This is a genomic window from Burkholderia sp. 572, assembly GCF_040545135.1.
GTDB lineage: Bacteria > Pseudomonadota > Gammaproteobacteria > Burkholderiales > Burkholderiaceae > Burkholderia > Burkholderia cepacia.
The window spans coordinates 1-51,354 of the sequence record NZ_JBEPLH010000040.1; the positions used below are offsets into that span (position 1 = coordinate 1).

Below are 51,354 nucleotides of genomic sequence, written 5' to 3' on the forward strand. Positions count from 1 at the left end.
CGACCACCGCTGGTTCGAGGATCGGGCGCCAGCCTGCACGCTGCTGGTATACGTGGACGATGCGACGAGCCGGTTGATGATGCTGCATTTCACGGTGACCGAGTCGACCTTCAGCTACTTCGAGGCGACGCGCGCGTATCTGGAGCGTCACGGCAAGCCGATGGCGTTGTACAGCGACAAGTACAGCGTGTTTCGCAACGTCAACCCGGGCACGACTGGCAATCGGGTGACGCATTTCGGCCGCGCGATGTACGAGCTGAACATCGACACGTTTTGCGCAAACAGCAGCCCGGCCAAGGGGCGGGTCGAGCGTGCGCACCTGACGCTGCAGGACCGGCTGGTCAAGGAACTGCGGCTGCGCGGGATCAGCACGGTGGCCGAGGCGAACGCCTATCCGTCGACGCCGATGCGACCGAGTTCGACTATTCGCCAAGGACGCGTCGGGCGAGCGGCGTGGTCATCTACGTCGTCGATCATGTGAAATCCCAATTCCTGGTCGAGCCGGACCTGAGGCTAGTGGGCTCCGGATAGCGCCATCCTCCGCACGCTGCCCGGCGCCGCGCAACGGGTACGGAAGCGTACCGACTTCGCTTCGGGTTGGGGGCAACGTGTTCTTGCGGCCAGGGAGACATCGGACAGGCAACCTGCATCCGGCAGCTTCTCTGATCGCCCTTTCGGCCTGTCGTATCGACAGAGGAGCGGCCGGTCACGAAAGGAATGCAGATGAAACACCGAATGCTGTTGCGACTGCTGGTCGCAGCCTGGGCGCATGCCTGCTCGCTCCGGTCGGACGAGACGACCATCATCACGGTGGCGGCTACCACGAGGATCACGACCGCTATTAGGCGCTGCTCACGTTGTCACGCTTCGATGCCGATGCGTAATCGGTACGGCTTCGTACCGCATTGCGCACGGCGGGCGCGTAGTGTCGAGGCGTTATCGAAGCCCAGGAGGGCATCATGCAAAGACGCACATTCATATGGAGCACATCCGGGGCCGTGTTGGCACTGGGCATCGGGGTGACCGGATGCACGACCACCACGATGGCCGACAGCGAGAACGGCCAGGCCGGCAAGCGTCGCTCGATCGACGCCGGCGTCGATTCAACATTGACACGCCTGTATGGCACCGCCAATGGTTCGCGCGAACTCGTTCGCAGAGCGCGCGGCGTGCTTACGTTCCCGTCCGTCGTCGACGCCGGATTCATCATCGGTGGTCAGTATGGCGAAGGATCGCTTCGTGTCGGCGGCCAGACCACCGGCTACTACAGTACGATCACCGGCTCCATCGGCTTCCAGGCCGGCATGCAATCGCGGGCCATCGTGTTCCTGTTCATGACGGAAGAGTCGCTCGCCCGCTTTCGCAACATGGACGGCTGGTCGGCAGGCGGCGATGCGTCGGTCGCGGTGCTGAAGGTCGGCGCGAACGGCGATATCGACACCAGCAGCGCGAGCAACCAGGTCAACGCATTCGTGCTGACCAACAGCGGATTGATGGCTGGTGTGTCGCTTCAGGGAACCAAGGTCACGCGACTCAAATCGCTCTGATCCCCGCGATGTGCAGAGCGGCGCCTGCATGAACTTCCGCACGGCGCGTGCCGGAACGCCCCCCTTCCGTTTCTCGTAAAAGGCCAGTTCAAAAAGAGCCCGGAAGGGCTGTTTACTTTCTGACGAAACGGTTAACCTTGGATGCCTGAACAACGGATCAAGGAATGCCGGCACCTATCATCGATGACGAGCTGTGGGCACTGATCGAACCACTACTTCCACCGCCCAAACCGCGACGCAAGCGATACCCTGGGCGTCTGCCGGTCTCGGACCGTGCAGCACTCAATGGCATCCTGCTCGTGCTGAAGACAGGGATGCGATGGAACCATCTGCCGACCGGGTTGGGTTTCGGCTCTGGAGCGACTTGCTGGCGTCGGCTGCACGACTGGCAGCAGGCCGGGGTGTGGGACAAGCTGAACGGACTGCTGCTCGACAAGCTGCGCGAATCTGGCCAGCTCGATTTCTCATATGCGGCTGTCGATTCATCGTCAGTGCGAGCCGTTGGGGCAGGCCAAAAACTGGACCAAACCCCACCGATCGCGCACGACCAGGGTCCAAACACCACGTCCTCGTAAACGCGAACGGCGTTCCTGTCAGCGCGATCCTGAGCGGCGCGAACCGCAACGATGTCACGCAACTGCTGCCGTTGGTCGACGCGATCCCGCCGATTCGCGGCACTCGCGGCCGACCGCTTCGCAAGCCCAAGGTCATCTACGCCGACCGTGGCTACGATTCCGACTCGCATCGCCGCCGACTTCGCGAGCGCGGCATCAGACCGGTCATCGCCAAGCGCCGCACCGAACACGGCAGCGGCCTCGGCAAATTCCGTTGGGTCGTCGAACGGACTCATTCGTGGCTCCATGGTTTCCGTCGTCTTCGCATTCGCTTCGAACGCCGATCTGACATTCACGAAGCATTCCTCAAACTAGCCTGCTCGCTCGTCTGCTGGAACATCTTCGGCCGATCTGAGCGGCCTTTTTGAACTGGCCTCTAAGGAATACCGGTGACATCTCCGGAAAATTCGTCGACCTCGAATCCTTTACGAACTGACGTGCTGATCGTTGGCGCAGGTCCCGTGGGTCTGTTCGCCGCGTTCGAGGCAGGCGTGATCGGACTCTCATGCCGGATCGTTGACGGGATCGAGCGCCCCGGCGGCCAGTGCATCGAACTGTATCCGGACAAGCCGATCTACGATATCCCTGCCATACCGTCGTGCACCGCGCGTGATCTCGTCGATCGCTTGATCGAACAATGCCGGCCCTTCAATCCTCCGATGCATCTCGGTCACCGTATCGTGGCGGTCGATCCGCTAGAGGAAGGCCGATGGCTTGCGCGCACCGACAAGGGGCATGCGTTTGACGCCGCGGCGATTCTGATTGCCGCCGGCAATGGTGCATTCGTGCCGCAGCGACTGGCCCTCGACGAGGCGACACGCCTTGAAGGCAGATGTGTCCATTACAGCGTCTCTGACATGAACGGTCTTGCCGGAAAGAACGTCGTGGTCACTGGGGGCGGCGACTCCGCGCTCGACTGGGCGCTGGCACTGCGCTCGGTCGCACAGCACGTCACGCTCGTCCATCGACGCAGCGGCTTCAGCGCAACGGACTCGAGCGTCGCCCGATTGCATCAAGCGGTCGCGGCAGGTGAAATGGATTTCGTGGTCGGCACGATTGCTGGATTGAACGCGCGCGCGGGGGCGCTCGAATCGATCGAGGTTCGCCAGATCGGTGGCTCGGTGTGCCTCGAAACAGATCAATTGCTCGTGCTGTACGGACTCGTCGCGGATCTCGGTTCGATCGCAAACTGGGGGATCGCCGTACAGGCCGGACGGATTGTCGTCGACACATCGTATTACGAAAGCTCACGGCCTGGCATCTTCGCGGCAGGTGACATCGCGGGCTACCCGAACAAGCAAAAACTGATCCTGTCCGGGTTTCATGAGGCTTCGCTCGCACTGCGCAAGGCATACGCTTATGCGTTTCCCGACAAGAAGCGTGTGCATGTGCACTCGAGCTACGACGCAAAGCTTGCCGAACGCGTGGCCGCCGTTCACCCCTAGCGAAGGCACGCGGGATTGGGTCCCCATTGATTCCGATGCACGTTACCGACGTAGACCGATCTGGGTGCGCCACGATCAGTCTCTAAAACAATAAACAATCAAATCCAATGCTTCAAGGCCGACAGCGACGAAACAGCTCTAATGGAGCAGTCGCCAGTTTTCCGGGTCACTTCCGATATCCCTTCTGCTGCTTCCTGCAATCCCAGTCTCCGTCGCGTGCTACGATCATCACAGCGTGATCGAGGGGGGAGCAATGGACCTGGACGGATTCAAGCCATATCGCGGCTACTTCTATCGAGTCTCTGCAAATTGCAGCCAGGATGGCCAGTGGCGCAGCACGATTGACGTTCTTCGGCGTCATTGGAACGGCACTACAGAAACCTTGATTTCGGAGATGAATGTGCCTGGCACATTCATCTCCGAGGACTTGGCGCGAGACGCCTCCGACGCCTACTGTCACATGCTTATCGACGAGGGAAAATTCGGGGATAAGTAGTCTCAAGACGCCCTCTTGAATTCGACGATCCGGGGTCACGCTACAGTCATGGCCACGCGCAACATTCAGGCTGCCCCGGAGACTTCGGAATCCGACGCGCGGCGCGCCGATGACGGCCTCCGTGCCCGGTGGCAGCATGCCCTTGGCGACCGCGCTGCTCCGCTGAAGTCCCGCGGCCGCTCGAGGCGTATGCCCGTGATCTCGAGAGTGATGCGCGTGCCCTACCTTGCATAGCGCGCGGCTGGTTAGACCTCCGACAGATGCACTCTTCGATATGCTTGAGGCTCGCGACGGTATACGGATTAGGCGGAGCGAAAGCGAGACACTTCTCTCATCGACACTGCTGGCGAATGTTAGCGCGCGTCGCGGCGCGCACGGCCTTCCCGGGCCACCCGTGATTTCAGTGTAATTCCCCGCTTATCAGCCAGACAGCAACCATTTGATCTTAAAAGAATATTTATCGTGGGCATGCCGCGACCCCGCATGCAGTCTGGATCGGTCTAACTGGGGAATTACGCTGAAATCAACGCCGGCCCGACAGCGATTTCGCGGCGGGTTCGCCACGCCCCCACCGTGCTGCGCGGATCGGACGGTGGCGTGCTCGCACGCCATCGACACGAATGCATCGCGAGTGGTGTGCAGTCCGCTCGCGGTCCGATCGATGTCGTGCACGATGCGCTTCGGCAAGCACAGCTCGATCCGCACGGAACTCGAAGTCATTCGGGTCAGGTCGATGTCGAAGAACCGCCAGATCCCGTCGCCGGTATCGACCTCCGACGCTTGCAATGCCAACATGTCCGTGGTCGGCGGCGGAATGAGACGCAAGGACCGGTCATACCGGGCCATGACCCGTTGCGCGGCGGCCGCCTGCAACTCGCCATACGAGTCACCCTCCACATCGACTTCGGGAAAGTCCGGAAGCGCGCCGCGATAGCGGGGATTCCGGTGCCGCGTGATATAGATCGGATATTTCATGAGCCACTCCCGACAGAGGAATGTGACGAACGTCATCGTGCATCGGGGTGGTTCGACGAGTCGGTACGCTGATGTACAGTCTTCCGGACACGTTTCGCGGTGTCCTCCCGCCGTTCATTCACCGGATCGCCCGATGCCGCGCTATCCGGCCAGACAAGTGCAACGCGTTCGATCCAGGTCCGGCACCGTACCGATCTGAAACTCGATCGGGCGCACGCTAGATAGCCATCTTTGCCCATCCCCCGAAAAGAGAAAATCTTCACCGAACCCTATCCAGGCTCGATCTCAAAGGCGCATTAGCGCAGGAAACGCGCTGGACTGAGGGATTCTCGCCGCAGTAATTCAGTGCTCGTCAGAATCAGACGCGGCTTCCCGAGATCGCGCGGAAGTTACGGGAGTCCGAAGCGACTCGAAACACGCTGCTGATAGCCGTCACCGGCGATGGACAACCGGGCGATCGGCTACGATCAGCCGAGGCGGGGTTTGACCATCACCTGACCCAGCCGGTGAACCTCGAGACTTTGCTGCAGTTGCATGTTCTGCGAGCGGGACGAACGGTCGACCAGTGAAACAGCGAACTTGCTCCGGAGGCCTATTTCCCCGCGACAACGAGCCCCCCAGTATTCACATGCCTGACGCCCTTCACGCTTCGGGCAATGTTCCTGACGTGATCGATCGCGTGCTGACTCGCCAACGAGCCTTTCAGCGTCACCACGCCGTGCGTCGTCATCACGCTCACATCGAAACCCTTGCTGACGCTGTCCGAAAGAATCTTGGATTTCACCTTGGTGGTGATCCAGCTATCGGACACCGCGCGCTCCGTCTTCGCGACGGCTCCAGGTTTGGCCGGCTTGCCGGCATCCATCGGCACCGCGAGGTTGTCACTGACACGCTGAACCCCGTCGACCGACCGGGCCGCCGATTCGGCCACCGACTTCGCGTGCAAGCTGCTTACCGTTCCGTCGAGTGTGACCACGCCGTCGACGGTGGTGACGCTGATATCGGATTTTCCGAGACCCTCTTCACCCATCAGCCTGGCTTTGACCTTCGTCGTGATGGCGGTGTCGTCGATCGCGGTACCAACGCTGCTGGCAGTTTTGGACATCGAACTTTCGCCGGCGGCGAGGCACGCCGCGCCGATGCCCAACCCGGCAACCAGCCCGACTGCAATCAGTGCAGTGCGGATCGATGTATGACTCGACAAGATCCCTTTCATGAGCTTTCTCCAATGCGTCGTATGAACGACTTGATCTGAACAACGTGCACGATCCCGGTATCGAAACGTACGGGTCAATCGGCATCCGATGTGCAGCGATGCCGCAGCCCGTTTGGGGGCGGCGAAAACCTCGCGGATCTCGTGACGACAGAATCGCATCGCTGCGCGCCAATCTCGGTCCGGCCGCGTAGTTATGCGCGGGATGTACGGGCTCAGTCTGTCCGATGCCGGACGGTTTGCTTGCGCGCGTGGCGCGCGGAACCGGAGCGGCCTCCGTACTTGCTCGAACCGGCCAGTCTCAGGGCCTTGCACAGACAACGGCAGTGAGGATGAACGGAATGACCTGATGCGCGACGGCCTTGCTGCCCGCTAACCGAGAATGTGCTTCGACCGAATCGATCGGCGCCTTGACGACGACGCCGTAAATCGAACCCGGCAGAGGTCGACCGGTTCCCTGCCTGAACAGCGCGTCATACTGCGCATAGGCGAACACGGCATAGACGCTGAAGCCGAACACCGTGAGCGCGGCGTCGCGGGTAGGCCGGAACGCGTTGACCGAATTCTGTTCGACCCGCATCGGATCGCGATCGATATAGCCGTGATTGAACAGGCGCACGATGAACGCGTGCGCGTCGGTGGTGCAGTCGAACTGCGCGTCCAGCGCATAGGCTTGGCTCGGCGCGGGGGTGAGCCCGACTCCGCCTGCAAAGCATGCGGCCAGCGCGTTGAGGAGTGTTTTTCTCATGACAGTCTGCGCGGACCGGATAAGTCCTCCATGCTCGTTAGCCGTACCACCTGCCCGGCCGCCTTGCGTCGGAATCGATTGCGGGCGATCTGCGCAAGGCGGCGCTTGCCGCGTCATACCCGGCAACCGCAAGCGCGCCGTCCCGGTCTCACGGATGCGCGGCGGCCACCCGTTTCGAGATGCAACGGTACGGCAACGATGATCCACGAAGGGGCCTTTCCCGACAGGATTCTCGAGCCTCCTATATCCGCCCCAGGAGGAGGAGCACAACTACGACGAGCAGCACCACGCCCAGCAAGCCGCTGGGCATATAGCCCCACGAACGGCTGTGCGGCCAGGTCGGTATCGCACCGATCAATACGAGCACCAGCACGACGATCAATATTGTTCCCAACATGGGCCTTCTCCTTTCGAATCAGTGTTTCGACGAACCCGTCGCCGCCCGCGCTTGGGACCCGGAACCTTCCGGGCCTTGCGAGAGGTATCGCCGCACAGTTCAATTTGATGCCGTTGGACATCTGCAATGTGAGTGAGAAACCTGCCCGGCAAAGTGAAATTGACATCGATCAGCCACGCAGTCGGTACGGTGGAGGACATCGAGATATCCGTTTTGCCGCCCCGGGATCGGGAACGCCGCAGCGAACTCGACTCTTCGCGTCGTCAGCGTGCCCTGGCATGACTGTGTCCCGGGTACGGCACCGTACCGACTTCAATCCAGACTGCGAGCAACGTAGGCCGTACACTCGAAGTGTCTGTTTTATCGCGTTCGATACGTATCGTCCCGTTTTACTTTCATCGTTCCCGCCACGCCGCGCCGCGTGACATGCACGAGAGTGATCGCTGACGCAACGCGTCGATCGCCCGTCGCAGTGTCTGAATCGACGGGCCGATCGCCAATGGGGTTGGGTTGGCAAGTCGAGTTTTTTCGGCCTGCATGGGACGCATCCGCGCCGAAAGCACCCATCAGAATGGGCGATATCGCGGGCGTTAGCCGTCATGTTCGATTTCAAGGAATTGCGCCCCGCGAGGCCAGCAGCGCGCATCGAGCCTCCTGAAACACCCAGCGTGCAGGGTTTGATTACGCTTGCCGTTGGCGTCACGGTCATCGCCGCGCTCTATTTTGCGCGCGAGATCCTGATCCCGTTCACGCTGGCGATTCTGCTCAGCTTCCTGGTCGCTCCCCTCGCCAATCTTCTTGGCCGCATCAAGCTTGGCCACGTGGCCTCGGTTCTCCTTGCGGTGACGATGTCGGTCTCGGTGATCGTCGTGCTTGGGGGGATAATCGCCACCCAGATCACGGACCTCGCTGTCGGCATCCCCCGTTATCAGGCGACGATCGACAAGAAGATCTCTGTCGTGCATGGGCTCACGGTTGGAAAATTGAACCAGCTGGCGGGTACCGCCGGTCAGGCGCTTCAACGGGCAACCGTCGATCAGCCGAAAACGATACGCGAATCTTCCTCATCCTCGTCCGGCACCCAACCGCCTGCGGCGCTTCCCGTCGAGGTGCGCGAGCCGGCCCAGACACCATTCCAGCTTGCACGGCGCATACTGTCTCCCGTCGTCAGTCCACTCGAGACAGCCTTCATCGTATTTGTCGTCACCATCGTCATTCTGTTGCAGCGCGATGATCTTCGGGACCGGGCTATCCGCTTGTTCGGTTCGAGAGATCTCCATCGGACCACCACCGCAATGGACGAAGCCGCGCGGCGCCTCAGTCGATATTTCGTTTCGCAACTCGGCTTGAATGCGGGCGTGGGCGTCGTGATCGGGACCGGGCTGTTCATCATTGGCGTACCCAGTCCGGTGCTGTGGGGGATTCTGGCCGCGCTGTTGCGTCTTGTCCCCTACGTCGGAATCTGGATCTCCGCCATTCTGGCTACCGCACTAGCCGCAGCCGTCAGTCCGGAGTGGTCGATGGCGATCTGGTCGCTGGTGCTTTTCGTGACCGTCGAGCTGCTGGCCGGTCAGGCCGTCGAGCCACTGCTGTACGGCCATAGCACCGGCCTTTCCCCGTTTTCGGTCGTCGTCGCTGCGATTTTCTGGAGCTGGATATGGGGGCCAATCGGGCTCATCCTGTCCACTCCGCTGACACTTTGCCTGCTGGTCCTCGGTCGCCATGTTACGCGGCTCGAATTTCTCGACGTGCTGCTTGGCGACCAGCCCGCGCTGTCTCCAGTCGAAAATTTCTACCAGCGAGCGCTCGCCGGCGACCCCGATGACGCAGTAGAGCAAGCCAGGATACTGCTTCGCGACCGGCCGCTGTCCTCCTATTACGATGAAATCGTTCTCAAGGGCTTGCAGCTTGCGGCGGACGATGTCTTGCGCGGCGGCGTAACGCCGGCACAACTGGCGCGAATCGAGACCACGGTCAACGACCTCATCGAGGGCCTGGACGGTTTCGCGGACACCGATCCGGCTACCGATGCAGCAGCGGCCGACCGGGGCGCACCGGCTGCGCCTGCTGCCGGACAAAAGGTATCGTGCCAACCGGTTCGGAACGCTTCTTCGCCCGGCATCGAAGCTCGCCCGGTTCGGCATGCCGACAATCAGGTCCTTTGCATAGCAGGCCGGGGGGCGCTCGACGAGTTGGCATCGGCCATTCTCGTTCAGCTTCTCGGCAAGCACGATCTCGATTGTCGGGTGGTCAACCATGACGCGGCCTCGCGCGTCCGGATCGACGGTCTGGACGTCACCGCAGTGACGATAGTGTGCATTTTTTATCTAGCCATCAATGGAATCCCGTCGCACCTGCGTTACCTTTTGCGACGCGTGCGGCAGCGCTTGCCGGACGCGCTGATCGTCGTCGGCCTCTGGCCGGCAGGCGATACCGGTCAATGGCCCGAGGATCTCCGGAGTGCGATCGGCGCCGATCACTATGCCACTTCGGTCCGGGATATGGTCAACGCATGCATTGTCTCGACCGGCACGGCAAGCGCGTTCGGCTCCGAGCCGAAGCCTAACGGCGTTGCAGCCGTAACGGGCATACGGTGACAAGGGCATGTGGCTGTTGCATTTGCAGCGCAAGCGCCAGTCTTCGCGTCGGGTCGCGCGCTACGCCGGCGATTCGGTAGTGCAACGCCAGCGCGCAAGCGTCCGGCACCGGACAGACGTCGGTCGGGCGTCGGCGCACAGATGATCCATTCGATCGAACTCGCTCGCAATGACGGCAATCCCTTCGTGAGTCCATCGAATTCCTTTGGAGATCGATCATGAGACTCATTGCCCCTCCATCCCGACCGCGAACTGCACCGGCGCTCGCGATAGCGGTTTTTCTCGCGATAACGGCATTCGCCAATCCTGCGAGCGCTGCCTCCCCCGTGCAGACTCAAGCACCTGCAAGCGCGAAGACCGTTGCGACCCACGACCAGATCGATACGCGCATCAATAACCTTCACGACAGGCTTCAGATCACCGCGGCGCAGGAAGAACTTTGGCACAAGGTCGCGCAGGTCATGCGCGACAATGCGGGCACGATGGACTCGCTCAGACAGGCTCGAACCAGTCATGCCAACAGCATGAGCGCCGTCGACGATCTCAAGTCCTATGGCCAGGTCGCCGACGCCCATGCGGACGGCATCAAAAAACTCACTCCCGCGTTTCAGGCGCTGTACGACAGCATGTCCGACGCCCAGAAGAAGAATGCCGATCTGATCTTCCGGACTGACCATCACCGCTCCGCAAAGAAGGGGTGATTTCGAGACACCCGCAGCGGGAAACGGACCGGTGCCGCATTCAGGTCCCGGATCTCAGACAGGAGAACATCATGAAAACCCCAGAAGTACGCACCGCGTTCATCGGCTCGATGATGACCAGAATCATGACGACGGTCAGCTTGACCTTGGCCATTGGCGGCATGTCCATGGGGCCGGCTTTCGGCGCAGACTACGGCAACTACTACGATAACCAACAGCAGCATGGCGCGAATGACGGCTATCAGCATTACCAAAGCCAACCAAAGCATCGCACGGGTAACGGTTATTGGCAGCACCACGGGCATCAGTGGGATCACGGCAATCGGCAGGTTTATCGAAATCCGGGCAATGACTACCGTCGCGGCGACTACTACGACAACCGGGACTATGTGTATGCGCCACCACCCGTGGTCTATGCCCCGCAGTCGGCGCCAGGCGTCAGCCTGTTCATACCGCTCCGATTCCGGTAGGGTGCGGAATCGCACGGGGCTTTGTCTGCTGGGTCGGATGGCAACGAAGCCGGGAGAGACCGCTGTTCGGCCTGTCTCGGTTTCTTTGCTTCGCGATTACTGCGCAACCAGCCTTTTGCCGTGACCTTATTGCGATTCCATTCTGTTCGGATTGCGCGACCGCGCGGAGAGCAACATGCATAAACCTGCGGAGCTTGCCGAAAAATTCTTTGGCGTACCCTATGAATCATTGGACGAGCGCTCGAAGAATGTTGCACGTCTCGTTTCGGAACGAAAGCGCATAGCGAGAGACTCCACGAAAGAACTGGAGGAAGCGGCAACGCGCGGCCAGCGCGCGGCAGATGCCGTTGCCGCCTTCGGCGGGTCGTGGATATTCATCACGTGCTTTGTCGTCGTCATGGTCGTCTGGGTCAGTCTGAATTCGCTGATTCTGGCAACGTACAGCAAGACCTTCGATCCTTACCCGTATATCCTGCTCAACCTGTTTCTCTCGATGCTGGCAGCTATCCAGGCACCCATTATCCTGATGGCGCAGAACCGGCAGTCATACAAGGACCGGGTCTCTGCCGAACACGATTACGAAATCAATCTGAAGGCCGAACTCGAGATCATGTTGCTCCATGAAAAATTGGACGGGTTGCGCGAGGAGCAATGGACTGAATTGCTGAACATGCAGAAGGAACAAATGGCGGCGCTGAAGAACCTGCTCGAGTCTGGCAGGACGTGAGCAATGGGGTACCCGGGTCGCCAGCTTCGCGAAACTACGCGATCGAATGGCGAACGACGCGGCCCGGCCATCTATGGCGACTGCCGGTCGTTTCCTCCGATCGATCTGTTTGGGAGAATCGCCGTACAACGGGATATGACAGGCGAACTTCGACACGGTGACGTGTGCGTTACGAAGCCGCGGCATCGGTCATGATGAAGCGCACCGGAAGGACGCTGTTTTCATGTGATGGCCGCAGCCCCGACCTACCATCCTTCCCGTTGCCCTGCCCCATGCGGCCCCTGGTCATCGGAACGCCCGGAATGATTCATGTGGTCGCGCGAAGTGTCGCCTCGATTCCATCCGCTTTCGTGACCGCCGCCATACGCACCGCCATACCCCCCGTTTCGATCGCCGCGATAGCCCTCACCGGGTACCCAAAGGCATCCGGCAAGCACGGTTGCAATAGCCGCAAGACAGACATAGACAGACGCACGCATGTTGCTCTCCTTGCCAGTCGCATCCAGGCACGTTGCTTCGTTTGATCGACCGGAGACGAATGACGGAATCATTCACCGCTGACGTGAACCACGTCGATGTGCGTGTACAGGTCACGCACGAACGAACGGATGGTTGCAGAGGACATCGTCCCGACAACGAGATGGCGTGTCTGTACGGTGAAGGACGCTTGCGGAGACGGACCGGTTGCGTGGCATCGACCGACATTCACCCGCACACGCTGCACGTGCCGCGAAGCCGAACGCGACGCGGGACAACGCGGATGTTGCGCCTTTGTACGCTGTCGTACCGCATCCGTGGCCGTCCTGACGTAGCCTCGAAAGCTCGGGCAACAATCAGGAGACGATGATGCTACGACGAACATTTCTATGGGGTACGCCGGGATCGATCCTGGCTGTTTCCCTCGCGGTTTCGGGTTGCACGATGACCGGAACGTCCGACGCCAGCGGCCACCAGACCGATAAACGCCACACCATCGATGCGGGTGTCGACTCGACCCTCGCACGTCTTTACTCCAGCGCCAACGGCTCGCATGAACTCGTCGGCAAGGCGCGTGGCGTGCTGGTGTTCCCGTCGGTCATCGCGGCCGGCTTCTGGATCGGCGGTCAGTACGGTGAAGGCTCGCTGCGCGTGGCCGGCAGCACCGTCGGGTACTACAGCACCACGACCGGCTCGATCGGGCCGCAGATCGGCGCACAATCGAAAGCCATCATTTTCCTGTTCATGACCGAGGACGCGCTTAATCGGTTCCGTAGCAGCGAAGGCTGGTCGGCAGGCGGCGACGCATCAGTTGCAGTCCTGAAAGTTGGTGCGAACGGCAATGTCGACACCAGCACCGCGACCGCGCCGATCGAAGCATTCGTGCTGACGAACAGCGGGTTGATGGCGGGTGTGACGCTTGAAGGAACGAAGATCTCGAAGCTGAAGACACTGTAGTGCCCAGCGTGAGCCGGCAGACGCGGCGCCCTGAGGACGCGGCGGCGGATCTGAATTCGACTCGCCTGAACGGCGCGTAACCGTGCTCGTGTGGCGCCTGTCCGGCAACGGAGCGGACGCGCGCGCATCATCGCGGCTCATCCTTCCGCGGTCGACACCGCTCAGGCCTGCCGACCGCGATCGATTTCCCGTCAACTGCTCCGTGAAATATCGGTTCCGCATCGCGCACGCGCGACTCCGTGCACCTTGATGAGACACGTGTCGGCACTATAATTTTTGAAGGTAGATCCGCATTCGAACGGTCATCCCTAATTCGTCGAGAAAAGGGACACATTGCCGCCACTGTCCCGCCTGGTCGTCGGATCGGTAAGATATGATGGTTGGCCCCGTCCGCCGATTCCCGCAGCGCCCACATCGGTCGGATTCTCGTTCGTCAGCCGGGCGCAAGCGTAGGAGCCACGCATGCAGGACAACCCGCCCCTTACCGAAAATCACCTGTTAGCTGCGCTGCCGGAGAACGAGCGTGCCCACCTTGCCACACACCTGACGCTTGTCGAGATGCCGTTGGGAAAGGTGCTGTACGAGTCGGGCGGCCAGCTTCATCACGTCTATTTTCCGACCACGTCGATCGTGTCGCTGCTGTATGTGATGGAGGATGGCTCGTCCGCGGAAATCGCGATCGTCGGCCATGAAGGCATGATCGGCGTGTCGCTGTTCATGGGCGGCGAAACGACGCCGAGTCGCGCCGTCGTGCAAAGCGCGGGGCAGGCCTACCGGCTCGACGCGAGCATCCTGAAGGAGGAATTCCGGCGCGGCAACGCGATGCAGCGCCTGTTGTTGCGCTATACTCAGGCGCTCATCACGCAGATGGCGCAGACTGCGGTATGCAACCGGCATCACTCGATCGATCAACAGCTGTGTCGCTGGCTGCTGCTCAGCCTCGACCGCCTGCCGTCGAACCAGTTGCGCATGACGCAGGAACTGATCGCCAACATGCTGGGCGTGCGCAGGTCGGGCGTGACGGAAGCAGCATTGAAGCTGCAGGACGCGGGCCTCATCCGCTACAACTACGGCCATATCGAGGTGCTGGACCGACCCGGGCTCGAAAAGCGCGTGTGCGAATGCTACAGCGTGGTCAAGCGCGAATTCGACCGCCTGCTTCCCGATCTGAAGCGACTCTAGCCGCCACTACGCCTTATCCGACGACCCAGTAAGGCGCCCGGTTGTAGTACTGGTGAAGCGACAATCCCCACTGCAATTGCGTCATCACCGGCCAGTGCTCGTCGTCGAAGCCTGGGGTGCTTTTGACATGCGCGGCGGCCACATCCAGATGGAAACATTTGTCGCCGACATCGTATTTCATCGCGCTCCACGGAATGGCGCAAAGCATCTCGCCCGTGCCGCCGCTGGACGCCACCGCGTAGGCAATTCTGCCGTGGTGCAAATCGAGCACAATGCCGAAAACATTGCCGATGTCCTCACCGTCCGACGCGATGATCTTGCTGCCCTTCAGGACATCCGCGGTTGTCACCATATGAGCGGGTTCATCGCCGGCATCGCGTTCGACGAGCTTGCCCCCGTTGCTGTCATCCCCGGATCGATCGGGGGTGTGGAGCATCCTCATGATGTCCTCCTTGGACAAGTTCCGGGAATATCCGTCTCGTGCACGGCCTCGACATCGAAAGCGGCACTCGACGCACGAGAAAACGCTGCGCGCACCGGCATCGGAAGTCGGTACGGTTCCGTACCCGGGTACACCGGGAATATCGGCTCGCCGGTGCGCCGACCGATTCCGCCGCGCTTATCGATATCGCCGGATACCGGCGACGACTCGATGCTTCGTGGTCGCGCAGGGCGCTGCCCCTGCGCTAGCGGTGCTTGATGTGTGACGACTTCCGATGATGCTTTCGATGGGCCGGGCGGGAGATCATCCTCGTGACACCGCCGATCGACGGCGGATCGCTGGCGGGGAATGTCCCCTCCACCGCCTCGTCGACATTGCGTTCGCTCTTGCCGCCGTTCGTATGCTGCTCTCGATATCTGCTGCGCATAACCGCCTCCATGGAGGTAATGGTCGGATCGGGCCGCGCCTGATTCAGCTGGGCCGCCAGCGTGAAACGCCTCCGGTCACGACGCCAGCATAGACCCGATCCGAACATTCCGTCCGGCGCGAACGTGATCCGCCGCACAACGCCGGGCATGGCGAAACAGCCACGCACACCGGCAAACCGTCCGGCATCGGACAGACTGAGCCCGCACACCCCGCGTATAGCTGGGCTGCCGGCCGGATGAGTCGCGAGACGTCGACTCCTTCCCGATTTTTCATCAGGATCCACCATGAAACTCGCTCTTCTCGCCCTCCCCCGACAGATTGCCGGCGCGTTCGCCGTGGCGGTGACAGTCGCCCTCGGCTCAGCCGTCTTCGCCCCACTCTCGAATGCTGCCGGCCCCGCACCGGATCACGCACCACCCCACGTCATGACCGTGGCGGCTCAAAAGTCGGTCGACGGGCGCATCAACAGCCTGCACCAGCGCCTTGGCATCACGCCTGCCCAGGAATCCCCGTGGCAGCGGGTCTCGCAGGTCATGCGCGATAACGCGAACGCGATGGAATCGCTCAGGAAGGCACGTAGCGATCACGCGAACGACATGAGCGCGATGGACGATCTTCATTCCTACGGCCAAGTCGCCAACGTGCACGCCGAAGGCATCAAAAAACTGACCACGGCATTTCAGCCGCTGTACGACAGCATGTCCGATACGCAAAAGCAGAACGCGGACGCGATTTTCCGTGGCAACGGTCACCACCTGATCAAGAAACAATAGTTCCGGATCGTACCCAGGAGAACATGATGGACGTTTCTGTCGGACACGCACGTCGAAACACGATGGCGCCGAGATCAGGCATGCGGCTCGTCGGCATGATCGTTGCGTTCGGCTGCCTTGTCGTTGCACCGCAGTTGCATGCGGAGAGAATGAATCACGGCTGGGACAAGGGCAATCACGCGCGCATGACGCATCAGGGCGGTCGCCACTACGACCATCACCGGCATGGAGGCGACGGCTATTACGATGGCGAGGATGACGCTTATGCCGCGCCTCCGATGGTTTACGAGCCGGCACCGGCGCCCGGCGTCTCGCTGTTCATCCCCCTGCGGCTGCGTTAACGTACGAATCCTGTCCGGCGGACGGGTACACCCGGCGGCACGTGGCTGTGGCGACCCTCACTGCTTCGTGATCCTGATGACGATGCTCGAGAGGATGTGTCGCGACATGCCGGGACGGACGGTTCCCCCTCGTGCGCGCTTTGTACGGTTTCGTACCGCATCGGCTAGCCGCCGCGTGTAGCGTCTCAAACATGCCGGCTATCCGAGTGGACGCGCTCGGCAGGAATCGCTCCGCATCGGCGGACGAACGGCTGGATGCCACCGCACGGCAGGCAGGTCGGCCGGATCACCGAAGTGCCGAGCATCGCTCTGGCGAGGACATCATGTTGCGAAGCATCCGAAGGTTGCACGGAGACACGGTTCGAGCGAAGGACGGCGATATCGGGCACATCCACCAGGCCTACTTCGACGATGACAACTGGTGCATCCGCTACCTCGTCGTCGAGACGGGCGACTGGCTGCACGACAGGCAGGTGCTGGTTTCGCCGTATTCCGTCACGCATGCCGATCCCGAAACCCGCACGTTATACGTCAGCCTCACGCAACAGCAGGTGAGAGACAGCCCGAATCTGGACACGCACAAGCCGGTATCGCGCCAGCACGAGATCGAGTACCTGCGTTACTACAACTACCCGACTTACTGGGGCGGCCCGAACCTTTGGGGGATGGGTGCTTACCCGGCTTTCGATCCGGCCGGACCGTCGCAGGATCTCGATGCCGGCGGCCCGCTGTTCTCGCACGGCGCGCCGGCCAGTGCGCCGGCGGATACGCATTTGCGCAGCACCGGCGAGGTCGACGGATATCGGCTCGAAGCCACGGACGGACATATCGGTCACGTGTCCGACTTCATTTACGACGATGAAGCCTGGGTGATCCGCTATCTGGCGATCGACACGTCGAGCTGGTGGTCGACCGGCAAGGAAGTCCTGATCGCGACGCACTGGCTTGACCAGGTGGAATGGCATACGGAAACGGTTTCGGCCACGCTCACGCGCGACGCGATCCGCCGCAGCCCTCCCTACGACGACTCGCAGCTCGTGCATCGAAGCTACGAAATCGAGTTGCACGAATTCTACGGCAAGCACGGCTACTGGCCCCGAGACCGATAACGCGGACGACGGGCCGTCAACGCAACCACCATCCCGTTTGGGATGTTGCGTGACCGAACGCCAAGGAGCAGTTGCATGACCTCAACCGATTTCCCGTCAATCCAAGGGGCGGCACTCGATGCGCTCTGCATCAATACGCTGCGCTTCCTGTCGATCGATGCCGTGCAGAAAGCGGCGAGCGGCCATCCAGGCTTGCCGCTCGGCGCCGCACCGATGGCCTATGTGTTATGGATGCGCCATCTCAAGCATCACCCCGCCAATCCGGCGTGGCTCGATCGCGATCGCTTCATCCTGTCGGCCGGACATGGCTCGATGCTGTTGTACAGCCTGCTTCATCTAACCGGCTACGACCTGCCGCTCGATCAGATCGGGCGCTTCCGGCAATCGGGCAGCCTCACGCCCGGCCATCCGGAGCGCGGCCTCACGCCGGGCGTCGAGACGTCGACCGGCCCGCTCGGCCAGGGCTTCGCCAACGCCGTCGGCATGGCGATGGCGGAAGCGCAGCTCGCCGCGTGCTACAACCGTCCCGGCTTCGAGATCGTGGATCACCACACCTACGCACTTGTCAGCGACGGCGACCTGATGGAAGGCGTCGCAGCGGAAGCCGCATCGCTTGCCGGCCATCTCCGGCTCGGCAAGCTGATCTGCCTGTACGACGACAATCGGGTCACACTGTCCGCCGGCACCGCTATCACCTTCACCGAAGATCGCGCGCAACGGTTCGACGCCTACGGCTGGCATACCGAAACGGTCGACGACGGCAACGATCTGGCCGCAATCGACGCGGCGCTGGCCAACGCACGTGCCGAGCTGCTGCGTCCGTCGTTGATCCTCGTGCGCACGCATCTCGGTTATGGCTCGCCCAACCGGCAAGACACCTACCAGGCGCACGGATCGCCGCTCGGCGACGCCGAGGTGCGCCTGACCAAGCACAACCTCGGGTGGCCGCCCGACCCCGCGTTTCATATCCCCGCACCGGCGCTCGCGCATTTTCGTCGCGCGCTGACGGAGGGGCGCGCACGAGAAGATCACTGGAACGCGCGGTTCGCAGCGTATGCGCGCGCGTTTCCCGAGCTGGCCGACGCGCTGCTGAACACGGTGCGCGGCACGTTGCCCGACCGGTGGGACCGCGATATCCCGGTTTTTCCGGCCGATCCGAAAGGCATGGCAACGCGGGTTGCTTCCGGCAAGGTGCTGAATGCCCTCGCCTCCCGCGTCCCTTCGCTGGTCGGCGGCTCCGCCGATCTGAATCCCTCGACCTTCACCGCGCTGACCGGGCTCGGCGATTTCGAGGCTGCCGGCATGAGCGCGCTCGACCGGCAAGGTTCCGACGGCGGCGGCTGGAGCCGCGGCGGCCGCAATCTGCATTTCGGTGTGCGCGAGCATGCGATGGGCGCGATCCTGAACGGCCTGGCGGCTCACGGCGGCATCCTGCCGTTCGGCGCGACCTTCCTGATCTTTTCCGACTACATGCGTCCGCCGATCCGGCTCGCCGCGTTGATGCGCCTGCAGGTGATCTATGTGTTCACGCACGACAGCCTCGCCGTCGGCGAGGACGGTGCGACGCATCAGCCGGTGGAGCAGCTTGCCGGCCTGCGTGCGATCCCGGGCCTGCTGGTGATTCGACCGGCCGATGCCAACGAGACGGCCGTCGCGTGGCGGGTGGCGCTCGAAGCCCGGGAGCGGCCGACCGCGCTGGTTCTGACCCGCCAGGACGTGCCGACCATCGATCGCTTGCGGTTCGCGCCGGCCGAGGGGTTGCGGCGCGGCGGCTACGTCTTGGCCGATGCGCCCGAGGGCCGCCCCACGCTGATCCTGATCGCGACGGGCTCGGAAGTCGCGCTCGCGCTGGCGGCGCACGCAGAGCTGCTCGCGCGCGGCGTGGCGGTTCGGGTGGTGTCGCTGCCCTGTTGGAGATTATTCGACGCTCAGCCCCAGCCATATCAGGACGCCGTGCTGCCGAAGTCGGTCGGCGCGCGGCTGGCGATCGAAGCGGGTGTGTCACAAGGCTGGCACCGCTATGTCGGCGATCGTGGCGACGTACTCGGCATCGCGGGTTTCGGCGCGTCGGCGCCGGGCGCCGAGCTGATGCGAGATTTCGGCTTCACAGTCGAGAACGTCTGCGACCGCGCACTGAAACTGCTCGCCTGAGCCGCAGCCGGCCCGTGCGCGTATCAGGCGTGCGGGCCGCCGCCGGCATGGTGCGTACCGGCTTCGAGCACCGCGTCGACCATCGACTGGGCATCGGCCACGATGCTCGCCACGTGCTCCTCGCCGTTGAAGCTTTCCGCATAGATCCGGTAGAGATCCTCGGTACCGGATGGCCGGGCCACGAACCAGCCGTGTTCCGTCATCACCTTGATGCCGCCGATCGCGGCCCGATTGCCCGGCGCCCGATCGAGTATCCGGACGATCGCTTCTCCCGCCAGTTCGGTGTGCGTGAACTGATGCGGCGTCAGCCGCGCCAGCAGTGCGCGCTGCTCGCGTGTGGCCGCGGCCTGTACCCGCCGTTCGGCGGGCGCGCCGAATCGGTGCGCCAGACCGCGGTAAAGCTCCGCCGGATCGCGGCCGGTTCGCGTCATGATTTCGGCAGACAGCAACGCGGGAACGATGCCGTCCTTGTCGGTCGTCCAGGGTTGCCCGTCGAGCTGCAGGCACGTGGCCCCCGCACTCTCCTCGCCGGCGAACCCCAGCGTGCCGTCGAGCAAGCCGCCGACGAACCATTTGAAGCCGACGGGTACTTCGTAGACTTCGCGAGCGCGTGCGCGGGCGACACGATCGATCATCCCGCTGCAGACGACCGACTTGCCGACCGCCGCGCGCGCGGGCCACCCCGGCCGATGCGCGTACAGATAATCGACGAGCACCGCGAGATAGTGATTGGGCGGCAAGAGACCGTCGCTCCGCGTGACGATCCCGTGCCGGTCGTGGTCGGTGTCGCACGCGAACGCGACGTCGAAGCGGTCTTTCCGCGCGATCAGGGTCTGCATCGCATACGGCGACGACGGATCCATGCGGATCCGTCCGTCCCAGTCGACGCTCATGAAGCGAAAAGTCGGGTCGACTTCCTCGCTGACGATCACGAGATTCAAACGGTAACGCTCGGCAATCGCGCGCCAGTAGTGCACCCCGGCGCCGCCGAGCGGATCGACGCCGAGCAGGATCGGCGCGCCGCGCAGAAGGTCCATGTCGATGACGCTCGCCAGGTCGTCGACATACGCCGCGAGGAAGTCGTAGCGGTGCGTCGTGGCGGCATTCGATGCCTTCGACAACGAGACGCGGCTCACCCCCGCGAGCCCCGCTTCGAGCAGATCGTTCGCCACCGTTTCGATCCAGCGGGTGACGGCCTCCTCGGCCGGGCCGCCGGTCGCCGGGTTGTACTTGATGCCGCCGTTGTCCGGGGGATTGTGCGACGGCGTCACCACGATGCCGTCGGCGAGCCCGGCACTGCGTCCGTGGTTGTACTTCAGGATCGCGCGCGAAACGGCCGGCGTGGGTGTGTATTCGCCCGGCGGCGCCAGCATGACCTCGACGCCATTGGCAGCCAGTACTTCAAGCACGCTCGCCTGCGCCGGTTCGGACAGTGCGTGCGTATCGATGCCGAGAAACAACGGACCGTCGATGCCGTGCGAACGTCGATACCGGCAGATCGCCTGCGCGATCGCGAGGACGTGCCACTCGTTGAAGCTGCGGGTCGACGCGGAGCCCCGGTGTCCCGACGTGCCGAACGTCACGCGTTGCGCCGGGACGGCCGGGTCCGGCATATCGGTGTAGTACGCGGTCACGAGGCGGGGACGTCGATCCACAGCGCGTATGGCGCGAGCCGGCCCGCCAGCGGACTGACGGGCATCGCGGCCGGCGCGACCGGCGGGTCGGATGTCGTGGGTTTCAACCTGCCTCCTGTATGGGGCACAGCCCCATTCTCGTTCGCGCATGGGCCATGACTGCCGGCACGCCGGCCAGGCTCAATGCGTGGCCGGCGTGCCCGCTCGACGCTCGAGCATGACGATAAGGGCGATGATGCTGACGAACTGCGTGCGTTCCGACGGCGTCGGACAGCCGTCTTCCAGAATCGATTCCAGCCGGATTCGCCACAGTGCCCATGGCACAGGCTCACCGAGCGCGACGCGTGCAATGAGTCGTTCAAGTGAACGCAGGTCTCCCTCGATTGCTGTGTGGGCCATGGCCATGCTCCGATTGTCGTGAGGAACGGCGAACAGTCTATGACGAAGCACCGCGCCGCTCTGCCCGCTACCGTACATCGCATGCGTGCCGCTTCGGGTAGGCCTTCCCAACCGCGTCAGCCGCAGGCGCGCGTCGCTGCGATCGCAATGGTCGTGCCCGGTCCTTTGTCCGCCATCGGACAGACGCCGGACCGGCTCGCTGCGAACGTGGTACGACCGGCGCATCGCCATCCCGTGACGCTCCCGCGCCGACAGGCGGCCCGAGCGTCACGTTATCCATGCTGGGTATGCAAAGTGACTGAAACGATCGGATGCCTCATCTTCGGAGCCCTGCTGATTGCCATGGGACTCATCGGATCGTCGCTCGAGCGCCTGCCGCTGAGCGCGGCCATGGTGTATCTCGGGATCGGCTTTCTGATCGGACCGGCCGCCACCGGCTTGCTGTCGATGACCTTGCCGGATGACGTCACGCGCTTGCGTTTCGCCGCAGAAATCGGCTTGCTGATCTCGCTGTTCGCGATCGGCCTGAGGCTGCGTGTCCCGCCCGCCGATCCCCGCTGGATGCTGCCGCTGCGGCTTGGCGTCGTCGCGATGATCTTCACTGTCGCGTCGATCGCCGCGCTCGGCGTGCTGGTGTTGCATTTGAGCATCGGCGTCGCGGTACTGCTGGGCGCGATGATCGCGCCGACGGACCCGGTGCTCGCGCATGACGTCGGGGTGCGCGACGCGGGTGACGTCGAACTGGTGCGCTTTTCGTTGTCCGGCGAAGGCGGGATCAACGACGGCACGGCCTACCCGTGCGCGGTGCTCGGCTTGCTTTTGTGCGGTTCCGGCACGACGTTGGCGCTCCACTGGAGCATGGTCGGTGGCATTGCATGGGGCATCGCGTCCGGTGTGGGCGCCGGCTGGCTGCTCGGCTTCGTCACCGCCCGGCTCGTCGCATTCCTGCGCAGTCATCACGGACAGGCGCTCGGCCTCGAAGGGTTTTTCGCGCTGGGCCTGATCATACTGTCGTACGGCGTGGCGCTGGCCATTCATGGCTACGGGTTCCTGGCCGTGTTCGCCGCGGGGGTCGCGATGCGGCGTGTCGAGCATCGAACGAGCGGCCGGAAGACGTCGAAGGAGACGGTCGGCGTCGTGGACAGCGAGGATGTCGAGGCCACCGCCACCGATCCCGACAAAGCCCATGCCTTCGTCGCGGAATCGGTCATGGGATTTACGATCGAGCTTGAACACATCGCCGAAGCCGTGCTGATCCTGCTGATCGGCGCGCTCGTGTCCCGCTATTGGGCCGACATGCTGACCTGGACGGGCGCGGCCGTGGTCGCGACACTGCTGTTCGTCATCCGGCCGGCCGCCACCCGGCTCGCGCTGATCGGCTCCCGGGCGTCGCGCCACCAGCGCCGGTTGATCAGCTGGTTCGGCATTCGCGGCGTGGGTTCCCTGTATTACTTGATGCTGGCGATCGAGCAAGGGCCGCGCGCGCAACTGTTGCCGCTGGTTCCGTGGGTACTGACCATCATCGCCGTGTCGATCGTGCTGCACGGCATGTCGGCCACGCCGCTTATGCGCCGTTTTGCATGAGATCCGTGGCGGGCGCAGTGGCACGGTGCATGTGTTGGTAGAACGGTTCGGTTCGGTGCGATGCCACACCCGACACTCACGGTGCCGGGCGGCGGTCTTTCGATGAACCTGCAGCGTCGATGATGTCCCGCGTCACAGCCTGCCCAGCAGCATCATGATGAGCAATACGATCAATACCAAGCCAAGCAATCCGCTTGGACCATAACCCCAGCCGTTGCTGTAGCGCCAGGTCGGGATCACCCCGACCATCAACAGCACGACAACGATCAGTAGAAGAAGTCCCAGTGACATGTCGTCTCTCCTCAATCAATCCGGCCGTCCATGTCGCGATGCGTCCGCACCGATGGCTGCCGAATGCAATCGAACCGATGTTTCCGTCGATCTGCGCCCGTGCGCTTCCCCGTCGAAATGGGCGGTGCCGCCTCTCGAATGCCGGATTAGCCGGGACGTCGGTCGCCCTGCTCCTTCATGCGGGACGCGTGCTCGATGCACCCGGTTCGGGGCGTGCATCGACGCTTTCAATATCAAAGTAGACGGATGCGGGCGGGGAGTCTGTCCGGCAACGTACCGGACGCACGCGGGTCATCGCGGACATCGCCGCCAATCGCCTGCTTGCCGATCTGAAGCGACGCCAACCGCCACTGCACGGCATCGTACCGACTTCCGCTGTTCGCTCGCCCATTCTGGGTCGGCACGCAAGCATGCTTGCCGATGCCGATGCCGATGCCGATGCGCGCACGGCGCCACAACGCGCCGACACATCGCCGATGTAATCGACCGCGATCCGGTTCGAGCGATCGGATCCATGCGAAGCGGGATTCACAGGAGCGCGCTCATGAACGCCCCCAGGCAACAAGCCCGCGACACGCCGCAACAGCATCGGAAATATGCGCAGGACATCGCGACCGATGACGGAATGCCCGTCCCGCCCGAAAAACCGAGGCTGACGAACCCGCTCGCTCACGAGCGGCCGCGCACCGCGAAGCAGAAGCGTTCCGACGCGAGCACGCGCTCGGGAACGGACTATCGATCGATTCGATAGCGCATGCGTCACACTTCAGCCACCACGCACCCGGGTCGCGCGCTGCGCCGAGCCACGCCCGTCCGCGGGCGGCAGGCTGCCCTCATTGCGCTCCGAAACGAGAAGATGGCGCGGTCGGCCCACGCCTATGTCCGGGGCAATACCGTCAGATTTTACGAATGGATCGAGAGCCTGGAGCGCCACACGTTACCGGAAGGCCCGCCGATCTGGATTTGCGGCGACTGTCACGTCGGCAACCTGGGACCCATCGCGAACGCTCGGGGGCACGTCGAGATACAGATCCGCGACCTCGACCAGACGGTTGTCGGCAACCCGGTCCACGACCTCATCCGCCTCGGATTGTCGCTGGCTACCGCTGCGCGCGGCTCCGATCTGTCCGGCGTGATCGTCGCGGCCATGATTGAACAGATGATGGACGGCTATGAGCGGGCCTTCGACAGCCATGCGTGCGTGGATGCCGCGGCGTCCATTGACAATCCGGAGTCCATCCGGCTGGTCATGCGGGAGGCATGGAAGCGGTCGTGGAAAAAGCTGGCCAGGGAACGTATCGAAAACACCCGGCCAACGATCCCTTTTGGCAAGACTTTCTGGCCGCTGTCGAAGGAAGAACGGCGTGCGGTCACGCAGCTTTTCGCAGACGAGGCCGTTGCGGGCCTGGCCACTTCATTGCGGTCGCGCGACGAAGGCGCGTCGGTGGAGGTGCTCGATGCCGCTTATTGGGTAAAAGGCTGCAGCTCGCTTGGCCGCCTGCGCGTTGCGGTACTGCTCGACATTGGGCATGAATCGTCCCGCGGGAATGATCTATGTCTGATGGACGTCAAAGAGGCCATTCAGGCTGCGGCGCCGCGATACCCGTCGGTCAAGATGCCGCGCGACAACGCCGCACGCGTTGTCGAGGGGGCGCACCACCTGGCGCCATTCCTGGGCGACCGTATGCGCGCGTCGCGCTTTCTCGACCGGTCGGTGTTTCTGCGCGAACTGCTGCCGCAAGACCTGAAAATGGAAATCAACCAACTCACGCGCGACGAAGCCGCGAAAGTCGCGCGATTTCTGGCGCGGGTCGTCGGCAACGCCCACGCCAGTCAAATGGACGCGTCCACGCGCGAAAGCTGGCGGGGGGAACTGCGGCGCAATCGCTCAAAAGTGCTCGACGCGCCGTCGTGGCTGTGGGCCAGCATCGTCGAGCTCGTGAGCAGGCACGAACGAGGGTACCTGGAGCATTGCCGCAGATATGCGATGGACTCCGCGACCCGATAGATAGAACAGCACCGCGCCGCCGATCGACCTGTCAACGGCAACGGGTCGACGATCGCGAGTGCCGCGTGCGCGGTTCGTCATCTGCTGTTTCGCCGGGGGGAGGCACGGGTTCAGTGGAGATGTCCTCCGAACAGCCCGAGCAACCCGATGACGATCAGGTAGATCGCCACGATGTAATTCAACAGACGGGGCACCACAAGAATCAGGATGCCGGCGATCAGCGAAACCAGTGGGCCCGCGCTCGTGAGAATGTGCATACACCCTCCGCAAGATTGAAAACAACACAGGGATACAAAGCCGCCCTGCCTTCGCCGCCGGTTACAGCGACTCGAGCCTGATGACCTTCGATGTTCGTCGCAGCATGATGCGTCTCAGGTTGTTCGTGGATATCCCTGACGCTACACACAGGCGAATGCGAATGCGGTACGAAAGCGTACCAAGCGCGCAAAGCATGATCACATGCCCCCCATCTTCGCGGCGATCGACCCAATCGCCGCCCGCATGCATCAGGCGGCACGCCGGCGCCGATTCGCGTACGGCAACGTACCGACCTTCGTCGCGATTGCGCGCAACATGTGTTCGGGCGGCTTGGTTGTCCCGCGCCGAAGCGCCCGATACGACGCCTCGATGGTTCGGGGTGTCGTACCGGTGAAACAGGCGACCCATGTCAAGGAGCAGTGTGATGAACAGGGATCAGGTGAGAGGCCGCATCGCGGAAGCAAAAGGCAAGCTGAAGGAAATGGTCGGCAGGATCATGGGAAATCGAACGACCCGAATGCAGGGCAAGGTCGAGCAGGTCGTCGGCAAGACACAAGCGTCATTCGGCGACGCGAAAGCGCAATTCAAGCGGCGGCCGTAGGGTGTTCGCGCGAACCGTCCGAAGCGCCGCGCGATCGGGCAACGTGCGGCGGACTCGCCGGTGGTGATGGCACACGTCCGCATCCGGCGAGATCCGTTTCCCAGCCGACCGTCACGATGCCGCAACGCGTCGGGTGTCGTCGCCATGCGCGGCGGCAAGCGGTTTGTGCTGCTCGTCTCCCACGCCCGGAAAGAACGCGTCCCACGCGTCCCGGACACCTTTCGCTGCGGTCGCATCCGCGGCAATCGTCTCCTGGTCGCTCGACTTGGCCGGATCGGAGCACAAGCCTCGCCAGCGCGTAAAGATGAGCATCGGCTTTTCGGTCCATTCGCCGTCGCCGAACTTCGCAAATGCCGTGTCGCCGCTCACCAGTCGCACTTCATACCATCCGTTGCGAACAGGCGCATATTGGTCCAGCTTAAACCATCGTGTAGATGAGATTTTCATCATTGCCTCATGGATTCATGGATCGTTGTACAGGACAAAACTCCGGTCCCGTCTGATCAACCCGTGCGCGCTAATACGCGCACCGATTCAGCCACAGCCGGCCTGCTGACGTCATATGGATGGAGCCGCCGGTGCGCGACTCGTATGCAAGCCCGTGAGTCAATAGTTCATTGGCTATGGAGCGCGGAATATTGGCTTGGGAATCCGGAATTCGATCAAGCGACTTGAGGGTCTCGACGACCTCGGGTGAAAGTGGGATGCACATGGCAGCCTCCTCGATGTTTATTTCATCGTGAACCGAACGACACGCGTTGGTCTGTACGGTATCGACTATTTGCAGTCGGGTTTTTCCGACACCGCAGGTGACTGCCGCATTGCAGCGCAATGATTTATCCGCATCGAAAATATGATTCGGCATCCGATGTTTTTCTTGCGAAACCATTGTCAAGCGCGCACACTGAACATACCTGCCGGTTTTTTGTCAAGGCATCGGCGCCCTTGAATCCTTCGGCGCCAACGGTTGCTCTGTCAGGAGCAAATCATGACCATCCCCACTCTCGAATATCGCGGACGTGAACTCCGCGTCTATTCACAAATGCTTTTCCCGCCGTTCGGCGATCCCCACGCCCCCGGCCCGAAGCGTTTTGCTTCAATCGTGCGCATCGACACGATTCCGGCGACCTCGGCAACGGCACCGCGTTACTCGACCATTTTCGAGCACGGCGCTCCGCAAACGGCGGCGCTCGCACTCGAACTGGCGATGCAATTCGGCAAGGACATCGTGGATGGCAAGATCGCCCCTCAGGCGATCTGATCCGTCCGCCGCATCCGACTCGACGCGGCGTCTCGCGACGCGAGCACACCTCATTCAGGAGGATCTATGAAATCCCACTCAGGCACGTCGGTTGACCGACGCGATGACGCGACCCGGAAAAAGCAGCGGGACGATCTGGCCCGTGCCGACGTCGAACGCGCCGAAAAGCGCATCCGTCAGGATGCCGGCATCAATTCCAATGCGAGCAAGTGGCGTTACTCGCGTCCCGACAATCGCGCGAGATGAGCGGCGCATGCGCCGCGCGCTGTGGCACGCCGGTCCCGCATGGCGGGTCGCCGGCGTGCCGCGATCACGCATACCGGCGCAGGCGCATCGAGAAATCGGCGATCGCCTTGATGCCGCTCTGCTCCGCACTACGGCACCAGTCCTGCAACTGAACCAGCAATTGCTCGTGCGACGCGTGCGACCACGTCCATAGCTCGAGCAACGTCTCGTACATATCCACGTACACGCGTATTCGCCGGTTCGCATTGGGGCTCTTCAGCGCCCGCAGATCGGGCTTGTCCCGATGGCCCCAGGCCTGGCGCAGCCAGCGTTTCATGCCGAGCGCGAACGCGCGCTTGTCGTCGCGGCTCATGTCCTCGATGCGGCGCAGCTCCCGCCGGCAGGCCGACTCGAGCATGCGCGCATAGGCGGCCATCACCGCATGCCGGTTGCGGATGATCGCTTGCAGCGTCGCGTCGTCCGCCACCACCTTGTTCGGGAGCAGGCGCGGCTTCGTCGCGATTCGCCGAATGGTCGCGAGTCTCAACACCGCCAGCAGGCGGATGTACAGCCAGCCGATGTCGAATTCGAACCAGCGGTTCGACAGCCTGGCGGACGTAACGTATGCGTGGTGATTGTTGTGCAGTTCTTCCCCGCCGATCAGGATGCCCAACGGAAAAAGGTTGGTGCTCGCATCGGACGTCGCGAAATTCCGGTAACCGCTGAAGTGGCCGCAACCATTGATTACGCCGCCGGCCCAGAACGGAATCCACATCATCTGGATCGCCCACGCCGCCGCGCCGGGCAGCCCGAACAGCCCGACGTCGATCACGACCAGCAGCCCGACGCCGAGATTCGGATAGCGGGCATAGACGTGGCGTTCGAGCCAGTCGTCCGGCGTACCCGATCCATATCGGCGCAGCGTTTCCTCGTTCCGCACTTCCTCCCGGTACAGTTCCGCGCCGCACAGCAGCACGGTCGCGAGGCCGCGGGTGCGCGGGCTATGCGGATCTTCCGGGGTCTCGCTCCTCGCGTGATGCTTGCGATGCACGGCGACCCACTGCTTGGTCAGCATGCCCGTCGTCAACCACAGCCAGAACCGAAGGAAGTGACTGACGCCCGGGTGCAGATCCAGCGCCCGGTGCGCCTGACAACGGTGCAGGTACACCGTCACGCTGATGATGGTGACATGCGTGAGCACGAGCACGACCCACGCAAGCTGCCACCAGGACAGCCTCAGCTCGCCGTTCAGGAGAAATGCCGCCATACCGGTCGCACTCCGGGTCACGCTCGTCACGCGCGCGCTTCGCCGTGACGGCGGGTGCGCGTGCCGATGCCCTACCCTTCGGCCGGCCTATTTCCCGACCTGATTGCCGACCACCCCGCCGACGGCCGCGCCGCCAACCGTGCCCAATGCACTGCCGCCCGTCAGGACTGCACCGGCAACACCGCCGACACCCGCCCCGATCACGGTATCCGTTCCGCGGCGAGACATACCGCCGCAACCCGCCAGCACGGCAATCGTCATGGTGACTATCGCCATCTCGACTGCCACGGAATGTAGCTTTCTCATGATCATCTCCTTGGGTTGCCGCGGCGCCGTCCGATCCGGCACGACGCACGGAAGCCCATGCGCTGACGTCTCGATGAAATTCGGGACATCGGTTCATGATGGCCGGTCGATCGCGCGCAGTCGGTCCGCTAACGTACCGGCGCGGATGCCGATCTGCCGCGTCACTGAAACACCGCTTGCGCCGCCCCCAGCGTCACGACCACGCTGTGGCGGCGACCGTCGTCCACGAGCCGCACCGCCGCTTCGCCGGCGGCGAGCCGCACGCCATCGACCACGAGGCGGGACACGCCGCCGCTGGCGCCGCCCGGATTCTCGACGACGATGTCGTAGTGCGACGCGCCGTGACGCAGCGTGGCCCTAAAGCCCGGCCAGGACAGCGGGATGCACGGTTGAATGGACAGCATGTCGCCATGCCTGCGCAGACCGAGCACGCCTTCGACGCCCGCGCGATAGAGCCAGCCGGCCGAGCCGGTGTACCACGTCCAGCCGCCGCGGCCGACATGCGGCGCGACGGAATATACGTCGGCCGCGACCACGTACGGCTCGACCCGATAGCGATTCGCCCCGCTGCGCGTGCGGCTGCGATTGACCGGATTGAGCAGCGCGAACAGATTCGCGGCGCGATCGCCGTCGCCCATTTGCGCGAACGCGAGCACCGACCACGTGGCCGCATGCGTGTACTGGCCGCCGTTCTCCCGGATGCCCGGCGGATAGCCCTTGATATAACCGGGATCGACCGACGAACGATCGAACGGCGGTGCGAACAGCAGGGCCAGGCCATCGTCGCGGCGGATCAACTGCGCTTCCAGCGCGTCCATTGCCTGAGCGGCGCGCATCGGGTCCGCCGCGCGCGACAGCACGCTCCACGACTGCGCGATCGCGTCGATCGAGCATTCGGCGTTGCCGGCCGAGCCGAGCGGCGTACCGTCGTCGAAGTAGCCGCGCCGATACCATGCGCCGTCCCATCCCGCATCGGCAAGCGCATCGCGCAACGCGGCGGCACGCGTCGACCAGCGCGCCGCCAGGTCGGCCGAGCCGCGCGCCGCGGCGAGCGGGGCGAACGCCGTGAGCGTCGCATGCAGAAACCACCCGAGCCAGACACTTTCACCCCGCCCGGCTTCGCCGACCCGGTTCATGCCGTCGTTCCAGTCGCCCGTGCCGATCAGCGGCAGGCCATGCTCGCCGACCTGCGCGAGACTGGCCTCCAGTCCGCGCACGCAATGCTCGAACAGCGACGCGCTCGTTTCCGAGATGCGCGGGATGAAGAACGCGTCCTGCTCGTCGGCGGCCAGCGGTCGTCCGTCGATGAACGGGATCGATACATCGAGAATCGCGCGGTCGCCGCTGACGTCGACGTAGTGCGCAACCGCATGCGCGAGCCAGACGCGGTCGTCGGAGATCCGTGTGCGTACGCCGCTGCCGCTTTCCGGCAGCCACCAGTGCTGCATGTCGCCTTCCGGAAACTGGCGCGCCGCCGCCCGCAGCAGATGCTCGCGCGCCAGGGCCGGGCGGGCGATGGCGAGCGCCATGCCGTCCTGCAACTGGTCGCGAAAGCCGTACGCGCCGCTCGCCTGATAGAAGCCCGCACGCGCCCAGATCCGGCAAGACAGCGTCTGGTACAGCAGCCAGCGGTTCAGCATCAGATCCATCGCGCGGTCCGGTGTCTCGACCTGGATCGCGCCGAGCGTCTCGTCCCAGAACGCCGTCACGGCGGCGAATATCGCGTCGAGATCCGCCTGACGGTAATGCGCGATCAACTGTCGCGCCGCTGCCGCGTCGGCGCCCTCGCCGAGCAGCAAGACGATTTCGATGCTGCCGCCGGGTTCGAGATCGACCGTGGTCTGCAACGCGGCACACGGGTCGAGCCCGGCGCCGACGCGGCCCGACAACGGCGACGCGCCGGCCCTGCCCGGAAAACCGGCGGGATCGCTCAGGACGCCATTGCGGCCGATGAACTCGCGCCGGTCCGCGCTCCACGAGGTTTGCAGGCCGCATAAATCGGCGAACGCCACCCTGCCGCGATACACCTGACTCCAGTCGTTGCGGGCAAACAGCGCTCCGGTCGGCTGATCGATCTCGCTCGCGGTGTGCGGCGCCGCGACGCTGCGCGACGCACCCAGCGCCCACTCCGCATAGGTTGCGACGGACAGCCGGCGAGTCCGGTCGGACAGGTTGCGCAAGGTCAGGCGGGAAATCTTGACAGGATCGGCCAGGGGCACGAACTGCAACAACTCGACGGCGACGTCGGCGGCGGAATGCGCAAACCGGCTGTAGCCCTGGCCATGACTCGCCACGAAAGCGGTCGCGCCCGGCGCGTCGTCGCCGATCGAGGCCGCTTGCGGCCCCCAGCGCACGCCGGTCTCGTCGTCGCGGATGTAGAACACTTCGCTCGGCGGATCGGTGACCGGGTCGTTCGACCACGGCGTCAGCGGATGCTCGCGGCTGTTCGTCACCCAGGTATAGCCGCCCCCCTCCGCCGACGTCAGGAAGCCGCACAAGGGATTCGCGACGACGTTGACCCACGGCATCGGCGTGCATTGACCGGGCTGCAGGATCACGACGTATTCGCGGCCGCCACGCGCGAAACCGCCGATTCCGTTGAAGTACTCGAGACCGGCGCCGGCCTGCGCGCCCTTCGGCGGCGCAATCGTGGGCGGCGGCAGCGGCGCGCGCGCGGGATCCGGTCGCGTGGGCAGCGGTGAACCCGCGAGGCGCCGCAACTGGTCCACCAGCCGGCCGTTGCGCGCGGCGAGCACGGCGCGCGCGACCGCCGGAAACAGCGCGCGCGCCGCCGCCGCCATCAGATCCTCGCGCAGCACGAAAATACTGCCGCGCCCGGCTTCGTCCGGCGGCTGCCGGGTCCGCACCAGCCCCTCGAGCGCCGCCTGCAAATCCTGCACGTACGACGCCGCGCGCTCGTTGATGATGACCAGATCGACCTCGAGCCGCTTCATCCGCCAGTACTCGTGCGCGCGGATCAGCTGCCGCACCATCGCGATGTGCTCGATGTCGTCGATCCGCACCAGCAGGATCGGCAGATCGCCCGATACGCCATGCGTCCATAGCGGCGACGCGCCCACGCCGCCCGCCGCCGACACCGCCGCCGCATGGCGCAGCAGCGCGGCGGACCCCGGCCGCATCGACGCATCGCTGTAGAGCATGTATCCGGCCAGTTGCTGGAACAACGCGGCCTCGTCGAGGCTCACCGCGCTATGCCGCAGCTGCACCTGCGCCTGGGTCCACGCGAGCATCGCCGCCCGCGCGAACGATTCGCCGTCGCGATGCTTGTCGATCAGGTCGAGCAGCTGCGCGCGCGAATCCGCGACGATGGTCCAATAGACGATGCTCGCCTTCGCGCCCGGCTCGATGCGCAGCCGCTGCCGCAGCGTGAACGCCGCGTCCAGTACCGCGCCTTCGCAAGCGCCCAGCGCACGCTGTTCGGTCAGCGCAAGCGGCAGGCGAACGCTGCGCCCGCGTCCGATGACGCGCAATCGATCGGTGTCGAATTCATCCGCGCCGACGGTTTCGCCGGAGGTCACGGCCAGATGCGCGGCCCAAACTTCCGCCTCGTTCGGCGCGCGCTTGCGCCGCGTCGCCAGAATCGCGCCAGACGCCGGCACGTACTCGGTTTCGATGAACAGTTTCGAGAATGCGGGATGGGCGTGATCGGCGGCGGGCGGAGCGAGCACGATTTCCGCGTAGGACGTGAATTCGATCACTCGTGGCCGGGAGCCGGTATTGGCCACCGACACCCGCCGCACTTCCGCATCGTCCTCGGCGGATACCACCACCTCAAGCGACGTCGTCAAGGTGCCGTCGCGACGCACGAACTCGGCGCGATCTTCGGTGAACGTCACTTCGTAGCTGTCCGGCACCACGCCGGTGGGTTGCCACGTGGCCGACCAGACCTCGCCGCTCTCGGCGTCGCGCAGATACAGATAGCTACCCCAATCGTCGCGCGTCGCGTCTTCCCGCCAGCGCGTGACGGCCAGATCGTCGCGGCGGCTGTAGCCGGAGCCTGCGGCCGTGAGCATCACGGCGTAGCGGCCGTTGGACAGCAGATGCGTGACGGGCGCGGGATCGTCCGCCGACAGCAGGCGCCGTGCAACGCCGGCGTCGACGCCATGCATCCTGCCGGCGGGGCTCGCGTCGATCCGCGGCCGCCCTGCCGCGACCCGGCCCGGCACCCGTTCCTGCAACAGCAGCTCGGTGGCGCGCACGGCCGGCTCGCCATGGAAGAAGGCGCGAATGCGCCCGCCCAGCAGCGCATTGGCGATCGACACGATCGACATGCCCTGGTGATGCGCCATGAATGCCCGCACGATCGCAACTGGCATGCCTTCCGGCACGCGCGCGGGCGTGTAGTCGAGCGCTTCGTAGAAGCCGAAGCGCCCGCACGCGCCGGCTGCACGCAGCCGCTCGAAGTTGCGCGCGGCGGCGTCCGGCGCGACCATCGCCGCGAGCGCGGTCGCATAGGGCGCGACCACCAGGTTCTGGTCGAGATCGCGCTTGAGCCCCAACTCCGGCACGCCGAAGCTCGAATACTGATAGGTTAGCTCGATGTCGCGTGTGTTGTACGCCGATTCGGACATGCCCCACGGCAGGCGCAGCCCGTCGCCGTAGGCGATCTGGCGACGCACCACCAGCTGATTGGTGCGCGCGAGCAGGCTGCTGTCCGGCGCGCGCATCACGAGCGACGGCATCAGGTATTCGAACATCGATCCCGACCACGAGATCAGCGCCGCGCCGTGCCCGATCGGCGTCGCCAGGCGGCCGAGCCGGAACCAGTGCCGCGCCGGGACATCACCCTTCGCGATCGCGACGAAACTCGCGAGGCGTGCCTCCGATGCCAGCAGATCGTAGTTGCCCGGATCGAGCCGCCCGTCGGCCACCGCGTAACCGATCGACAGCAGATTGCGCACCGGGTCGAGCAGAAAGCCGAACTCCATCGCATAGGCTATCTGCAACGCGGTATCGGCCAGCGTATGCAGGCGCTTGTTCAGCACGTCCGCTTCGTCCGGCGTGCGCGTCGCGTCGCGGCAATGCCCTTGCACCGCGTGCTCCAGCGCCTGCGCCCAAAACAGCACGTCGTCGACGTCGCCGCCCCGCACCCCGCCGACCTCGTCCGTCAGCGCGCGCGCGACATCGGCGACCGTCGCGGTGAGGATCGTGATCTCGGACCATTCCGGCGCGGCGGGGCCGTCCGGGGCGCCGACTTCCCGGGCCGGCGCGGCGAGCGTCTCATCCAGCTCGGTCGCGGCCCGCTCGAATTCGCCGTGCAAGGTCGTCCGGGCATCGCCATCGCGGCACACGGCCTTGCGTAACAGCGCGAGCGTGTCACCGATCCCTTCGTACGCGGCCTGCCACCCCACACCGGCGGGCTGATTCGCCCAGGCCCGGCAACCGTTGCCGAGGGCGATCAGGTGGCCGGCAAGATTGCCGCTGTCGACCGACGACACGTACTTCGGCTCGAGGGGCCGCAAGTCGCGCGTGTCGTACCAGTTATAAAAGTGGCCGCGATAGCGTGACATCAGCCGCATCGTCGCGACGGTCGCCTCCAGCCGCGACACCGCGTCCAGCGTACCGAGCCAGCCAAACTCGCGGGCGCTGACGGCAGACAGCAGGTATAGCCCGATGTTGGTGGGCGAAGTCCGGTGCGCGACGACGGGCTTCGGGTCCTCCTGGAAATTGTCCAGCGGCAGCATCTGATCGTCCGCCGTCACGAACGTCTCGAAATAACGCCAGGTCCGGCGCGCGTCGCGCCGCAGTTGACGCGCATCGTGCGGGGCCACCGCCAGCTCGCCCGCCAACCGTGGTGCGCGGCTCAGCCAATACGCGATCGCCGGCGCGGCAAGCCAGACGAGTACGAACGGCACGGCCAGCCAGCCCGTATGACGATCGAAGCGCCAGCCCGCCATCAGGCTGGCAGCCGCGACAAGCAGCGCGAGCGTCACGCCGCCGCGCATTTGCAGATAGGTGGGCGCGAGGGTCCGCCGGTCGCGCGCACCCGCTGCGGCCGCCGTGGTCCATTCGAGCAGATGGCGACGACTGATCGCCACACGAAACAGCGTACGCGCGATCGCGTCGCCCATCGACCACGCCTGCTGCGGCAACATGACAATCGACAGGCCGAACCGCGTCAACGCGAACCGCAACTCCATCGACCATGCATGGAGCACGCTGCGCGTGGTCATCTTCACGTGCGTGCGCCGCCAGCGCGGCACCAGCCCGCTCAATACAGGCAACAGGAACGGCAGCGCGATCGTCACCAGCACGAAGGCGCTCCAGGCGAGCGATACGGGGAGCGGCAGCATCCATCCGGCCAGTAGCGCGACCAGCATGGCGGGCGCCGTGAGTGTGCGGCGCAGGTTGTCCAGCATCTTCCAGCGGCCGACCGCCGTCAACGGTTCGTGGCCGAACAGCAACCAGGGCAGGAGCTGCCAGTCGCCGCGCGCCCATCGGTGCAGGCGGCTCGCGGCGACGTCGTAGCGGGACGGCGACGCTTCGACAACCTCGATATCCGACGCCAGTCCGGCCCGCGCGAAAATACCTTCGAACAGATCGTGACTGAGCACCGCGTTCTCCGGCACGCGACCGGCGAGCACCGCCTCGAACGCGTCGACGTCGTAGATGCCCTTGCCCGCATAGGAGCCTTCGTCGAACAGATCCTGATAGACATCCGATACGGCTGACACGTAAGGATCGATGCCGTGCGCGCTCGACGACACGCGCTGGAACAGCGAACCCTCGTCGCCGCTCGCGAGCGAGGACGTGACGCGCGGCTGAAGGACGCCGTAGCCGCCGACGATGCGCCGGCTCGCCGAATCGAATACCGGCCGGTTGAGCGGGTGCGCCATCTTGCCGACCAGGCGGCGCACGGTATCGCGCAGCAACCGCGTATCGGCATCGAGCGTGATCACGTAGCGCACGTCCGGCGGCACGTGCGGCGTCCGGCCGGCCGCCGCGATGAACGTCGTGTCCGATGCGCCGCGCAGCAATCGATTCAGCTCGTGCAGCTTGCCGCGCTTGCGCTCCCAGCCCATCCAGCACCGTTCGCCGTCGTTCCATACGCGCTTGCGGTGCAGCAGCAGGAAGCGCTCGCCTTCGCCCGGCGCAGCCGGATAAAGGCGATTCAACCGGTCGATGCCCTCCGTCGCGGATGCCAGCAACCTGTCGTCGCTGTCGGCGTGCGGCGTGGACGCGTCCATCCAGTCGGAGAGCAAAGCGAAGTAAAGCGCGCCGTTGGGGCTCGCCAGATGATGAATTTCCAGTTGCTCGATCTGCTCGCCGAGCACAGCTTCCGTTGTCAGCAGCACCGGCACGGCGACCATCGTGCGCAGGTCCGGCGGAATGCCGTCGAGCAATGCGAGGCCGGGCAGGATCTTCGCACCGACATCGCGCATCACGCCGCGATTGACGAGCGCGACCGCGGCATCCAGCGCCGGTAGCAGGCCGGCGATGCCGAGCCAGATCAGCCACTGACCGGGCGGTTCGACACGCGTGAGCCACGCCAGCATGCCCGCCAGCAGCAGCGCGACGATCAGCCCGATCCGGCCGAGATAACCGCCGAGACCGGCGTGGCGTGTCAGGCGCCGCAGCCACAACGCGACGGGCGGCCGATAGCCGATCTCCGCTTCGAGCGCGGCGCGGCCGTTCGCCAGCAGGTAGTAACCGGGATCCGTCTCGGCGGCCGGCCCGCAGCCTGCACCCTGCGCCGCCGCATCGGCGACGACGCGGCGGGCAATCTCGAGCTCGCTGACGGGTGCGCCGCGGGCCAGCGCTTCAACCGCGTCGCGATACAGGTTGCGCGTGGGGAAATCCATCTCCGCGAAGCCTGGGTGGCTGCGCAGTACCTGATCGACCAGGCTGATGCGCTCGAACAGATCGGTCCAGTCCACCTCCGAAATCAGCCGCATGCTGGTGATCACGTTGCGCACGGTCAGGCTGGCGGCGCCCTGCTGATGGTTGACGGACGCGACAATCTGGTCCGGCGTCGCGCCGCGCGCCGCCAGGTGCCGATGCAGCCACGCCAGTGCCGGCGCGACGGCCGGATCGGGATCGTGCAGCCGCTGAATCAGCTGCACCGCGAACGCATCGTGCAATACGGCCTGCTCGTAATTGGCGACGAGCGGCTCCGCCGCGACCCGCGCCTGGCCGCCCTCGCCGAGCAGGCGATCCGCGAGCGCGTCGGCGTCGAGTCTCGCGCGCCGGTCGTCGATGATCTGATCCGCGAGCCGTCGCAGGTTCTCGATCAGCACGATCCGCAGCGTGATCGCCACCGCCCATAGTTCACCGATCGTCAGCGGTTCCACGGCCTGATAGGCAAGCATGAAACGGCATAGCGCGTCGGGATCGAAACGGCTGTCGGTATGGGCGACGAAGGCCCAGTTGATCTCGAGCACGCGCGGATAACCGGCGAACGGGCCGTTGCCGAGCTTGGGCAGTTGGCGGTAATAACGCGGGGAGAGATCGTCCTGGATCTGCCGCACCTGTTCTGCGACAAGGTAGTAGTTGTCGAGCAGCCACTCCGCGGCAGGCATGATCTCTTCGCCGCGTGCGTCTGCGGCCGCCGTGTTCCGGTAGGCCTTCAGCAGATGATCCGCATTGTCTCTCAGCCGTGTGGCGAGCGACGGGCCCGAGATCACACCAGGCAACACCTTCTGCGCGCGAGCCAGGCTGCCCGCATGCTGCGCCAGTCGCTCCTCGCCGAAGAACTCCTCGCGAATCGGCCGGGCATTGCTCCATGGCGATGTCCGGCGTCGCGACACACGCGCAACGTGAATCTTCAAGGCGCTTCCTCCCCCATCGCCGCACCATCCGCAGCGGCTTCATGCCCGGCACACCCGGGCCGTCAGGCCGCTTCCGACAGCGATTTCGCGATGGGTTCGCACCGCAACGCTCCGTGCTGCGCGGATCGGACGGCTGCGTTCTCGCACGCCAGCGACACGAAGGCATCGCGAGTCGTATGCAGCGCGTTCGCCGTCCGATCGATGTCGTGCACGATGCGCTTTGGCAAGCACAGCTCGATGCGCACCGAACTCGACGTCATCCGGCTCAGGTCCAGATCGATGAACCGCCAGATCCCGTCCCCGGCATCAACTTCCGACGCCTGCAATACCGACATGTTCGTGGTCGGTGGCGGAACGAGACGCGCGGAGCGGTCGTAGCGGGCCATGACCCGTTGCTCGGCGGCCGCTTGCAGCTCGCCATACGAGTCGCCCTCCACACCGACCTCGGGGAAATCCGGAAGCGCGCCGCGATAGCGGGGCTGCCCATGCTGCGTGATGTAGATCGGATATTTCATGAACCGCTCCCGGCTGAAGAACGTGACGAACGTCATCGTGCATCGCGCAGGCTCGTCGAGTCGGTACGCTGAAGAACAGTCTTCGGGAAGCGTTTCGTGGTGCGCTGCACGTCGTTCACACACCGGATCGCCCGATATTTCGCTATCCGGTCACGCAAGCGCAGCGTGCGCGATCGAGGTACGGCACCGTACCGATCGGCATGGCGATAGGGCGCACGCTCGCATCAGGGCTTCTGCCCCCTGTTGCCAGAACGCCCAAGACGACCCGAGATGCAGTGCGCCTCATCGCTCATGCGCCAGGTTGTCGTCACCGAAACGGAGCGTCACCATGAATCCCATCACACTCGTGTTATCTGCCGCGTTCGTCCTCGCGGCATTCGCCATCGGCGCGTGGGGCCACCTATATCTTGCGGCCCCCCTTTTCATCGTCGCGGTCCTGATCGCACTGTCCGTGCGGGTCGCCAACGTCTGGGAGAAGTTCGTGATCCTGCGGATTGGCAAGCTGCAAAGCGTCAAGGGTGCCGGTTTTTTCATGATCATTCCAATCCTGGACAATGTTGTCGCGATCATCGACGAACGCATTCAAACCACCGCCTTCAACGCCGAACAAGCGCTGACCAAGGACACCGTGCCCGTCAACGTCGACGCCGTGATTTTCTGGCACGTCCATGACGCGCAGAAAGCCGCGCTCGCCATCACCGACTACCGGCAGGCAATCGACCGCGTTGCGCAAACCTCGCTGCGGGAAATGATCGGGGCATCGATGCTGGCTGCCTTGTTGTCGGATCGCAAGGCGGCCGACATGCACCTGCGCGACGAGATCGGCAGAAAGACCGTGGATTGGGGCGTGACCGTCCGCTCGGTCGAGACCCGCGATGTTGCGATCCCAGTCGCGCTGCAGGATTCGATGTCGCGCCAGGCGCAAGCCGAGCGCGAAAAGCAGGCACGGGTGATCCTCGGCTCGGCGGAGGCCGAGATCGCGACCAAGTTCGTCGAAGCGGCGCAGGTCTACGAAAATCATCCAGGTGCGCTTCAGTTGCGAGCGATGAACATCATCTACGAAACGACGAAGGAACGCGGCGCGACGATCCTGATCCCCAGTGCGATGGTTGACAGCCTGAATCCCGTGCTCGCGCTTGCGATTGCCGGGTATGACGCGGCGGGCGCCGCGCCGGCGCCTGCGCTCAAGACAGCAGCGTGATCGCTAGCTCGTATTCGCTCCCCCGCGACGCCTTGCGCAGATCGCCCGGACATTGCTAGAACGGGGGGTACCCCACACGATTTGATGATGAGACTGTTGCGAATACTCCACCGTGGGCAGGAGGCGGAAATTGCTTCATCACATTACAACGCGGGGTTGGTCGCGGCGGGGGCGAGTCCCCCTCTCATTCGAGGTCGGCCGTGGATCCTCACATAGCATCGATTGATGACCGCCATGAACATATCGTTGCAAGAAGATAGTGGCCGCGTTCACCTCACAAAGGCTGATCGTCGAATTGCAACTGGTTCGTCACCGAGACGATGCCGTCGACGCGCCAGGCGACTGTTGCTACGAAATTCGCCTCGTTCGCGTCGGCAACCGAGCCGACAAGCGTTGCGATGACGGTGCATCACCTTGCGGGCGACCCACACGCCCTTTTCCGCGCCTTCATTTCTTGTTACTCGTTGGTTGGATGGTATGTCTGTAGCCCGCCGGCTTGAAAAACAGACAGCAAACATTTGATTTTAAACAAATATTTAGAGGCGGCGGGGCGCAACCCCGCATGCAGTCCAGATCGCTCTAACCGGAAAATTGCACGGAGATCAAGGTTACCCCCGGTCACGATTGCAGTCCTCGACGTTGGCGATATCGTGATCTGTGGCCTCTCGGATTGCAGCCCAATGGGCACGAGTTAGCACTGCACCAGCTTCGATCATTTGCCCGCCGTCCCAAACTGGCTGCGCCATGCCGATTCCGCAAAGTCCATTAATACCGCGCATCAATACGCTACGCCGTGACTCGACTCAGATTCTGGTGACCGGCTACCCACTCGAGCTCGGGGAGCAACTATCGTTGCGCTTGCGCGTAGTTGCGCGCATTTTCGCAGTCGAGCACACAGGCGGACTCAGCGACGCGCGGATCTCGTTGCGGCAAGCCGCCAGAATCTCGTCGGCCAGCGGCGAATCGTCCGGGCAGGCGCGCGACAAGACAATGGCGCCGACCGCATGAGCAAATATGTCGAGCAACTTGGCTCGCGCCTGCCCTGAGTCTGCACCGTTCAATACAGCGCCCTCGCCGCTCAACGCAGCCAACAAGCTTTCGATGCCGTCCGCGAACGTCGACCGGACCACTTCCGGCTGACGTGCAGCGTCGCCGCCCAGTGCCGCCATGGTGCATCCGGTGGACCGGGCGTCGCGGTGCTCACGCGAGACATACTGCTCGACGAACTGCAAGGGATCTACCCCCACGGTGAGCGCTGCTGTCTGCGCCATGCCGCAGGCGGCCGACTCCGCCATTAGATCCGTCTTGGAGCCGAACTGCCGGTAGAAGCCTCCGTGTGTGAATCCAGCCGCAGCCATGAGATCCGCGACTCCGACCCCATCGTAGCCCCGTTCGCGAAACAACTTGGACGCTGTCTCGACAACCAGCGCCCGGTTCGCCTGCGCTTGCACCTTGGTGACCTTCATGTTTACCGCCGTGAATTCATGACTGCTAGGCCGTCACTATACATTGATGTCACTCACAATCAAAACGTTGACATCTTAGATTATGATCGTCATCATAACGACAATTCAACACGACGAGCAACTGCGCCATGACCGAGAAGACGCTTTTTGAGCCATACACCCTGGGCGGCCTGACCCTTGCCAATCGCATCGTCATGGCACGGCTGACGCGTATCTGAAAGAGATTAAGCAGCCCACGCTGGTGGTCAATGGACGCGAGGACATCATGGTGCCGAGCATCAACTCGTTCACACTGCAGCAGCACATCCCGAACGCCCAGCTGATCCTGTACCCGGACTCGGGACACGGCTCGCAGTTCCAATATCCCGAGCCGTTTGTCGCCCACACGGCCCTGTTCCTGGATCAGCCGGGCCCTGCGTCCTGAGCGGGCACCAAAGATCTGCTTCTGGCGCAATCACCACTGCCCAATCCAACCTGACACCGACAAGGAATCAAATCATGAGCACACTGCCTACCGTCCTCATCACCGGCGCCTCCAGCGGTATCGGTGCCACCTACGCCGAACGCTTCGCCAAACGCGGCCACAAGCTCGTGCTCGTCGCCCGCGACAAGGCGCGACTGGAAGCCTTGGCCGACCACTTGCGAGCTGAAGCCAAGGTGTCCATCGACGTGCTGCCGGCCGATCTCAACCAAGAGGCCGACATCGCTGCGGTCGAAGCACAACTGCGTGACGATGCCAGCATCGGCGTCCTGATCAACAACGCCGGCACAGCACAGTCCGGTGGCTTCCTGCAGCAATCGGCCGAGAGCATCGAGCGGCTGATCGGGCTCAACACCACCGCGCTGACGCGCCTGGCTGCCGCAGTCGCGCCGCGATTCGCCCAGGCGGGCATCGGTGCGATCGTCAACATCGGTTCGGTGGTGGGTTTCGCACCCGAGTTCGGCATGTCGATCTACGGTGCGACCAAGGCGTTCGTACTGTTCCTATCGCAGGGCCTGAACCTGGAACTGGGTTCCAAGGGCGTCTACGTGCAGGCCGTTCTACCGGCGGGCACCCGCACCGAGATTTGGGACCGCGCCGGTATCGACGTCAAGACGCTCCCCGACTTGATGGACGTGGGCGAGCTGGTCGATGCGGCGCTCGTCGGCTTCGATCGCCGCGAACTGGTCACGATCCCGCCGCTGCATGCCGCCGAGCGCTGGGACGCGCTGGACCGCGCACGCCAGACGCTGCTGGGCGACATTCGCCAGGCCCACGCGGCCGAGCGCTATCGATCGCACGACTGATTCTCGCCTCTTGTTTCTCGCCGATCCTTCGCCCATTCCAATGGAGACAGCATGTCTTATCTGTCACGAGCAGCAGGCCTGTGCCTGATCGCGTTGTCCGTAGCGCTGCTGTCCGCATGCGCCACGGCCGACAAGTCGCCTACGGCACCAAGCATCGCCATCGCAGCCACTGTGCAGAGCGTGTCGTGGAAGAACGTGCCCACGCAGGTCATCTCGGCCGACGGTGTGGACTTCGCCTACCGCGAACTGGGCCAGGACAACGGTGGCACGCCCGTGATCTTTCTGGTCCACTTGGCGGGCGTTATGGACAACTGGGATCCTCGAGTGGTGGACGGCATCGCCGCGAAGCATCACGTGGTCGCGTTCGACAACCGCGGCATTGGTGCGTCCACGGGCAAGCCGGCCGACACCATCGAGAAAATGGCGGACGACGCCATCACCTTCATCAAGGCCAAAGGCTTCAAGCAGGTCGACCTTTTCGGCTTCTCGATGGGCGGGATGGTCGCGCAGGAGATTGTGTTGAAGGAACCTCAACTCGTGCGCAAGCTGATCCTGACGGGCACTGGCCCCGCGGGCGGTCCCGGCATCAGCACCGTTGCGAGAGTGGCGAACTACGACCTGATACGCGCGATGTTCACCGGCCAAGACCCGAAGCAGTATCTCTTCTTCACGCGTACGCCCAATGGTATCGCGGCCGGCAAGGCCTTCCTGCAACGCCTGCAGGAACGCACGGAGAACCGAGACAAGAGTATTACCGTGGGCGCCTACATGGCCCAGCTTCGGGCGCTCAAAGCGTGGGGACAGAAGCACCCGGCCGATCTTTCGGTGGTAAAGCAACCCGCACTGGTAGCCAACGGCGATGACGATCGGATGGTCCCGACCAGTAATACCTACGACCTCGCCAAGCGCCTGCCGAACAGCGAACTGATCATCTACCCCGACGCCGGCCATGGGGGGATCTTCCAGTACCACGAGGATTTCGTGCCGAAGGCGCTCGCCTTCTTGGCGAAGTGACCCTGAGCCGGACGAAAACGGCCTCGCCGTCGCGCTCCTAAGATAGAAGGACACTGCAATGACTGACACCCATCTCAATGCGCCCACCCGTTATGTCGAGGTTGACGGCGCTCGATTCGCCTACCGGCGCTGGGGCAACACGGGCACCTCGCAGCCCCCCTTGTTGATGTTGCAGCACTTTCGTGGTGGCATGGACCATTGGGATCCCTTAATGACGGATGGTTTGGCCGAAGGTCGGGAGGTTATCCTGTACAACGGCCGGGGCATCGCCTCTTCCGGTGGAACCCCTCGCACCCGCATCGAAGACATGGCCGACGACGCGGCAGCCGTCGTTCGAGCCCTTGGCTCGCAGCAGGTTGACGTCCTGGGCTTCTCGCTCGGTGGCTTCCAAGCGCTGGACCTGACTTGGCGCCATCCGAAACTGGTGCGCAAGCTCATGCTGTTGGGTACCGGCCCGCGCGGTGGTGATCCCGACATGGAGCCGAAGGTACTGTCGACGGCGCCTCGGCCCGTACCGGTATTCGAAGACTTCGAGTACCTGTTCTTTGGTCGCTCCGAAGCGGCAAAGAAGGCCGCGCGCGAGTTTTGGGAGCGCCGCCACCAGCGCGCTGACCAGGATCCGCCGTCGTCTCAGGAGGTGGCCGCTGCGCAGATCGAAGCCAACATGCATTACCTGCCCAGGGTTTCGGAAGACGACCCGTTCGCGTACCTGCGTGGCATCCAACAACCGACGTTCATCCTAAACGGTGTGCACGACGTGATGATCCCGACCGTCAACTCGTTCTACATGGCGCGCAATATCCCCAACGCACAGTTGTTCATCTATCCCGATGCCGGGCACGGTGCGCAATTCCAATACCCGAAGCGCTTCCTGCACCACGCCGTGCACTTCCTCGGCGAATGACGGCGCCACCGACACTCCTGCACAAGCGCCGATCCACCTACTCCCGAGGCCACCGACCATGCTCAAATTCAAGTTCCTGCTGTGGATGTTCACTCGGCTGCTGCAGCGCCAGATCAAGAACAATCCCGATTGTGCCAGCTACGTCGCTGGTAAGGACTTGGTGTTCCAGATCCACACCGAGGCGGGCGTCGGTCGCACGTTCTTCATCCGCAACGGCGCCATCCACTCCGTATCAGGCCTGGTGGATCAGCCTCGCTTCACTTTCAGCTTCAAGGATGCCGGCAAGGGCTTTGAGATCCTTTCGGCCAAAGACAGCCAGAATGCCTTTCTGAAGGGCCTGGGCAACAAAGAGCTGACCATCAGCGGAGATTTTCAGGAGGTGATGTGGTTCCAGGGGCTGACGGCCTTCCTGCAGCCACCCAAGAAGATCGCGCCCTACGACCGCACGGCCTTTGAGTCGCCCATGAAAACAAACCTGCTGAACCAACCCCTGCGCCTGCCCAACGGCAGCGTACTGCGCAGTCGCCTTGCCAAGGCAGCCATGAGTGAAACGCTGGGCACCTACGACAATCGCCCGACCAAGGATCTGGTGCGGTTGTACCGGCGCTGGGCCAATACGGGTTTGGGCTTGATCATGACGGGCAACGTAATGATTGATCGTCGCGCACTGGGCGAACCCGGCAACGTGGTGATCGAGGACGAGGCGGACCTGCCGATGCTGCGACAGTGGGCACAGGCCGTGACCGGACAAGGGGCGGCTATCTGGGCCCAGCTCAACCATCCGGGCAAGCAGTCGACCAAGGGGCTGAACGCTTACAACCTCGCGCCCTCGGCCGTACCGTTCCGCGAGGACATGGCGGCTTTCTTCGAGACCCCGCGCGAAGCCACCATCGCCGAAATCCAGGACATCATCACGCGCTTCGGGCGTAGCGCGGCCATCTGCAAGAAGGCCGGATTCAGCGGTGTCGAAATCCACGGCGCCCATGGCTATCTGGTCAACCAGTTCCTCTCCCCGCACCACAACCGACGCACCGACGAATGGGGTGGCAGCCCAGAGAAGCGGCGGCGCTTCGTGCTGGCCGTCTATGCAGAGGTCCGCCGCCAAGTGGGGCCGGATTTTGCGGTGGGGATCAAGCTCAACTCGGCCGACTTCCAGCACGGTGGCTTCACCGAGGACGAGTCGATCGAGACGATCCACGCATTGGTGAATGCAGGCATCGATCTGATAGAGATTTCCGGCGGCACCTACGAGGCACCGGCCATGAGTGGTGCGATGCAGGAGCCGAAGAAGGCGTCCACCGCAGCCCGTGAAGCCTACTTCCTCGAGTTCGCCGAAAGGGTGCGCGCAGCGGTGAAGGTGCCGCTGATGGTCACCGGTGGCTTTCGCACGGCGATCGGCATGAATGACGCCCTTCGCTCCGGCGCACTCGATGTGGTCGGCCTGGCGCGGCTGCTGGCGATCGACCCTGACGCGCCTGCCGCCCTGCTTCAAGGGCGCGACAGTTCGCAGCATGTACGCCCCATCAGCACGGGGCTCAAGGCGGTCGACCGCATGGGGATCATGGAGGTGCTGTGGTACACGCGCCAGCTCAAGCGTATTGCAAGAGGCCAGTCGCCGCGTCCCGACGAGGGCGGGTTGTCTGCATTCCTGAAGTCTGCGCTCCACAGCGGTTGGGGCACGTTCCGCACGCGGCGCCTGCGGGCGCGCGGGTGAGCGTGGCCCGTTTACGGCCAGCACGCGTACAGATAAACATCGCATGAAACGACCCACCACCCGATCCAAAGAGAGTACGCACGAACGCATCGTTGATGCGGGCGCACGTGCGATCCGCCGCTTCGGCTTCGACGGGATCGGCATTGCCGACATCATGAAGCTGGCCGGCCTGACCCACGGCGGGTTCTATGCGCACTTCGCCTCCCGTGAGGTGATGCTTGCCGAGTTGGTCGACCGCGCTGGCGCAGAAGCCGTCGAGACCTTCCTGCGCATCGTGGCTGCAGCTCCGACTGGCAAATCGCGGCAGGCGTTGCTGCGCGCTTATCTGTCGCAAGAACACGTGAAGAATCCCGAGTCCGGCTGTCCGGTGGCTTCGCTGGGAACGGATCTATCTCGTCAGTCGCCGACGATTCGTCGCGCCGCGACGCGCCGCATCAAGGACCTGCTGAGCATCGTATCCCGGCATGCCACCGACAGGGAGCAGCCCGATGCGGATGCGCGTGCTCTGGTGACCGCCGCCACGATGATTGGCGCAGTCGTGCTGGCGCGCGCGGTCGACGAAGAAGCGCTCTCCGAAGCCGTGCTGTCCGCGACGCGGGCGCACCTTGTCCCTGAAACGGATTGAGATGCCATCTATTTTTTGCCCTCGCACGTGAAGCCCAGATACTGAACAAGGGACCAACCAAGAGCAATGACCATGACCTTCAAAGCACTGCTGAGCACCAAGACAGGTGACTCGATTTCCACAGATGTTGTCGATTTCGACGAAGCCGACCTAATGCCAGGCGACGTTACCGTCGCGATCGACTATTCCACCGTCAACTACAAGGACGCGATGGCGATCAGTGGCCGCGCGCCGGTGATTCGCAAGTTCCCTCTTATCCCCGGGATCGACTTCGCAGGCACGGTGGAAACCTCCTCGCATCCAGGCTTCGCGGTGGGCGAGAGTGTGGTCGCCAACGGCTGGGGGTTGAGCCAAACCAACCACGGCGGTTTCGCACAGAAGGCGCGAGTACCGGGCGACTGGCTGATCAAGCTGCCCGAGACGTTCTCGACGCACGACGCCATGGGCATCGGAACGGCCGGGTACACCGCGATGTTGTCCGTGCTCGCGCTGGAGCATGCGGGGGTAACACCGGACAAAGGCGATGTGCTGGTGACCGGCGCCGGCGGCGGAGCCGGCTCCATTGCCATCGCTTTGCTGTCGAAACTGGGCTACCGGGTGGTTGCATCGACCGGTCGGCTGGAAGAGGCCGACTACCTGCGCGAGCTGGGTGCAGCCGAAATCATCGACCGCCGCACGCTGTCCGAGCCGGGCGCTCCGATCGCCAACGAGCGCTGGGCCGGTGCGATCGACTCGGTGGGCAGCCATACGCTTGCCAACGTCCTCGCTCAAACTCAGTACCGCGGAGCGGTGGCTGCCTTCGGGCTGGCTCAGGGCGCGGACCTGCCCGGTTCGGTGCTGCCCTTCATCCTGCGTAACGTGACGCTGGCGGGAATCGACTCGGTCAATGCCCCGCAGGACTTACGGCAGAACGCATGGGCACGTTTGGCTGTCGACCTGGATCTGGGCAAGCTTGCACGGACCACGCAGGTGGTGGGGCTGGCCGAAGTCCTGGTCCTTGTGGACCCGATGCTGCAAGGCCAGGTGCGTGGCCGCACCATCGTGGATGTCAACGCCTGAGGCCGGGCACCAAGGAGTCAACCATGTCGAGTTCCAGTGTCCAGAGTGAATCGACCACCCCCTACGCCCACGTCAAGACCCATTCGGTCGCCGCGGCGGGAACCACCTTCGCCTACCGCGAATTGGGTCCGGCAGGCGGTATTCCCGTGGTGCTGCTGAACCATTGGGGCGCCGTGCTGGACAACTTCGATCCACGCATAGTCGATGGCCTCGCTCGCCAGTATCGTGTCATCGCCGTCGACTACCGTGGGATTGGTGCATCCGGTGGCACTGCACCTGTGACCGTCGACGAGATGGCCCGCGACACCATCGCCCTGATCCGCGCGTTGGGTTTCGATCGTGTCGACCTGCTGGGGTTCTCACTGGGTGGGTTCGTCGCACAGGACGTGGCGCTGAAGGCTCCGCAGCTGGTACGCAAGCTCATCCTCACGGGCACTGGTCCCGCAGGGGGCCCAGGCATCGATCATGTCGGCGCCGTGTCCTGGCCCCTGATGCTCAAGGGCTTGCTGACTCTGCGCGACCCCAAGGCCTATTTGTTCTTTACGTCCACGGCCAATGGCCGGCAGGCCGCAAGCGCCTTCCTGAAGCGGCTCAAGGAACGCAAGTCCGGTCGCGACAAGGAGCCAACGCCTCGCGCATTCCTGCGCCAGCTCAAGGCGATCAAGGCCTGGGGCCAGCAAGCGCCGCAACGCCTTGGTCATTTACAGATGCCGGTGCTGATCGCCAATGGCGATCACGACATCATGGTGCCGACCGCCCTGAGCCACGACATGGCCCGTCGCATTCCCCAGGCGCAACTCGTCATCTACAAAGACGCGGGCCACGGAGGGATTTTTCAGTACCACGCCGACTTTGTGCCCAAGGCGCTGGCGTTTCTGTCGCAATGAAGGCTGACAGAACTTGATTCGAAGCAAGTCCCATTGCAGACAGACATGACCAACACCACCACAATTGGAGAAGCAGGATGAAAGCAGTCAGATTCCACACGACCGGCGGGCCGGACGCCTTGGTTTATGAAGAGGTTCCAGATCCGGCCATCGAAGACGACGACGTGCTTATCCGCGTCGACGCGGCCGGTGTGAACTTTGCTGACGTCATGCGTCGTCGCGGTGACGATTATCCCGAACAGTCGCCCACGCCTTTCACGCTCGGCGCCGAAGTGGCCGGCACGGTCGCCGCTGTCGGCAAGGCCGTGACCACGATCCCGGTCGGTACGCCGGTGCTGGCGACGCCTGGCGCAGGCGGCTACGCGCAGTACATCCGCGTGCCCGCTTCTATTGTGATCCCGCTGCCGCCTGGTCTTGATGCCGTGCGCGCTGCAGCGCTGATGGCCCATGGCCTAACGGCAGCCTTGGTGTTGCGCCAAGCTGCCCGGCTCGCTCCGGGTGAGACGGTGCTGGTCGAGGCGGCGGCAGGCGGCGTGGGCTCGTTCGCGGTGCAGTTGGCCAAGCAGTACGGCGCAGGCAAGGTGATTGCGGCCGCCAGCACGCCCGAGAAGCGGGCCTTGGCTGAACGCCTCGGTGCTGATGCGTCGGTGGACTACACCGCGCCCGACTGGGCAGAGCGGGTGCGCACGCTGACCGGCGGCAAGGGCGTCGATGTGATCCTGGAGACCGCAGGTGGCGATAACGTCGCCGAGGCCTTCAAGGCATTGGCTTCGTTCGGGCGCATGATCTTCATCGGCCAGTCCAGTGGCAAGACCAGTTTGATCGATCCTTGGAAACTTACCGTCCCCAACCACACCATCACCAGCTTCTACGTCGGTGCCTACCTGGCCCTCCCGGAATTGATCCAGTCCACGCTGACAGAACTCATCGGCCTGGTCCTGTCCGGCAAGGTGGTACTACAGCCGGGAACGGTTTTGCCACTTTCGCAGGCCGCCGAAGCACATCGCCTGCTGGAAGGACGACAGACCACCGGCAAGGTGGTGCTTCAGCCATGGGCGTGAGCATCGTTCCGTCCAGACGCAAAACCATCATCAATCACACTCGAAGTCCCAACATCATGAAAGCACTCACCTTCAAACGCTACGGCAAATCGCCCGAGATAGGGTTCGCTGAAGTTTCTTTCCCCACACTCAAACCCGACGAAATGCTCGTGGAGGTTCATGCCGTGGGGCTGAATCCGATCGACAACATGATCCCGACCGGCATGTTCAAAGCCGTGCTGAAATTCGAACTACCAGCCACGATGGGCAGCGACCTTGCCGGCGTGGTGAAGGAGGTCGGCAGCCGCGTGACGCGCTTCCAGCCAGGCGACGCAGTCTTCGCCAGCCTCTTCGACTTGGGCACCGGCTCGCTCGCCGAATTCGCCGTGGTGCCCGAACGCGTTGCCGCCCCGAAGCCGGCCAACCTGGACTTCGTGCAGGCGGCCTCGGTTCCTATGGTCGGGCTGACGTCGTGGCAAGCCCTGAAGGAACGCGCGAAAATTCAGAGGGGACAGAAAGTGTTCATTCCCGCAGGGTCCGGCGGAATCGGTACGTTTGCGATCCAACTGGCCAAGCACTTCGGAGCCAAGGTGGGCACGACCACCAGCACGGGCAATGTACAACTGGTGAGTGGCCTTGGCGCAGACGAGGTGGTCGACTACACGAAGCAGGAGTTCGAGAACGTGCTGCGCGGCTACGATATGGTACTGGGCACCATGCGCGGCGACTCCATCGAGAAGTCCGTCGGCATCCTCAAGCCAGGGGGCAAGATCGTGTCGCTCATCGGTCCGCTGGACGCGGCGTTCGCCAATGCTCGCCGGTTGAACTTCGTCCTGAAGTTCGTCTTCGGACTGATGAGCCGAAAGATCAGGCGCCTTGCGGCAAAGAAGGACGCCACCTACTCGTTCCTCTTCGTACGCGCCGACGGCGCGCAATTGCGCGAGATCGGCGAGTTGTTCGAATCGGGACGCATTCGACCGGTGATCGACAAGGTTTTTGCATTCGACCACGCCAAGGAAGCGCTTGAGTATTTGGCGCAAGGACGTGCGAAGGGTAAGGTCGTTGTCGAAGTCAAATGAATTGACCAGGGGACTTGGGGAAGAGTGATTTGGTAGGCATATACAAGGTAAGCCGAGCCTATCCGAAACTTTGTGTGCGAGGCATAAACTGGCGACCAAGGAGCCACTTTTATGCCACGCAAACGCAAGGAAGAAGTGACGATCGAACC

Annotated in this window: 45 protein-coding genes and 2 pseudogenes; 30 read left to right on the forward strand and 17 right to left on the reverse strand. The window is 63.7% G+C overall.

The features are described from left to right. The 5 genes and pseudogenes from ABIC51_RS39075 to ABIC51_RS39095 all read left to right on the forward strand — a co-directional run. Positions 1-394: pseudogene (locus ABIC51_RS39075) on the forward strand (transposase family protein); the annotation flags it as partial. 565 nt (positions 395-959) lie between these two features. Continuing rightward, positions 960-1,547, forward strand: coding sequence for a BPSL1445 family SYLF domain-containing lipoprotein (locus ABIC51_RS39080; protein WP_043280775.1), 588 nt, complete (start codon positions 960-962; stop codon positions 1,545-1,547). Positions 1,548-1,711: 164 nt separating this feature from the next. After that, positions 1,712-2,122, forward strand: coding sequence for a transposase (locus tag ABIC51_RS39085; RefSeq protein ID WP_226128598.1), 411 nt, complete (start codon positions 1,712-1,714; stop codon positions 2,120-2,122). Further along, the gene (locus ABIC51_RS39090) at positions 2,032-2,529 is read left to right on the forward strand and encodes an IS5 family transposase (RefSeq protein WP_241331408.1); all 498 of its coding nucleotides are present in this window, start codon (positions 2,032-2,034) and stop codon (positions 2,527-2,529) included. Before ABIC51_RS39085 ends, ABIC51_RS39090 begins: the two co-directional genes overlap by 91 nt. 21 nt (positions 2,530-2,550) lie before the next feature. Further along, positions 2,551-3,606, forward strand: coding sequence for an NAD(P)/FAD-dependent oxidoreductase (locus tag ABIC51_RS39095; protein ID WP_006413564.1), 1,056 nt, complete (start codon positions 2,551-2,553; stop codon positions 3,604-3,606). A 916-nt stretch (positions 3,607-4,522) separates the two neighbouring features. Here ABIC51_RS39095 and ABIC51_RS39100 read toward each other — a convergent pair. The 4 genes from ABIC51_RS39100 to ABIC51_RS39115 all read right to left on the reverse strand — a co-directional run bounded on the left by ABIC51_RS39100 (position 4,523) and on the right by ABIC51_RS39115 (position 7,435). Beyond that, complete coding sequence (locus ABIC51_RS39100; protein ID WP_226128596.1) at positions 4,523-5,077, reverse strand: type II toxin-antitoxin system HicB family antitoxin; 555 nt, start codon at positions 5,075-5,077, stop codon at positions 4,523-4,525. A gap of 592 nt (positions 5,078-5,669) precedes the next feature. Beyond that, positions 5,670-6,293 (reverse strand): BON domain-containing protein, encoded by a 624-nt coding sequence (locus tag ABIC51_RS39105; protein ID WP_175899480.1) that lies wholly within the window; start codon positions 6,291-6,293, stop codon positions 5,670-5,672. Positions 6,294-6,591: 298 nt separating this feature from the next. Further along, the gene (locus ABIC51_RS39110; protein ID WP_034182284.1) at positions 6,592-7,038 is read right to left on the reverse strand and encodes a hypothetical protein; all 447 of its coding nucleotides are present in this window, start codon (positions 7,036-7,038) and stop codon (positions 6,592-6,594) included. Between the two features lie 241 nt (positions 7,039-7,279). After that, the gene (locus ABIC51_RS39115; protein ID WP_006413558.1) at positions 7,280-7,435 is read right to left on the reverse strand and encodes a DUF3309 family protein; all 156 of its coding nucleotides are present in this window, start codon (positions 7,433-7,435) and stop codon (positions 7,280-7,282) included. A gap of 599 nt (positions 7,436-8,034) precedes the next feature. Here ABIC51_RS39115 and ABIC51_RS39120 point away from each other — a divergent pair. The 6 genes from ABIC51_RS39120 (at position 8,035) to ABIC51_RS39145 (ending at position 14,546) form a co-directional block, all read left to right on the forward strand. Beyond that, complete coding sequence (locus ABIC51_RS39120; RefSeq protein WP_175899482.1) at positions 8,035-10,032, forward strand: AI-2E family transporter; 1,998 nt, start codon at positions 8,035-8,037, stop codon at positions 10,030-10,032. A 218-nt stretch (positions 10,033-10,250) separates the two neighbouring features. Continuing rightward, on the forward strand, positions 10,251-10,733 hold the full coding sequence (locus ABIC51_RS39125) for a Spy/CpxP family protein refolding chaperone (RefSeq protein WP_208101909.1): 483 nt from the start codon (positions 10,251-10,253) through the stop codon (positions 10,731-10,733). A 71-nt stretch (positions 10,734-10,804) separates the two neighbouring features. Continuing rightward, entirely contained in the window at positions 10,805-11,203 is a 399-nt protein-coding gene (locus ABIC51_RS39130) for a hypothetical protein (protein WP_175854036.1), read from the forward strand. A 175-nt stretch (positions 11,204-11,378) separates the two neighbouring features. Continuing rightward, a complete protein-coding gene (locus ABIC51_RS39135) occupies positions 11,379-11,930 on the forward strand; it encodes a DUF1003 domain-containing protein (protein WP_006413590.1) in 552 nt (183 codons plus the stop codon). Between the two features lie 846 nt (positions 11,931-12,776). Further along, positions 12,777-13,364: a BPSL1445 family SYLF domain-containing lipoprotein gene (locus ABIC51_RS39140; RefSeq protein ID WP_043280789.1), complete on the forward strand. Its 588-nt coding sequence runs from the start codon at positions 12,777-12,779 to the stop codon at positions 13,362-13,364. A 462-nt stretch (positions 13,365-13,826) separates the two neighbouring features. Further along, on the forward strand, positions 13,827-14,546 hold the full coding sequence (locus tag ABIC51_RS39145; RefSeq protein WP_006413566.1) for a Crp/Fnr family transcriptional regulator: 720 nt from the start codon (positions 13,827-13,829) through the stop codon (positions 14,544-14,546). Positions 14,547-14,559: 13 nt separating this feature from the next. Here ABIC51_RS39145 and ABIC51_RS39150 read toward each other — a convergent pair whose 3' ends face one another. Both ABIC51_RS39150 and ABIC51_RS39155 read right to left on the reverse strand, forming a co-directional pair. Further along, positions 14,560-14,988 (reverse strand): PRC-barrel domain-containing protein, encoded by a 429-nt coding sequence (locus ABIC51_RS39150; protein WP_043280788.1) that lies wholly within the window; start codon positions 14,986-14,988, stop codon positions 14,560-14,562. Between the two features lie 244 nt (positions 14,989-15,232). Further along, positions 15,233-15,703, reverse strand: coding sequence for a hypothetical protein (locus ABIC51_RS39155; protein ID WP_226128592.1), 471 nt, complete (start codon positions 15,701-15,703; stop codon positions 15,233-15,235). Between ABIC51_RS39155 and ABIC51_RS39160 the strand changes: the two genes are divergently transcribed. The 4 genes from ABIC51_RS39160 (at position 15,702) to tkt (ending at position 19,791) form a co-directional block, all read left to right on the forward strand. Beyond that, positions 15,702-16,190, forward strand: a complete 489-nt coding sequence (locus ABIC51_RS39160) for a Spy/CpxP family protein refolding chaperone (protein WP_175899484.1) — start codon at positions 15,702-15,704, stop codon at positions 16,188-16,190. The two genes, ABIC51_RS39155 and ABIC51_RS39160, sit on opposite strands and share 2 nt — an antisense overlap. 26 nt (positions 16,191-16,216) lie before the next feature. Next, the gene (locus tag ABIC51_RS39165; RefSeq protein WP_006413595.1) at positions 16,217-16,531 is read left to right on the forward strand and encodes a hypothetical protein; all 315 of its coding nucleotides are present in this window, start codon (positions 16,217-16,219) and stop codon (positions 16,529-16,531) included. Positions 16,532-16,854: 323 nt separating this feature from the next. Then, positions 16,855-17,640, forward strand: a complete 786-nt coding sequence (locus ABIC51_RS39170) for a PRC-barrel domain-containing protein (protein ID WP_166955996.1) — start codon at positions 16,855-16,857, stop codon at positions 17,638-17,640. Between the two features lie 75 nt (positions 17,641-17,715). After that, positions 17,716-19,791 carry a transketolase gene (gene tkt, locus ABIC51_RS39175; protein WP_175899486.1) on the forward strand — a complete coding sequence of 692 codons (2,076 nt, stop codon included), beginning with the start codon at positions 17,716-17,718 and terminating at the stop codon, positions 19,789-19,791. Positions 19,792-19,814: 23 nt separating this feature from the next. On the opposite strand, the pseudogene pgm reads toward tkt, so the two are convergent. Together pgm and ABIC51_RS39185 are read right to left on the reverse strand one after the other, a co-directional pair. Continuing rightward, positions 19,815-21,490 (reverse strand): annotated as a pseudogene (pgm, locus tag ABIC51_RS39180) (phosphoglucomutase (alpha-D-glucose-1,6-bisphosphate-dependent)). A 115-nt stretch (positions 21,491-21,605) separates the two neighbouring features. Further along, a complete protein-coding gene (locus ABIC51_RS39185) occupies positions 21,606-21,824 on the reverse strand; it encodes a hypothetical protein (protein ID WP_078041935.1) in 219 nt (72 codons plus the stop codon). A 294-nt stretch (positions 21,825-22,118) separates the two neighbouring features. On the opposite strand from ABIC51_RS39185, the gene ABIC51_RS39190 reads away from it, so the two are divergent. Next, positions 22,119-23,408: a cation:proton antiporter gene (locus ABIC51_RS39190; protein WP_078041816.1), complete on the forward strand. Its 1,290-nt coding sequence runs from the start codon at positions 22,119-22,121 to the stop codon at positions 23,406-23,408. A 132-nt stretch (positions 23,409-23,540) separates the two neighbouring features. On the opposite strand, the gene ABIC51_RS39195 is transcribed toward ABIC51_RS39190, so the two are convergent. Then, the gene (locus tag ABIC51_RS39195; RefSeq protein WP_078041817.1) at positions 23,541-23,699 is read right to left on the reverse strand and encodes a DUF3309 family protein; all 159 of its coding nucleotides are present in this window, start codon (positions 23,697-23,699) and stop codon (positions 23,541-23,543) included. 754 nt (positions 23,700-24,453) lie between these two features. Here ABIC51_RS39195 and ABIC51_RS39200 point away from each other — a divergent pair. Then, positions 24,454-25,707: a DUF2252 domain-containing protein gene (locus ABIC51_RS39200; protein ID WP_146254753.1), complete on the forward strand. Its 1,254-nt coding sequence runs from the start codon at positions 24,454-24,456 to the stop codon at positions 25,705-25,707. 110 nt (positions 25,708-25,817) lie between these two features. Here ABIC51_RS39200 and ABIC51_RS39205 read toward each other — a convergent pair whose 3' ends face one another. After that, positions 25,818-25,964: a DUF3096 domain-containing protein gene (locus tag ABIC51_RS39205; protein WP_006413561.1), complete on the reverse strand. Its 147-nt coding sequence runs from the start codon at positions 25,962-25,964 to the stop codon at positions 25,818-25,820. Between the two features lie 425 nt (positions 25,965-26,389). Here ABIC51_RS39205 and ABIC51_RS39210 point away from each other — a divergent pair, with 425 nt between their 5' ends. Further along, entirely contained in the window at positions 26,390-26,566 is a 177-nt protein-coding gene (locus ABIC51_RS39210) for a CsbD family protein (protein WP_078041937.1), read from the forward strand. Positions 26,567-26,677: 111 nt separating this feature from the next. Here the strand turns inward: ABIC51_RS39210 and ABIC51_RS39215 are convergent, their stop codons facing one another. Together ABIC51_RS39215 and ABIC51_RS39220 are read right to left on the reverse strand one after the other, a co-directional pair. Further along, the gene (locus ABIC51_RS39215; protein ID WP_078041938.1) at positions 26,678-27,013 is read right to left on the reverse strand and encodes a hypothetical protein; all 336 of its coding nucleotides are present in this window, start codon (positions 27,011-27,013) and stop codon (positions 26,678-26,680) included. A 70-nt stretch (positions 27,014-27,083) separates the two neighbouring features. Further along, complete coding sequence (locus tag ABIC51_RS39220; RefSeq protein WP_226128590.1) at positions 27,084-27,431, reverse strand: hypothetical protein; 348 nt, start codon at positions 27,429-27,431, stop codon at positions 27,084-27,086. Between the two features lie 123 nt (positions 27,432-27,554). Here ABIC51_RS39220 and ABIC51_RS39225 point away from each other — a divergent pair, with 123 nt between their 5' ends. Next, positions 27,555-27,827: a hypothetical protein gene (locus ABIC51_RS39225; protein ID WP_078041820.1), complete on the forward strand. Its 273-nt coding sequence runs from the start codon at positions 27,555-27,557 to the stop codon at positions 27,825-27,827. A gap of 310 nt (positions 27,828-28,137) precedes the next feature. Here ABIC51_RS39225 and ABIC51_RS39235 read toward each other — a convergent pair whose 3' ends face one another. From ABIC51_RS39235 to ABIC51_RS39250, 4 genes are all read right to left on the reverse strand, one after another. Continuing rightward, positions 28,138-29,319 carry a DesA family fatty acid desaturase gene (locus ABIC51_RS39235; RefSeq protein ID WP_175899488.1) on the reverse strand — a complete coding sequence of 394 codons (1,182 nt, stop codon included), beginning with the start codon at positions 29,317-29,319 and terminating at the stop codon, positions 28,138-28,140. Between the two features lie 87 nt (positions 29,320-29,406). Beyond that, positions 29,407-29,625, reverse strand: a complete 219-nt coding sequence (locus ABIC51_RS39240) for a YMGG-like glycine zipper-containing protein (RefSeq protein WP_078041939.1) — start codon at positions 29,623-29,625, stop codon at positions 29,407-29,409. A 161-nt stretch (positions 29,626-29,786) separates the two neighbouring features. Beyond that, a complete protein-coding gene (locus ABIC51_RS39245; protein WP_175899490.1) occupies positions 29,787-38,414 on the reverse strand; it encodes a GH36-type glycosyl hydrolase domain-containing protein in 8,628 nt (2,875 codons plus the stop codon). A gap of 62 nt (positions 38,415-38,476) precedes the next feature. Then, the gene (locus tag ABIC51_RS39250) at positions 38,477-38,929 is read right to left on the reverse strand and encodes a type II toxin-antitoxin system HicB family antitoxin (RefSeq protein ID WP_175899690.1); all 453 of its coding nucleotides are present in this window, start codon (positions 38,927-38,929) and stop codon (positions 38,477-38,479) included. A gap of 328 nt (positions 38,930-39,257) precedes the next feature. Between ABIC51_RS39250 and ABIC51_RS39255 the strand changes: the two genes are divergently transcribed. Continuing rightward, a complete protein-coding gene (locus tag ABIC51_RS39255) occupies positions 39,258-40,130 on the forward strand; it encodes a slipin family protein (protein WP_027792660.1) in 873 nt (290 codons plus the stop codon). A gap of 821 nt (positions 40,131-40,951) precedes the next feature. Here the strand turns inward: ABIC51_RS39255 and ABIC51_RS39265 are convergent. Further along, positions 40,952-41,596, reverse strand: coding sequence for a TetR/AcrR family transcriptional regulator (locus ABIC51_RS39265; protein ID WP_175899492.1), 645 nt, complete (start codon positions 41,594-41,596; stop codon positions 40,952-40,954). 241 nt (positions 41,597-41,837) lie between these two features. Here ABIC51_RS39265 and ABIC51_RS39270 point away from each other — a divergent pair, with 241 nt between their 5' ends. From ABIC51_RS39270 to ABIC51_RS39315, 10 genes are all read left to right on the forward strand, one after another. Continuing rightward, positions 41,838-42,020 carry an alpha/beta fold hydrolase gene (locus ABIC51_RS39270; RefSeq protein ID WP_404841812.1) on the forward strand — a complete coding sequence of 61 codons (183 nt, stop codon included), beginning with the start codon at positions 41,838-41,840 and terminating at the stop codon, positions 42,018-42,020. Between the two features lie 74 nt (positions 42,021-42,094). Continuing rightward, positions 42,095-42,883 (forward strand): SDR family NAD(P)-dependent oxidoreductase, encoded by a 789-nt coding sequence (locus ABIC51_RS39275; protein WP_175899494.1) that lies wholly within the window; start codon positions 42,095-42,097, stop codon positions 42,881-42,883. Positions 42,884-42,934: 51 nt separating this feature from the next. After that, on the forward strand, positions 42,935-43,897 hold the full coding sequence (locus ABIC51_RS39280; RefSeq protein ID WP_126365542.1) for an alpha/beta fold hydrolase: 963 nt from the start codon (positions 42,935-42,937) through the stop codon (positions 43,895-43,897). A gap of 58 nt (positions 43,898-43,955) precedes the next feature. Further along, on the forward strand, positions 43,956-44,801 hold the full coding sequence (locus ABIC51_RS39285) for an alpha/beta fold hydrolase (protein ID WP_096476074.1): 846 nt from the start codon (positions 43,956-43,958) through the stop codon (positions 44,799-44,801). 463 nt (positions 44,802-45,264) lie between these two features. Then, complete coding sequence (locus tag ABIC51_RS39290) at positions 45,265-46,515, forward strand: NADH:flavin oxidoreductase/NADH oxidase family protein (RefSeq protein WP_175899692.1); 1,251 nt, start codon at positions 45,265-45,267, stop codon at positions 46,513-46,515. Positions 46,516-46,558: 43 nt separating this feature from the next. Beyond that, on the forward strand, positions 46,559-47,140 hold the full coding sequence (locus ABIC51_RS39295) for a TetR/AcrR family transcriptional regulator (RefSeq protein WP_175899496.1): 582 nt from the start codon (positions 46,559-46,561) through the stop codon (positions 47,138-47,140). A 72-nt stretch (positions 47,141-47,212) separates the two neighbouring features. Beyond that, positions 47,213-48,199, forward strand: coding sequence for an acrylyl-CoA reductase (NADPH) (gene acuI / locus ABIC51_RS39300; protein WP_126365540.1), 987 nt, complete (start codon positions 47,213-47,215; stop codon positions 48,197-48,199). 23 nt (positions 48,200-48,222) lie between these two features. Further along, entirely contained in the window at positions 48,223-49,086 is an 864-nt protein-coding gene (locus ABIC51_RS39305; protein WP_131947381.1) for an alpha/beta fold hydrolase, read from the forward strand. Between the two features lie 77 nt (positions 49,087-49,163). Next, entirely contained in the window at positions 49,164-50,147 is a 984-nt protein-coding gene (locus ABIC51_RS39310; RefSeq protein ID WP_175899498.1) for a quinone oxidoreductase family protein, read from the forward strand. A 56-nt stretch (positions 50,148-50,203) separates the two neighbouring features. Continuing rightward, a complete protein-coding gene (locus ABIC51_RS39315) occupies positions 50,204-51,205 on the forward strand; it encodes an NADP-dependent oxidoreductase (RefSeq protein WP_096476070.1) in 1,002 nt (333 codons plus the stop codon). Positions 51,206-51,354 lie beyond the last annotated feature (149 nt).

Coding starts and splice junctions, on each gene's coding strand:
- tkt (WP_175899486.1), top strand. CDS start 17,716: ATGACCTCAACCGATTTCCCGTCAATCCAAGGGGCGGCACTCGATGCG.
- ABIC51_RS39140 (WP_043280789.1), top strand. CDS start 12,777: ATGCTACGACGAACATTTCTATGGGGTACGCCGGGATCGATCCTGGCT.
- ABIC51_RS39210 (WP_078041937.1), top strand. CDS start 26,390: ATGAACAGGGATCAGGTGAGAGGCCGCATCGCGGAAGCAAAAGGCAAG.
- ABIC51_RS39170 (WP_166955996.1), top strand. CDS start 16,855: ATGTTGCGAAGCATCCGAAGGTTGCACGGAGACACGGTTCGAGCGAAG.
- ABIC51_RS39110 (WP_034182284.1), bottom strand. CDS start 7,038: ATGAGAAAAACACTCCTCAACGCGCTGGCCGCATGCTTTGCAGGCGGA.
- ABIC51_RS39235 (WP_175899488.1), bottom strand. CDS start 29,319: ATGGCGGCATTTCTCCTGAACGGCGAGCTGAGGCTGTCCTGGTGGCAG.
- ABIC51_RS39125 (WP_208101909.1), top strand. CDS start 10,251: ATGAGACTCATTGCCCCTCCATCCCGACCGCGAACTGCACCGGCGCTC.
- ABIC51_RS39275 (WP_175899494.1), top strand. CDS start 42,095: ATGAGCACACTGCCTACCGTCCTCATCACCGGCGCCTCCAGCGGTATC.
- ABIC51_RS39290 (WP_175899692.1), top strand. CDS start 45,265: ATGAAAACAAACCTGCTGAACCAACCCCTGCGCCTGCCCAACGGCAGC.
- acuI (WP_126365540.1), top strand. CDS start 47,213: ATGACCTTCAAAGCACTGCTGAGCACCAAGACAGGTGACTCGATTTCC.
- ABIC51_RS39150 (WP_043280788.1), bottom strand. CDS start 14,988: ATGAGGATGCTCCACACCCCCGATCGATCCGGGGATGACAGCAACGGG.
- ABIC51_RS39215 (WP_078041938.1), bottom strand. CDS start 27,013: ATGAAAATCTCATCTACACGATGGTTTAAGCTGGACCAATATGCGCCT.
- ABIC51_RS39285 (WP_096476074.1), top strand. CDS start 43,956: ATGACTGACACCCATCTCAATGCGCCCACCCGTTATGTCGAGGTTGAC.
- ABIC51_RS39265 (WP_175899492.1), bottom strand. CDS start 41,596: ATGAAGGTCACCAAGGTGCAAGCGCAGGCGAACCGGGCGCTGGTTGTC.
- ABIC51_RS39255 (WP_027792660.1), top strand. CDS start 39,258: ATGAATCCCATCACACTCGTGTTATCTGCCGCGTTCGTCCTCGCGGCA.
- ABIC51_RS39130 (WP_175854036.1), top strand. CDS start 10,805: ATGAAAACCCCAGAAGTACGCACCGCGTTCATCGGCTCGATGATGACC.
- ABIC51_RS39120 (WP_175899482.1), top strand. CDS start 8,035: ATGTTCGATTTCAAGGAATTGCGCCCCGCGAGGCCAGCAGCGCGCATC.
- ABIC51_RS39305 (WP_131947381.1), top strand. CDS start 48,223: ATGTCGAGTTCCAGTGTCCAGAGTGAATCGACCACCCCCTACGCCCAC.
- ABIC51_RS39085 (WP_226128598.1), top strand. CDS start 1,712: ATGCCGGCACCTATCATCGATGACGAGCTGTGGGCACTGATCGAACCA.
- ABIC51_RS39080 (WP_043280775.1), top strand. CDS start 960: ATGCAAAGACGCACATTCATATGGAGCACATCCGGGGCCGTGTTGGCA.
- ABIC51_RS39280 (WP_126365542.1), top strand. CDS start 42,935: ATGTCTTATCTGTCACGAGCAGCAGGCCTGTGCCTGATCGCGTTGTCC.
- ABIC51_RS39225 (WP_078041820.1), top strand. CDS start 27,555: ATGACCATCCCCACTCTCGAATATCGCGGACGTGAACTCCGCGTCTAT.
- ABIC51_RS39220 (WP_226128590.1), bottom strand. CDS start 27,431: ATGCCGAATCATATTTTCGATGCGGATAAATCATTGCGCTGCAATGCG.
- ABIC51_RS39135 (WP_006413590.1), top strand. CDS start 11,379: ATGCATAAACCTGCGGAGCTTGCCGAAAAATTCTTTGGCGTACCCTAT.
- ABIC51_RS39240 (WP_078041939.1), bottom strand. CDS start 29,625: ATGAGAAAGCTACATTCCGTGGCAGTCGAGATGGCGATAGTCACCATG.
- ABIC51_RS39250 (WP_175899690.1), bottom strand. CDS start 38,929: ATGAAATATCCGATCTACATCACGCAGCATGGGCAGCCCCGCTATCGC.
- ABIC51_RS39195 (WP_078041817.1), bottom strand. CDS start 23,699: ATGTCACTGGGACTTCTTCTACTGATCGTTGTCGTGCTGTTGATGGTC.
- ABIC51_RS39185 (WP_078041935.1), bottom strand. CDS start 21,824: ATGGCCCACACAGCAATCGAGGGAGACCTGCGTTCACTTGAACGACTC.
- ABIC51_RS39145 (WP_006413566.1), top strand. CDS start 13,827: ATGCAGGACAACCCGCCCCTTACCGAAAATCACCTGTTAGCTGCGCTG.
- ABIC51_RS39295 (WP_175899496.1), top strand. CDS start 46,559: ATGAAACGACCCACCACCCGATCCAAAGAGAGTACGCACGAACGCATC.
- ABIC51_RS39205 (WP_006413561.1), bottom strand. CDS start 25,964: ATGCACATTCTCACGAGCGCGGGCCCACTGGTTTCGCTGATCGCCGGC.
- ABIC51_RS39200 (WP_146254753.1), top strand. CDS start 24,454: ATGCGTCACACTTCAGCCACCACGCACCCGGGTCGCGCGCTGCGCCGA.
- ABIC51_RS39105 (WP_175899480.1), bottom strand. CDS start 6,293: ATGAAAGGGATCTTGTCGAGTCATACATCGATCCGCACTGCACTGATT.
- ABIC51_RS39310 (WP_175899498.1), top strand. CDS start 49,164: ATGAAAGCAGTCAGATTCCACACGACCGGCGGGCCGGACGCCTTGGTT.
- ABIC51_RS39315 (WP_096476070.1), top strand. CDS start 50,204: ATGAAAGCACTCACCTTCAAACGCTACGGCAAATCGCCCGAGATAGGG.
- ABIC51_RS39155 (WP_226128592.1), bottom strand. CDS start 15,703: ATGGTGGATCCTGATGAAAAATCGGGAAGGAGTCGACGTCTCGCGACT.
- ABIC51_RS39160 (WP_175899484.1), top strand. CDS start 15,702: ATGAAACTCGCTCTTCTCGCCCTCCCCCGACAGATTGCCGGCGCGTTC.
- ABIC51_RS39100 (WP_226128596.1), bottom strand. CDS start 5,077: ATGAAATATCCGATCTATATCACGCGGCACCGGAATCCCCGCTATCGC.
- ABIC51_RS39115 (WP_006413558.1), bottom strand. CDS start 7,435: ATGTTGGGAACAATATTGATCGTCGTGCTGGTGCTCGTATTGATCGGT.
- ABIC51_RS39165 (WP_006413595.1), top strand. CDS start 16,217: ATGGACGTTTCTGTCGGACACGCACGTCGAAACACGATGGCGCCGAGA.